Below are 57,671 nucleotides of genomic sequence, written 5' to 3'. Positions count from 1 at the left end.
TAAAGGTGAAATCCTAGAAAAGTATAAAGTATTATAAGTATATAAACTAATTAAAAATAAAAAGGGTGAATATTCATGTCGGTTGAACAACTATGCGGAGGACAATGTACAGAAGAAACAATTGAATTGGTCAGAAAGCAATTACTGCAGCAACAAAGTTCCTTACTCACTCAAAAAGCAAACATTGAGGCTAAGATTAGACGTCTGACAGATTTACTGCAATTAGAAAATGACAACCTTGAAAAGGTTAAATGTAAATTAGGAAAGATACAGTGTGAGCTTGAGGAACTGGATTGTTTAAAGAAAGCCTTGTATGAAGAGGAATTTTGATAGGAGAATAATAAAATTCCAAAGAAAGGATCTTTTTAGATCCTTTTTTCATTTAAACATCTTTGGAAATAAACCCATATAAATGGATGTTTAAACCCAAAAAAACAAAAAAATAGTTGTTTTTGGGTTATTCGTATGTTAATTTATAGTATTAATGTCAAAGGAGGGGATTGTTTGAATAAAAAGGTATTGATTACTCTTGCTTCAATGTCGCTCATTTTTACAACACCAATTGCTCAGGCAAAAGGAGAAGAACTAGAAACGGAGATTAATCCAAAATCAAAGGAAGTAATGTTGGATTGGAATGATGTTGGGGATAGGTATGAAGTTTATTCTGAAGGTAAGCTGGTATGGAAGGGGACTGAGTCGAACTATATTCAAAAAGACTTATCTCCGTCTAGTCCACAAAGATATGATATTGTAGCATATAAAGATGGTAAGAAAGCGGACACGATTAATGTTGATACTAGGACATTGCCAGAAAAACAAGCAGCGATTAAAAATGTCTCTGATGAAGAAGCGCCTAATCCATTACAGTCTGATGGGTACATAGACAGTACGATTAATGATAATGTGCTGACTTTAAAATTAAGAGGAAATGTCCAAGATGATTTTGATGGAAAACTTAAAGTATACAAAGATGAAAAACTCTTAGACGATGACGCTGAAGAGACATTCGTAGATGAAGATGTTAAACCTGGGGAAATTTATGTTTATAAATTTGTTGCTTTAGAAAAATTAAGTGAATCTGAAATTGAACAGGTGAACAAGGAGTTTGAAAAAAGAGGGGAAACAATCAGATTTGATCAAATGAAAGATTATTATTTTAGACCACATGAATACATTAAAGCGATTAAGATTCCTGAGCAGAATGAAAAAGTGAATAGCCTAGCTTGGGAACCTCCAGTTGGCCCACATCCCAACCAGACAGGTATAATGTATAGAACTTTTATTCCTGACAAACTTGTACCTGCTAAATCGATTTGGAGTGGGCTTGTTGGGAGTGATAAATTTGGTGGTGATAACAGATCTTTTAGTTTTTCGGGTGGATCTCATCGCACTCAAGTTGAGGCAGTAGCTAGATTTACATCAAGTGGATCAACAACATACTTTAGGAAGCATGTTGGTTTGACAAAATTATATGATAAAAACGGAAAATTCAAAAAACAAAAGCGAGCCTCGTCTAAGGATATCACTTTACAGCAAGGAAATAAAAACAAGAGCCAGAATTACTTTCTTATTAATCATAATGCCAAAGTAGCTTTTAATGATTTTGGTTGGGTTACTCCCGGTATAACTTATACTGTAGGCGTAGTAGTCTATAAAAATGGCCGGTTAACGGCAACCGGAAACAGAGACCAGGCGCCAAGCCATGAAATGTACGCCTATATTCCGTATTCTGATGCAATGGTTCCGCTATTTAAAGCAAACAATAAGGGCTTTGAATATCTTGCGCCACCAATGCCTAATGCTCGTATAAATGTAAGCATATAAAACATTAAAAACGCACTGGCTTTTTAAGAGTCAGTGCGTTTCGTCTTTATAAAAGGTAAAATTAGGCTCATTAGTAAAGTGCTTATTGCTGTCATGCCTGCAATTAAAATTTCTTTTGATTGAAAATAGAGAATCGAGCTATTGACCAAGGTCGTTAATAATGCAACTAAGGTTACTCTAACTGAGAATTTTAAATTAATGAGCTTTAAAACGAAATAAAAGATGAAATACTCGATTAATGCCAATATTGGAATATAAGACAATACGATTGCTAAGTAATTGAAAGAACCAGTACTAATCCATAGATCAGCTTGACCAAGACGGTAAAGATTCAAATAAATCAAAGACAAAAAAGTAAAATGGAAGATAAAAAATCCTACAACAATCTTTTTGATTATATTCATAAAATATCCTTTCATTCCTTTTTATGAATATTATACGTGAATGTTCATCTTTAATAAAGACTGCAAAAGTATCAGTGTCATAAAGTGAAAAAGGATGTTTTGAAAACATCCTTTTTCATAATAACGTATCACTCATCCTCCTATGATATTAATTATATTCTCACCCCCAGTTTACTTAATTGGCAAGTCTATTTCCTTTAAAAATATAGATCTTTTACATGGTTTATCGTTAACCATTTTAGGGAATGTAATATAAAGATTCTTTTTTGGTCTAGTAACGGCCACATACATTAAGCGTCTCTCTTCTTCAATTGTGGATGGTGGCTCTGCTTTTTCAATCAACTCCTGTATCATTGAATTATCTTTTGGAATAGCCCTATGACTGGGCAGCCCTTCATTATGTAGTCCAATTAGGAATACATTAGGGAAAGAAAGGCCTTTACTCTTATGAATTGTTAAAAGATATAATGCATTTAGATTTCCACTATGATAGTCCATTAATTGTTGATTCATTTCATCTTTTTTCTTTGTTAGTTTTTCGTACTTAGCGAGTAATTCTGACCATCCCTTAACAGAATCAAGTTCTTTTTGAATCCATATTGACTCTTCGGTGGATATTTGCCTTTTAGGAAGAGGAAAAGATAAATAAAGTTCAGCTAATTCAAGAAGAGAGGACTTTAAGCCGTTTTTTATTTGAATGAGAACTTCTAAATACTTTTCCACATCATTCTTAAACTTTGTGTTTTTGGGGCTGCAAATAAATTCAGCAGCAACCTTTGCGGTAATGAATCCTTTTGACTTACTGATGAATTGATTCATTTGGGCTTTATTTTTATAAAATAGGTAACCCGTTTGTTCAATAACGCTGTTCCATGTATGTTTCTTTTTTTCAGTAGACGTAGCTTCCATAAAACTTTTCCATGACTTAAAATCGTTTTTGAATTTATCAATATTGAAAATCCCCAGAAGATCTTCGTTAGATTCAATTACATAGGGTATTTGTTGTTGTTCTAACGCGAAAAATAGATTTTTAAGCTGTCCGACTGATCGGTAAAGAACAACGGACTGAGTGTAATTAGGTATGTTAGTCATGTTTTTAAAAGGGGTGGCCTTATGTCCAAGATCTTTTATTTGCTTAATTATCCATTCAGCTTCTTTATCTGAATTATTAAACCCTTTTACAAAACAATCACCATTTTCTTTATGGAAAGGTTTCATTGTCTTTTCAATACGGTCTCCAGAATTAGCAGCAATTACCCTATTGCCGGCCTGTACGATATGTTCGGTCGATCTGTAATTAGTCATTAAAGTAGATGTATGTGTCTCATAAATTTTATCAAAAGTCTTGATGTACTTTGGCTCCGCACCCCTAAAGAAATATATACTTTGATCATCATCTCCAACAATAATCATCTTTGCTGATTTGTCAGAGTTAGGAGGGCAAATCAGTTTAAGTATCTTCATTTGAAGAGGGTTTGTGTCTTGAAATTCATCAATAAAAATATAGTCAAACCTATTCTGAACATAATCCCTGGCAGAAGCATCTTCTTCTAATACATTTAATAAATTTATTAAATAATCATCAAAAATGACAATTCGTTTTTCTTTTCTTAATGTGTTAAATTCATTCATCATATTAAAAAATCTTTCACTCAATGGATGATCAGTTTTGTTGTCTAAATCATCGAAGTGTTTTTTTATGAACTCTGCCATGTCTTTGAATGTGAACCCCATATTTGTCCAATAACTAATTCGCTCAATTAAATTCTTTTCACCGTTATCATCTAACTTTTTTAATCCATATTTCTTAATCAATGAATATAAGAGTTTTCTGTACTCTTTTTGACCTCTAGTAGGTTCATCATCACCGTTAATTCCCATGGTTTCAACATAAGGGAATTTTGACTTAAGCTCTTCATATATTTGTTTGAATATTTTGTGGAATGTGCCAATTTTTATCTGGCTATTTTCGTTATCAGAAAACATTTTAACACGCACAGCCATTTCCTCAGCGGCCTTAGTTGTAAATGTAATCATGGCAATTTTATTTTCTGGCACATTCTCCATCATAGTTAAATAAGCTGCTTTTGCACATATTGTTTGAGTTTTCCCGCTTCCTGCCCCTGCAATGATCCTCAAATGTTTTTTCATATCATATCGAATTGCAGATACTTGATCTTCATTAAAAGGATTATTGTCGTTTTTTGGTAGTAAAAATTCAAAAAAGCTACTATCCTCATCGAGAGGAGAAACTGATGAGAATTTCTTCGGTTGGTTATTAACAGAAATCTCCCCGTAAGTTAATTTGTATGCATCTAACGATGACAATTGATGTTCATAAACCTTAATTTGTTCGTTGGCAGAATCAATTTCAAAAGCCAGTTTTTTTAGTTGGTCAAGTTGTTTTTTGTTCAATTCTTTTAATTCAAAATTTAGATTAGCTAATTCCTTTACTTTGATTTGTAAATTTTTCTTCTCCCTTTGTAGGGTGTCTATTTGCAATTTCTGTTTCTCGATTTCTTGTTTTAATTCGGATCGCCCTGTTATTTGATCTAAAAATTTCATATAGTCCTCCTGTTTATTTCTAAATCAAGTATACTTTAATTGGAATCATAGGTAAATTATCTGCAACTAAACAGGAATCAAAAATTAAAACATGTGCATGTTCTCGGGATTGTTGTACGTTAATTTATAGATGCAATATGTGTAAAAGACGGAGTTTTTAAAAGGTGCCTGCGTTGTTACTTAATCAATAAAACTGTCATTTTATCTAAAAAAATTTTTAATTTGCATTTACATAAACAAATTAAAAGGATATAATGTAATTATCCTATTGAGAGAGAGGTGAGAAAATGAAGATGTTAAAAGTTACAAACGATGCTTTAAATTACTACAGGAAAAACGTTAAGGGGAATAAAAACATAACAGAAGAACAGGCAAGAGCGAAACTTACACGAAATGTAAAACTGGTTCAAGCTGAAACACCGGAGCGTGTTCTAAGAATTGGGCTCTTTTCAAAGGTTTATATGTACCATGATCTCCATATAACGGTGAGGAATGGGAAGGTTATTAAAATTGCAAACCATAAGAGACCAAGATTTTCGAAGAAAAGATACATAGAATTATCGAAAGCTTTAGGCATCAAAGACATAAAGTATTACAGAAAGCATTGCATAGCCAGGTAGCGTACATAAACATGTTCTGAGGTAACTGATAAAATATTCTCTTGTTGAATTTGCCGAGATCGGTTTGAATAATCAGGTTTTTGGCAACGTCTATGTTGGATTTGATGTAGCCTTAGTAATTTCAAAATTTCTTGATTTTAAAAAACAAAATGCAAAAGCACATATTAAGAACTCGCATAACGGAGAGTATTTTGATTCATTTTTTATAATCTAATTAAAAATATACGCATAATAAAGGAGAGTTGCTGGATGGCAGAAAATCAAACAGTATTGCGTGAAGCAGAAAACAAAGTAGTTTTAGAAGGATTACTTCTAGAAGTGCGCCACAATGAATGGAAAAATGGAGAGGGGCTAAATATTGAATTAGACATTGAAACAGCTCCAAATGAAGTACATACAGTCACTGGAATGTCCAAGTATAAAAAAGAAGATGGATCAGACAATGGGATTGCTAAAGGCTACAAAACAATCATTAACGACTATAAGTCTGTAGCTACTCATGGCAAAGAAGAAGCTGACAGAGTTCGAGTAACACAAGGAAGAATTGGGTTGAATGAATATTTTGTCCAAGATAATTTAAAATCGTACCCGCAATTGTCAACTAATTTTGTTAACCGTTTAAAGTCGGATGAAGAATATAATCCGAGAGCAGAATTTGAAGTCGAATTATTTGTAAAAGGCGTTAAAGAAGAAAAAATTAAAGGCGAAGAAACGGGCAGAGTCCTATTGGAAGGGTACATCCCTCTGTATGGTGGAAAGATTATTCCTTTTACGTTTGCGGTTACAAAAGAGGGGTCTGATTACGTAGAGAACAATTATGAAAAAGGCAGCAGTGTAAAAGTATTTGGAAACATCATCAATTTCAAAGAAAAGAAGGTGACTCTTCAACAAGCTGCCTTTGGTAAAGACAAACAAAACATTACATATAATACAAAGCGCGAATTTTTAATTACAGGTGGCTTTGAGCCGTATGACGAAGACGATAAAGCAGCTTTTGACGCTGAAGCGATTAAAGCGGCATTGACTGAAAGAGAGCTTTACTTAGAGCAAATGAAGAATGACAGTAAGAAAAATAATAAAAACGAGAAGAAAACAGGTTTCGGAGGAAAAGCAAGCACAAGCGCTTCTAAATCGATTTCTAAAGATGGTCTACCATTTTAATAATTAATGACAATCGAGAAAACGTTAATAAATCAATTAAAAGGAGAAGTGTTTATGGCATTAGATATTTTTAACCCTCAGATTTCCGTAGTAGCAAAAGGACTTGAAGGTAAAGTTATTACGATATATGGATCTAACAACTTAGGAAAAACAAAACAGAGTACCAGAATGAAAAAACCACTTTACCTTCCATTTGAAAAAGGATTAAACGCAATTGCTGGAGTCCCTTTCATGCCGATTAATAGCTGGGGAGATTTCAAAAAAGTGAACAAGCAGCTTACAAAAAATCCTGAAAAGGCTAAAGAAGTTTATCAAACCATAATTGTTGATGAAGTAGATGCTTTTTCAAAGTATGCAACGAGATATGTATGTGACCAATATGATGTTGATCGAATTAAGGATGGGAACGATGGATTCGGTTTATGGAAAGAGTATGAAACGGAAGTCTGGGAGGAAATTAACAAGCTCTTAAATGTAGGATTCACTGTAGTCTTTATTGCTCACGCAACGGAAGATAAGGATGGAAAAATCATTCCTAAAGGGGATAAGCGAGTGCTTGCACCAGTCATCGATAATAGCGATATCGTCTTATTCCTGAGCTCAAATGGTGTGGATGAAGATAATAAAGTAATTAAATCTAGTGCTTGGTTAGCTGAAACTGAGAAGTTCTTTGCTCGAAGCCGTTTTGATTATATTGATACATATATTGAAGAGTTTACTGCTGAAAATCTAGAAAAGGCAGTTGTTGAAGCAATTAAACGACAAGAAGAAGCAGAGGGAATTCAAGCCGTTACATATGAAGAACAGAAACAAAAGAACTTATCAGAAAAACTAGACTATGATCAACTAATGGAGCAGATTATTGAAATTGGGTCAAAGCTAAACGAAGAAGGCAGACTTGAAGAAGTTAATGAAGTAACTGAAAAACATCTCGGACAAGGGGCTAGGGTGACTGAATGCACTAAAAAACAAACGGATATAATGTCTGTTATTTTAGACGATCTTAGAGACCTTCTTGAAAACTAAAGTGGGGGAGTTTATCTCCCTCTTTATTTAGAGGTGAGTATATGGCACGTCGTGTTAAATGTCCATACTGTGAAAATTATTTAGACAAGGATGATGCAATCCCTTATAAAAAAAGATATTATCACAAGCAATGTTTTGAAACATGGAAGATGGAAGCAGAACATCGGAAAGAGTTAATCAAATACATATGTGAACTATATAAAATAGAAGCTCCAACAGGGATGATGCTTAAGCAAATTAAAGAATTTCAAGAGGAGTATAAATATAAATTAAAAGGGATTGAATTAGCATTAAGGTACTTTCATGAAACCTTGGGTAATCCAGTTCGTGAAGGTGATGGTTTGGGAATAGTTCCATTCATTTATGAAGAAGCGAAAAAAGACTACCTGCAGAAAAAGGCCATTGAAGAATCAGTGAAAAGCGCAATAAATCAAAAACAGAGAGAGAGAATTGTTGTAATAAAAAAACAAAGCAGAAGAAATACAAAAATTGTTGATATATCTACTTTGTAGAAAGGGGAGTTCATTTGTTACAAGACAAGAAAGCAATTATTCAAGTGTTAGGCAGCATCTTAAAGGAACCTTCGCTTTTATCGGACAGCAACAAATACCAAATTACAGCAAGTGATTTCCCTGAACGTTTTCACTCAATTCTTTTCTTTGCGATGTATAACTTATTTCATCAAGGAACAGAAGTCATTAACGAAATTGAAATTGATGGATATCTTAGAGATTACGATATACAATACAAAATTTTCAATGAAAACAATGGACATGAGTATATCGAACAAATTCAAAAATTGGCTGTTGTTGAAAACTTTGATTACTACTACAACAGGTTGAAAAAATTTAGCCTTCTCAGAGAGATGGTCGGTCTAGGATTCAATATTGATGAGATATATGATGAATCAATAATTGATCCCAAAGATCAAGAAATAATGAAGGAAAAATTTGATAAGACATCAATTGAAGACATTCTCTCTTTTTATGAAATGAAAATCGTTGAAATTAAAGAAAAGTTCAGTACAAATTCTGAAAGTATCGGAATTCAAGGTGGGGAAGGAATAGACGAGCTTCTCAAGCGACTTGAAGAATCACCGGATATTGGGGTTCCAATGAATAGTGAGATGTTAACGTCTATTTTTCGTGGATCTAGGAAAAAGAAATTTTATTTAAGATCGAGTATGACTGGCGGAGGGAAAACCCGTAATATGGTGGCCGACGCTTGTAGGCTAAGTGCAGATCAACTTTATGATTTAAAAGAAAATAAATGGGTTAAAAATGATTTTCAGGAAAAGTCGGTAGTCATTTCAACTGAAATGATCTCTGAAGAACTGCAAAGTTTAGCTTTAGCTTATATCAGCGGGGTTGAGGAGAAAAATATACTGAGAAACACCACTACAGAGAGTGAAAAAGCGCGAGTAAAAAAAGCTGCAGAGGTGTTGAAAAAATCACCCATTTGGTTTGAGCATTTGCCTGATTTCAATATCAAAGAAATAGAAAGAACTATTGAAAAAAACGTCATAAGAAATGCAGTTGAATATGTTTATTTTGATTATATTCATTCATCTGTAACAATCTTCGCTGAAATGAGTAAGAAAAGCGGAGTTAATCTTAGAGAAGATCAAATACTATTGCTCATGTCAGATAAGCTGAAGGCGCTTTGCAACAAATACGATATCTATATGATGAGTGCAACACAGTTAAATGGTGAGTGGAAAGACGCTTGGCTAAGAGGGCTTCAAATTGATGCTACATATTTAAGAGGCAGTAAAGCGATTGCAGATAAAACTGATGCTGCAATGATTGTTTTGCCATTAAGCAAGAAAGAAAAAGAAGCGGTTGATGTTATTTTGAAATCTGGATTTTATCCGGAGCCAAACTTCGTAACTCATGTATTTAAAAATAGAGGGAACGAGCATGATAAAGTTAAAGTCTTTTCACATATCAACATGGGGAACATGAGAATAAAAGATTGCTTTGTTACTAATGTTGATAATGAATTGATTCAAATTGAAAAATTAATTATTAAAGCAGGGTAGCGGGGTGTAAAGCCCTTTGAGATACGACAAAGATCAAGTTAAAGAAAGTTTATCAATTGAAGACATACATAAGATTTTAAGGGAACTTGGCAGCGAAACATATCAAACTGATAGCAACGGAAATCCAATCTATAGAACGGTATGTCACAATAACACAAACGGGAGTTTTAAACTTTATTACTATCATGAGGCACAAAAGTTTCACTGTTATACCGAATGTGGCGATACTTTTGATATTTATGAACTGATTATCCGATCTAAAAAACAGCAAGGCGTTTCCCTAACGTTTACACAAGCGATTGAGTTTGTGGTTAAAGTATCAGGGAAAAGCTTTGGATTTGGTTTTCTATCTTCAACTCCAAAGGAACACATAATAGATGATTGGGATTGGATTACTAAATTTAAAACACGGAAAAAAATTGATACTACGCTGCCAGCCTATAGTGAGACAGTTCTAGATGTTTTTATGAAATACCCTCATGAAGCGTGGCTAAACGAAGGAATTAGTTATGAAACCATAATGGAATTCGAGATCGGATATTATTTTCGAAATCGAGAGGAAGGGATAGCAATTCCTCACAGAGACATTAATGGGAGATTAATTGGCATACGTAGGCGTTCAATGATCCAAGAAGACATTGAGAATGGCAGAAAGTATATGCCGTTAACCGTCGGGAATACGATGTATAATCACCAAACAATGATGAACCTTTATGGATTACATAAAACAAAAAAAGCAATTAAACGCTTGAAAAAGGCGATGATTTTCGAATCAGAAAAATCAGTTTTAAAATGTCAAGATTTCTATGGGGATTTAAATTTTACCTGTGCTGTTTGTTCAAATAATATTTCAAATTTCCATAGAGACATTCTTCTTTCCTTGGATGTGCAAGAAGTGTTTATTGCTTTAGATAGATTTAGAGGGATTAAGGAAGGTGAAAGCAACGAAAAGTACAAAGAAAACCTAAAAAATTATGAAGAAAAAATATTGAATTTAGCAGCAAAATTTTCGCCATTTATGCGTGTATATGTTCTTTGGGATACTAAAGGGTTACTTGATTATAAAGACAGCCCAGCAGACAAAGGAAAAGAAATTCTAGAGGAGTTGATGAGAAATAAAATTGAAATTGGAACAAGAGAAGGTGAATAGTTTTTGAAATATAATTTAATTGGTAATAATGATTTTTGTTTTTCTCCTCTAAAAACCATACTAAAGAACAGAGGGATTGAAGACGTTGAAAGCTTTTTAAATTTATCAGAGGACGTAGTCAATCATTATTCTGACTTAGAAAATATTGATGAAGCAGCAGAATGCCTAATAAAGCACCTCAGAAACCAGGCTAGAATTTTTATTCAGGTGGATAGCGATGTTGATGGAGTTACTTCAAGCTCTATTATTATTAACTACATAAAGAGACTCTTCCCCGAAGCTAATGTTGAATGGAGAATACATGAAGGGAAACAGCACGGGATAATTTTAGAAACTATTCCTGAAGGCGTTGATCTTGTATTAATACCCGATGCAGGCTCTAATCAATATGAAGAGCATTATGTCCTTAGACAAAAAGGGATTGATGTTATAGTAATTGATCACCATGAATGTGATAAGGAGTCCGAAAATGCTATCGTGGTAAATAATCAGCTTTCGCCAAAGTATAAAAATAAAGCTTTAACTGGAGCGGGAATGGCTTATAAGCTGTGCCAAGCCTTAGATGATAAACTTGGGAAAAATGAAGCAAAACGATTTATAGATCTTGTGTCTGTCGGGAACATTGCGGATTCGGCAGACTCAAGGGAGCCAGAGACACGATACTATATGAATCAAGGGCTCAAAAAGGTAAGGAATCCTTTGATTAGAGAGCTCTTCATAAAACAAGAATACTCAACCAAAGGGAAAAAGAACATACAGAGCACACAGTTCTATATCAATCCATTAATTAATGCAGCTATTCGAATAGGTTCCCAAGAAGAGAAGCATCAGATGATGAGATCGCTGCTTGAATCTAATGAAGAAGTATACTACAAAAAGCGAGGAAAAGATGAGGGCGAACTGGTATCGATTCATTGGGATACAGCAAGAATACTGGGGAATATTAAGCAACGCCAAAAAAAATTAGTTGACAGTGCGGTATTGGAAATCGAGAAGCGGATTGAAGAAAAAGGACTTTTAAAAAATAAGGTCTTGATAGTTTATATTGAAGGTATCTTAGACAAGAACTTGGCTGGACTTGTTGCGAACCAATTAGCAAGTGAATACAAGAGACCAGTTTTATTGGCTAGGGAACTTGAAGATGGAACTCTAGGGGGATCAGGAAGGGGATACGACAAAGGGGCAGTAAAAAATTTCAAACGGCTTTTAGAGGAAACAGGTAAATTCGAGTTTGTAGAGGGACATGCTGAGGCATTTGGATTCAGCATTGCACCAGAGAATTTAATCCAGGTCAATGATATTCTAAATCATAAATTAAAAGATATTGTGATTAATCAAAATGAATATGAAGTTGACTTTGAGATCGCTGCGAGCAATCTCACTAAACGATTTATAAAGCTAATTAATAGTTACCAAGACTATTGGGGATATAAAGTCGAAGAACCGCTACTTGCCATTACCGATATTGAAATAAATAAAGAGGATATTTGTCATATTGGCAAAAAAACAAAAAACACTGTCAAGTTCAAGGTTGGCGGTATTGAGTACATAAGATTTAAAAGCGATGAAGAATTCTATGAATCTCTCGTTAATAGAGGAGATCGATTGGTTCTTACTGTAATCGGAAAAGCCAAAGTAAATGAATACAAGGGTAAAGAAACACCTCAGATTGAAATCGAAGAGATGGAGGTGGTAAAAACAAAGAAAAAAGCACTTGTTTTTTAGATAGGGGGGATTGCTGTGATTGGATGTCATTGTCATACATGTAAAAGTAACATCAGGCTGCTGGATTCCACAAATTCAGTTAAGGGCTTACTTGAAACTGCTTTGGAAATGAATTATAAAGGACTCGCTATTACAGACCATGAAGTTCTGTCAGCACATCTAGAAGCAATACAAACTGTTAGAAGCATGAAAAAAGAGGGGAAAATGCCTCAAGATTTTAAACTTATCCTTGGTAATGAAGCATATCTGGTTGATTCCTTAGAAGAAGTAAGAGACAACTACCAGCCAGGTAAAACAAAATTTCCTCACTTTTTAATGTTGGCCGTTGATCCTAAAGGTCATGAGCAATTACGAATTTTATCTTCTAAAGCATGGGAAAACTCGTTTTATACTGGAACAATGGAAAGGGTGCCAACTGTAAAACGGGATGTCGAAGAACTTCTTAAGAAAGATCCTGGACACATAATTGCAACCACGGCCTGTCTAGGTTCAGAAGTAAATATCTACTTACAGAAGATCATGGAAATCGAAAAGGGCGATGGAGATCCTGATCTAATCAAAGAATATAAATTAAAAATACATCAGTTCATCACATGGTGTATTGATGTGTTTGGGAAAGACAAATTTTTTATAGAGCTACAACCAGCTTTGAGAGAGGAACAAATTTATTGTAATAAAAAATTGATTCAGATAGCAGATGGTTATGGTTTAAAAAGAATTGTAACCACTGATGCTCACTATTTAAGACCAGAAGACAGAGCCATACACCAAGCATTCTTAAATGCCAAAGATGGGGAAAGAGAAGTCGACTCATTTTATGAAGCTTGTTTTGTGCAGAATATAGATGAGATCCATGAAAGAATGAATTATATTGATAAAGAGATTGTTAAAGAAGCAATTCAAAACACTCTTTTAATTGGCGAGATGATAGAAGATTATACGATTGAGCACGAGCCCATTATTCCTAAAATGGAACTGCCTAACTTTGAACTTAGGCATTTGTTTAAACCAGCCTATGAGAAGTATGAATACATTAAAAAGATGTCGGAGTCGGAGGAGGAGCAAGACAGATACTTACTAAAGCTTATTGAAGACGGGTTTGAAGCCAAATTATTAAAAGACGACCTAACCAGAGATGGATTCCATAAAATTTTATTCAGGATTAATGTTGAATTGGGTGAGCTTTGGGAGATCAGCCAAAAGCTAAACCAATCTATGGCCTCTTATTACATAACTGTAAGGGAAATCATTAATATCATTTGGGATGATGAATGCGGTGGAGACAGTTTAGTTGGTGCTGCAAGAGGAAGCGCGGCGGGATTCTTAATCAATTACTTGCTTGACAATACCCAAATTAATCCAATGCAATATGATTTACCACATTGGAGGCATATTCATAAATCAAGGCCAGATTGTCAATCTTAACTTACCTTATTTTGAAGAAAAACCGAAATAAACAAAGAGGAGGTGATTTTATGAACAAGAGAAAGTATAGGGTTAATGATTCCTTTTTTGAGACAATTGATACTGAGGAAAAGGCATATTGGTTGGGGTTTATAAGTGCTGATGGTTGTGTGTATATTAAAAAAAATTCTGGATCAAGAATTTTAGAAATAAGTCTAAATATCAAAGATGTTAATCACTTAGTTAAATTCAATAAATGCTTAGACTCGAATTATCCAATAATACAAAACACTAATAGCTGCAGAGTATCAATTGTCAGCAGAAAAATATTTCAAGATTTACTGAAATTAGGTGTGACTGAAAGAAAGTCAAAAACTCTTATTCCACCTACAGAACAGTTAATACCACCTAATTTAATGTTTCACTATATTCGGGGTTATTTTGATGGAGATGGAGGATTTACCACTCATGATAAATACCTTACTTATGCAGTAAACTTTTGTGGAACGCCACAGGTATGCGAATTTATTTTAAGTCAATTAAATAAGCAAAATTTGCGGTTAATAAACAAAAAAGATGTGGAGTCTTTTGCACAAATTAGAATTAAAGGGAATAAGCAATCATTAGATGTTGCAAACAAGCTCTACAATAATGCAACAATTTATTTAGATAGAAAGTTTAAACAATATCAGGATTTAATATTGCTTAATGAAATTAATCAATGTATTGATGAGATAAATAAATTAGAGTTTAAGATCAAGTCTTTACACATGGTAGAGATGCTTAGAAAAGGATACACGGGAAAAGATATTGCAAAACATTTTGACTGCGGAGAAGCCAATATAACAAGGTATGTGAAAAAATATAGAACAGCTCTTAGTAAAGATAAAGAAAAACAAGTTCTTGGCCTTTTTCATGATGGAATAACTAATAAATCAGAAATTCATAGAATCACAGGTTTTTCTAGAGACTACATAAGAAAAGTTTTAAATAAGGTAAATTAAGATACACGATAGTCGTGCATATTGGAAACAGTATGCTTAAAGAGCCTCGAATTGCTGGGAACCCCTTAGAGCATTATTCACTACAACGTGACTGGAAACGGTGAACGTGAAAGTTTGAAAAGAATAATGATTGGGCAATCAGCAGCCAAGTGCCTGTAAAATGGTAAAGGTTCAACGACCAGTTCAAAGGAACGTAGTGGAATATAATTCTGCGAAGCGGGGCAGCCCTAACAGATTGTGCTGAGGGTGAAGATATGGTCTATTCCCGATTAGTGCCAAGACACTATGAGAAATATCTCGAAAGAGAGGGTAGGGAAGTTGCCGGATATTGATATAGACACTGAAGGATCAAAAAGGGAAAAAATACTTAAAGCGCTTAGAGACAGATTTGGTGAAAAACGTGTACTGCAGATCGCTACATTTGGGACTGAAGGTTCTAAGTCTGCTCTTCAGACAGCATGTAGGGGATTAGGGATTGATAACGATATTTCTCAGTTTTTAAGTGAAATGATTCCTTTCGAAAGAGGATCAAACTGGCCTTTAAAGCACTGCTTTTATGGAGATGCAGAAACAGGCAGGAAGCCAATTAAGGAATTCATTAGGGAAGTTGAACGCTATCCTAATCTCAAAGAAACTGCTTTGAAAATCGAAGGGCTAACTAATAAGCGCTCATCGCATGCTGCTGGGGTTATCATTTTTAATGATGAGTACACCAAGTCTAATGCAATGATGAAAACTCCTAAAGGGGCTTATATCACACAATTCAATATGGGCGACAGTGAAGCAATGGGGTCTGTAAAATTTGATCTTCTTACGATTGAAGCATTAGATAAGATTCGGGTAACACTGGATCAATTGATCGAAAACGAAGAAATTCAATGGCAGGGCTCTTTAAAAGAAACATACAATAAATACATTCATCCTGATGTACTTGAGTATGAAAATGCAAAGTTGTGGGAGATGGCCGGAAATGGAGAGGTAATGGACTTGTTCCAATTTTCGACCGAGGTCGGCCACCAAGCTGTAATTAAAGTTAAACCTAAAAATTTGCTTGAGGCAGCAGTTACAAATTCTCTAATGAGACTCATGTCCGATGGGGAAGAGCAACCTGTAGACACATATGTGAAATATAAAAATAATTTATCACTATGGTATGAAGAAATGCGGAAATATGGCCTAAGTGATGCTGAAATAAAGGTAATTGAGAGACATTTGAAAGACATCTATGGGGTTGCTGACACTCAAGAAGTTGTCATGCAAATGGTAATGGATAATGAAATAGCTGGGTTCGATATTAAAGAGTCAAATTATCTAAGAAAATCCATAGCAAAGAAAAAAGAGGATGTGTTAAAAGAGGTTCAAAAATTATTCTTCAAAAAGGGGAAGGAAATTGGAGCGTCAGACAACCTTTTGAATTATGTATGGAATGTTCAATTTAAAAGACAGTTTGGCTACAGTTTCAGTTTACTTCATACTTTGGCGTATTCGATTATTGCGTTACAAGAATTGAACTTAAACTATCGGTATAACCCTTTATACTGGAATACGGCTTGCTTGACTGTAAACAGCGGAGGTGTTGAAACTGAAGAAGAATTTGATGACCCAGACAAAAAGAAGAAAACACAAAAAACAGATTACGGTAAAGTAGCTTCTGCAATAGGGAATATACGGCGCCGTGGTATTAGAGTTGATTTGCCTGATATTAACAAAGCAGGATTTGGTTTCAAGGCTGATATTGAAAATACTTCAATTATTTTTGGGATGAAGGGGATGAACGGGATCGGTGACGAGGTTGTTCATCAAATCATCAGCAATAGGCCTTATGCTGATTTTGAAGATTTTTTAGAAAGGATGTACCACAGTGGCATCATAAAGAAAGGACAGGTTATTCAACTGATCAAAGGGGGCTGCTTTGATTCATTTGGGGAGAGAAAAGATTTAATGAAATCGTTTATTTCTTTAATTTCTGAACCTAAAAGTAAGCTAACCATGTCTAATTTGAAGATGCTTATTGAAAACAATTTAGTTCCAGAGGATTTTGCATTAGAAATACGATTTTTTCGCTTTAAGGACTATATTAGCAAGAGAGTGTTTAAAAAGATCGATTCCCCAAAAGACAAATTACTGCTACTTGATGATATAGCGTCTGCTTTTTATAATGAACACTTTGATGAGAGCAGCATTGTTGATGTACATAACGGTCATCTTGTGATATCCGAAAAGGCATTTAAAAAGGAATACGACAAAAAAATGCTGAAGTTAAAAAACTGGATTGGAACCCAAGAGCCATTAATAAAGCTAAATGAATGTCTTTTTATGCAAGAATGGGAAAAGTATGCAAGTGGATCTTATGGCAAATGGGAAATGGATTCACTAAGTTACTACTACCATGATCATGAATTAAGAAATGTGAATTTTTCAAAGTACAACATTGTTGACTTTTATCAGTTGCCAGAAGAACCAGTTAAAGGCCGTCCATATAAATGGAGAGGAAAAGAATTATATGAGTATGAGACTTCAAGAATCATAGGCACGGCTCTAGACAGAGACAAAACCAAGCATACAGTTACGCTCTTGACTCCTACAGGAGTTGTTACTGTAAAACAGTGGGCAGGGAGCTTCAGTCATTATAATAAACAAATTTCACATAACGTGAACGGAAAGAAAGAAGTTATTGAGAAGTCCTGGTATACAAGAGGAACACTGCTTATGTTTACTGGTTATAGGCGAGGGAATAATTTTATTCCTAAGATATATAAAAACAGTGTCTATCAGCATACTGTGTGTAAGATTGAAGATGTAGACGAAGAAGGGAACTTAATTTTAACCACAGAAAGAAAGCAAATATAAACGGATGTGATGGAAATTTTTAAAAAACTGATAGACTTAAACAAATTAAAAGTATATAATATCTACAAAGAAATGAAGATATATTCAGTTATCTTCTTACTGGGGGTGGGATCAACATTAACATACAAATCAATCAATGATCAATTGTTGCATCCAAACAAAGACCCAATAAAAGAGCCATTTTATAAAAAACTCAACATTTGGGATTTCGAATTTGGAAGTGAGGTGCTGCCGCATTTAAAGACAAGTCAAGAGATCATTAATGAAGCGCAAGATAAGTATTTACATATAAAAGTAGAAGAAATAAAAAAGAAAAAACATAAAAACAAATTAAAAGTGAGACGCGAGAGTGAGGAGAAGGGATATGAGCAAAAAACAAAAAAGAAGCCTGAAGAACAAGCTCAAGTCTTTAGTATGGTTGCCACAGCCTACATTTCATTTTGCGATACTGGCTGCATAGGTACAACAAAAACAGGCTACGACGTGTCAAATACGATTTACTACAGGGGGAAGAGGGTCATTGCTGTTGATCCCTCTTTAATCCCTTTAAATTCATTAGTAAGAGTTTCATACGGCAGCAATTCATTTGAAGCCTACGCAATAGACACAGGAGGTGATATTAAAGGAAATAGGATTGATGTTCTTGTTGGATCTGAATCAATTGCAAAAGATTTTGGCCGGAAAAATGTTAAAGTAACAGTTCTTAAAAAAGGGAGATGATTTATTGCCGAAGTACTGGTCTTATGACATTAATGATGAAGTTGAGGTCAACAGTAACGCCAAATATGGAATGCCATCGTATGTTGGGCTTAAAGGTATTATTATTGATCGAATAAACAGTTGGCAATATGATTACGATGTTCTTCATTTCACTAATGGAGAGGTTGGAAGATACAAAGAGTCGGAACTGAATTTAATACATAAAGCGAGTGATACATATTGAAGCTTAACCAAAAGGCATACGTAGATGAAATGGGAACTGGGGTTATTTCATACATAGATCATGAAAACAAAATAGCTGGAATTGATTTTGATGGAATTGGGTATGAGGAATATGACTTTGATGAAATTATTTTGTACTAATTAAAAGGATGTGTGTTTAGTGTACAAGGTTGATGAGAAAGTCATTGTTAACCATTCCGGCGAAAGAGCTACTGTAAAAACAGTGGATGAACGATATCATCAAGTAGAAGTTCAATATGAAGATGGATCTTATGAGGTAGAGGTATTGGGATTCCATAAAGTTCGAAAGGAGGTGGATTAATGCTGATAATTTTAGAGGGAGCAAGAGGGACTGGAAAATCTTCAGTAGCTTATAAACTTAGGCAGCGGCTGAAGCATAGTACATTAATTAATCCAACAGGTTTCCACGAAGATGGTGAAGTTGGGCTTAAGAAAATATCTAATTATTATGATGGCATGTTTGAGCTCTTTCACAAATGGAAGTCAAAGATGAGTGGCTACACAACGATATTAGATCGTTTCTTCCCAACAGAAATGGTGTTCTCATCCCTATATAAAGAATATGATTTTCATCAAAAATTTAAGAGTCTGTGTAAGCTGCTACCAACGCTTGATGATGAAATCTACATTTTCTTTTTTACGGTATCCGATAAGGATGTGCTTAAAGAAAGATTGAAAAGAGATAAGGTTCCGTTTGCTCAAGTGGAGGAAAGTGTGGAGGAATCATTAAAACAGCAGGATTCTTATTATAAATACATAGATGAATTAAAAAGATATATTGATTGGGACTGCAAGGGAAGTTTGAAGTTGATTGGAATTGATACTGCTCATATGAATCAAGACGAGGTTGTTGATTTCGTTTTTAGACAAATTCAAAACGTTTCTGAAGGACTATGGTGAGTCAGGAGGAGAAAAAGCAGCTTCTAATTTTAGAAATGAAAAGAGACAGCCTTACTTTTGAGAAAACAATTGTATAAAATATCTCTTTTAAAGAGAAAAAGGACGTGAAGAGAAATAGATTACAAGATTCTAAACAAGATACATAACTATGATTGCATTCAGTTTATGAAAGAGTACATAGATAGCTGCTCCATTGATCTAACAGTTACTTCTCCTCCTTATGATGATTTAAGAAATTACAATGGCTATTCATTTAATTTCGAAAAAACTGCTGAAGAGTTGTACAGAATCACAAAAAAGGGCGGAGTGGTCGTTTGGGTTGTTGGAGACAAAACACACAAAGGGTCGGAGTCAGGGACAAGTTTTAAACAGGCTCTATTCTTTAAAGAAATTGGCTTTAATCTGCACGATACAATGATTTATCGAAAAGAAAATCCGCTGCCTCAAAACCATAACAGGTATGAACAAGAGTTTGAATATATGTTCGTTTTTTCTAAAGGAAAACCAAACGTGTTTAATCCAAAAAAAGAACCTTGTCGAACCGCGGGAATGAAATATGATTATTCTAAAAGAGGTGGAGTAGCTTCTATTGAGGAATGCAATCCCGCGGTAAGAAGAAAATCAGTATGCTTAGTTACTAAGGATGAAAAGACTAAGGGGAATATTTGGAGTTATTTAGTTGGTATGCATAAGAGCACTAGTGACAAAATAGCTTTTCAACATCCGGCAATATTTCCAGAGAAGTTAGCCGAAGACCATATCTTATCGTGGTCTAAGGAAGGAGACATTGTTTTTGACCCTTTTATGGGTAGTGGAACAACGGCCAAGATGGCTGCTTTAAATAATCGCAAATACATAGGCACTGAGATTAGTAAAGAGTATTGTGAAATTGCAAATAAACGCCTGAGCAGTTACATAAAAATCTAAATAAAATATCAAATTTAAACAGAGAAAGGTAAGTGAATTTGGGGGAGAATTATTTTAGAGTATTGTGGAACGGGACAAGGGTTAATCTTAAGTTCCCGACTAAAAAGAAGGCAATTGCGTACATAAACAAACGAAGAGCGTTCAATTGTGAGATCCAAGAGCGCACATATGATCACAAGCTGGTGAATAGTTGGATTATCCATACATACTGAACGGAGGGAAGAAACATTAGCAATCCTTATAGATTCATAGTATATCACTTAGATTTGATCGAAGATCGCCTTGATAATTTACATACATATTTAGAAGATACAATTTCTGATGAAGCCTGGAAACGTGTAGACAATGATTTGATTTTTTCTCTTATGAAAATCAAAGAAATAAAAAATGAAATTTGGTGAATTCTTATTTACTTAAACAAATTAAAAGGATATAATTAAAACATAATTTTAGAGGTTGAATAATGAACTACATATGTGATATCTGCAAAGGATACACCGCACAACCATTATGTGTAAGGATATCCGAAGAAAAAGTTAGAACAACAGAAGACAGAATTGAAATTAACTGCTGTAAAAAGTGTGGTGATGAAATATTTTACAAGATTAAAAACGAATGCCGAGGGATGAATATTGAGAAAACATTAAATCATATAGGTCTTAATTATCCCCATAAAACTAATTAAAAAGATAATTTGTAATAGAGCGTGGGGGTATTCCTCTTGTAATTTCCCAAGCAAGCACAGATAACGACAAATCTAAACAAAAGGAGAGAATGTTAATGACCAATGAGGAATGGGAAGTAGAAGTTTATTCTGGTCATGATTATGTTGGAAAAATGACAGGAGCAAATGGTGATGTAGCGGTTTTTAACAAAGGAGAAAAGGCGATGATGGAAGCTCAAAAACTTAAAACAAATAGTTCACTAGGTGTCTGGTGTAAACTGTTGAAACTTAATAATGAGCATTGATTTGAATGAAATTCAAATTTTATTGAGAGGAGAAGGGGAAAGGAGTGATTGAGTGATAAAATAAAAGAAAATATTGTTTTTGGAGGAATGTTTGTGAATTTTGACTGGTTAATAGAAACATTGCGATTAACTGCAGTAGGAACTATTGTAGGAGGAATTTCAGGAGCAGTTATCACAGCTCGTTCAAATAAAAAACTTCAAAAATTAAAAAGTGAAATAGATACAAAACTTGAAAAGTTGAAGATTTATGAAAATCAATCAGCTTTCAAAAAATCTGAACAGATTGAAAAGATTTGGAATCAGTTTATTAATATTACCGACTTAGATAACTTAAGAGGGAAGCAGCGTGAGGCTAAATTTAAGGAAATGAAGAAAGAAATGAACAAATTATTTATTCAAATCTTTATGTATGCTTCAGACAATACAGTTAAAAGGTTTATGGAATGGAAAAACTTCAGTATAGAAAATGAGGATGATGATGAAGGAAAATACATTGCACTTGTGCTTTTCGCAAAGTTTGTTATTGAGTACCGAAAGGATTTAGGGTACGCCGATACTAACATTAATCATGTTGACTTGTTATCATCACATATTACTGATTTTGAAAGAATTAAAGAAAAACTAGAAAAGTATTTATAATAAATAGATGATTTTAAGGGGAAGAAGATGGCCGCAGCCATCTTCTAAAATCCAAGTTGCATAGCAATGTATAGGTTTTTTGCTTCTTGTTGCATTTCTCCCCAGTTTAAAAATTTGCTATTTTCTCTAACAAAGTTGTCCCATAAATCATCAGGAATTGATTCAAAATCTTGCTGGTTTTCAATGGTGAAAGGTGATTTATCAAACATTTCATCAAGAGATGAAAATTTTGTATTCTTTTTCATAAAAGAGTCGGTAAAAAGGTCATTTAGTTGAACTTCTTGTCCTTTTTCAAGTTCTTTAGCCTTTTGTTGCATTTTTTCTAGTTTTCGCTCAAAATTCCTGAAAGTTTTATTTCTTTTTTTCAAAGTTTTCACTCCTACTATTTTCTTTTAGATTTTGCTTGAGAAAGGACAGAAGCTGCCAAACTCTTTGAAGTTTTACTAGAGTTTTTGGATCTCAAGACTTTAGAAGCTATTTTCACCATTTTGGGAGAGGATACTCTTCTGGAGCTTGATTTTCTAGCCATATGTATACACCTACCTTTCAAAGGGGAATATGCGTTTGGGTTACACTATATATAGTATAATATGAATCCGAAAAACACAATATATCGTTACGCAAGTAGAGAAAGTTCACAATTTGCTTCAGTTCAAAAGGGTGTGGGAATGAGATTTGAGTTTGTTTGTATGATTGAGTCAATTGGCTAAATTTGATGTACAAGAAAATCAGGTTATTTTCGACATTTTGAAAACGAATTTTTTGAGAAGGGGGTGAGGCTCGTTGCTTAATCTGAGCAGTACATCTTAGAGAAACTGAATAAAATCATAGTTTTAAACAAATTAAAAGTATTAATATAAACAACGGAAAATGAGGAGGATGAATGATGGGGGCAGCTAAGAAACTATATGTAAAAAAAGATCATCTTGTAAGCATTGAACAAGCAAAAAACAACACAGTTATACATACTGAAGGGGTTTCCGTTTCCGTAAGAAGGGGAGAGTATATTGCCACAAATCCGTATGGTGAACAATATGTAGTACCTGAAAGCTACAGAAACAAATATGTCGAAGTCAATCAGTTCAAGGATGCTTCGTTTTATGAATCAATGGCAAAAGGCTATCATGAAATGGCCGCAATTAATTTAGAAGAAGCAAATGCCGGAGTTGCTGCAGACAATCAAGCTGAGGAAATCACTGAGAAATTTGTTTCAGGAAGTATGAATGAATAATGCTTGTTACATATGAAAGCATGACAGGTAATGTAAGAAGATTTATTAAAAAGCTAGAGAAACAAACACAAATTAAAACGAAGGAAATCACTGAGGATTTAAGGGTCAATGAGCCATTCATACATATTACATACACAATTAAATTCGGGCAAATTCCTGAAAAGACTCAGAAGTTCATACATAAAAATAAAGAATTATTGTTGGGTGTTTGTTCAAGTGGGAATCGAAATTGGGGGAACTATTTTGCTGCGGCAGCAGATAAACTCTCACAGCAATATGATGTTCCAGTTCTCCTTAAGTTTGAATTAAGTGGATCAGATTCCGACTTGGACAAGTTAATACAGGAGGTTAAATTTATTGACAGTAATCAATCAAGTACCAAAGTGGGTTCAGTTAAACAATGAGATTATGATTCAAAAAGGCGGAAAGTTTCAATTTGAAAAGGATAAGGAAGCCGTACATAGTTACTTTGTAGATTACGTTAATCAAAACACTGTCTTCTTTCACGATCTCAAAGAAAAACTTGATTATCTTTTAGAGAATGATTATTACGAAGAAGAGTTTTTAAGCAAGTATACCTTTGAACAGATTAAAGAAGTGTTCAAATTGGCGTATAGCTTCAAATTCAGATTCCCTTCATTCATGAGTGCATTCAAGTTTTACAATGACTATGCCTTGAAGACAAACGATAAAACGAAAATTCTTGAACGATATGAAGATCGAGTGAGCATTGTTGCTTTGTATCTAGGGAATGGAGATTTTGAAAAAGCTAAAGAATTTACTTCACTTATGATGAAACAAGAATATCAACCATCAACACCTACATTTCTTAACGCAGGACGCAAAAGAAGAGGTGAGATGGTCAGTTGTTTCTTACTTGAAGTCAACGATTCATTGAATGATATTTCAAGAGCTATAGATATCTCAATGCAGCTTTCTAAACTCGGAGGCGGAGTCGCGCTTAATTTAAACAAGATTAGAGCAAAAGGAGAGCCAATTAAAGAAGTTGAGAATGCCACTAAAGGCGTTGTAGGTGTAATGAAGCTGCTCGATAATGCTTTTCGATATGCAGATCAGATGGGACAAAGACAAGGATCAGGAGCTGCTTATCTTAATGTTTTTCATCCAGACATTAATGACTTCCTTGATACCAAAAAAATCTCAGCAGATGAGGATGTCAGGGCAAAAACATTATCAATTGGTGTAGTTATTCCAGATAAATTTATTGAGCTTGCTAGGGAAGATAAAGACTTCTATATGTTTTATCCTTATTCAGTTTATAAGGAATACGGGCAACATTTAGACGAAATGGATATTGCAAAAATGTATGATGAACTGGTCGAAAACCCAAATGTCAGGAAGAAAAAAGCGAATGCTCGTAAACTATTAGAAAAGCTCGCAATCTTACGATCAGAATCGGGTTATCCTTACCTGATGTTTGCAGACAATGTAAATCGATTCCACGCTAACAGTCATATTTCAAAGGTTAAATTTTCTAATTTGTGTGTGACAGGAGATACTTTTCTTTTAACCGAAAATGGGTACGAAAAAGCCTCAGATCTATATAAAAGTCAAAAAGATTTAAGGGTCGTTATTGACAATCGGACAAAACAGTTTGACAAGGATTGTAGGGGGACTTCAATTGTGAATGCGATACCTATGCAGCTAACTAAAAAGAACGCAGATGTCTTTAAAGTTAAAACTAAGCAAGGATTTGAAATCAGAGCAACAGAGTGGCATAAGTTTTATGTTAAGCGAAATAACGAAATACAAAAACTTCAGCTTAACCAACTTGTTCCGGGAGACAAACTACTGATTCAGTCTGGTGAAGGAGAATATGGGAGTATTCATGAACCTGACCTCGCATATATCATGGGGATTATAGCTGGGGATGGAACAATTACAGATAAGACAGCGAAGATTTATTTATATGACAATAAAAAGGTGTTGGAGAAGAAGGTAAAAGATGCTGTGCACCGTGTAATTGATAAACATAAAATTAATCGTGTTTATAAGCACAACACTTCTTTTACTCCAAAATTTGTTGCTGCTGATCCAGAAAAACAAGATCTATTATATATGTCTAGTACAGTACTCTTTGATATTTTAAATAAATATGGAATGACAAAAGAAACAAAAACAAGAGTTCCAGAGTTCTTATATCAAGCTGATAAGGAAACACAAGCAGCTTATTTGTCTGGATTATTTCAAACGGATGGTTGTGTAAATGCCAATCATAAAGCGAAGGCACTAACAATTGAATTAACATCAGTTGATTTTGAGAGTTTGCAAGATGTGCAAAAGTTACTCATTAATATGGGAGTATATACAACCATTTATACCAATAACAAACGCTCACAGGAGCTTCTCCCTGATGGCCGGGGCGGTTCCAAATTATACAAAGTTAAACCAACTCATAAGCTTAGCATTCAAGACAGAGCGTCAAGAGAATTGTTCATGAGCATTGTTGATTTGAAAGAATATGATAAGTACAAATTCAACATGTTGACTGAAACATTGCAAGCAAAATCACGAAAGCCAAAACATGATTTCACAGCCGAAATTATCAGCATTGAAAAAGATGGGGTAGAGGATGTCTATGACACAACACAAGAAGATTATCATTCTCTAATTTTTAATGGAATTGTAACTGGTAACTGTTCAGAAGTCCTTCAGGCTTCCCAAGTATCAACGTATACAGACTATGGCGAAGAGGACGAAATTGGCTTGGACATTTCATGTAATCTAGGCTCGATTAATATCTTCAACGTAATGAAGAATGGGTCAATTAAGAATACAGTCAAATTAGCTATTGATGCATTGACTCATGTATCGAATAAAACCAATATTACAAATGCTCCAGCAGTTGCTAAGGCAAATAAGCTTATGAGGTCAGTCGGACTTGGAGCAATGAATCTACATGGTTTCTTAGCTCAAAATGGCATCGCCTATGAGAGCGAAGAAGCGAGAGATTTTGCCAACACTTTCTTTATGATGATGAACTATTATTCCCTTGGGCGCTCAATGGAAATCGCCAAAGAAACCGGGGAAACATATTACCAGTTTGAAGGCTCTACATACAAATCAGGTGAGTATTTCAAGAAATACGAAGAACAAAGCTTTAGTCCAAAGTTCGAAAAGGTAAAAAAACTGTTTGGAGATCAGCATATTCCAACAATTGAAGATTGGAAGCAGCTTAAAAAAGATGTGATGAAATATGGTTTGTATCACTCATATAGACAAGCAATAGCACCTACAGGAAGCATCTCATATGTTCAATCTTCAACAGCAGGTGTCATGCCGATTATGGAGCGCATAGAGGAACGGACATACGGAAATTCCAAGACGTATTATCCGATGCCGGGACTTAGTGCGAAGAATTGGTTCTTCTATAAGGAAGCGTACGACATGGATATGTTTAAAGTCGTCGATATGATTGCGACAATTCAGCAGCACGTTGATCAAGGTATCTCATTTACGCTGTTCCTGAAGGATACGATGACGACGCGTGATCTGAACCGAATTGACTTGTATGCGCATCATCGCGGCATCAAAACGCTGTATTATGCGCGGACAAAGGACACGGGGCAGGAAGGCTGCTTGTCTTGTGTAGTTTAAATGAAGGAGTTGTGTTAATAATATGTCGCAAACATACGCCTGTTTCTTAAACGGAAAATTCTACGGCGCCGGCAACCTCGAATACATGAATGAGCTGTTTCGCGATTATGTTGTCAATTCCGAAATGTACGGGAAGGGCGAATGTGCATTTAGAATCACATCACAAGAGAAAGCTAGAGAAATCTTAATCAACGAAACAATCAACAATAATTACGAGGCATTAAAGCGAATGGAGGACGAATAATTGACGCAATATACAGCGGCCAACTGGTCGCAACACGAAGACGGATTCACACAAATGTTTTACGAACAGAACGTTAAGCAGTTCTGGCTTCCTGAAGAGATTTCGCTAAATGGCGATCTGCTTACATGGAAATACCTCGGAGACCAAGAAAAGGATACATACATGAAAGTGTTGGCCGGATTAACCTTACTGGACACAGAACAAGGGAATACTGGTATGCCAACAATTGCTGATCATGTCGAAGGACACCAGCGTAAAGCTGTGCTGAATTTCATGGCCATGATGGAAAACGCTGTTCATGCTAAATCATACAGCAATATCTTTCTTACCTTAGCTCCGATGGAAACAATTAATGAAGTCTTCGAATGGGTTAAAAACAATAAGTATCTACAGAAGAAAGCCAGTATTATTGTTTCTATATATAAACAAATTAAAAGTGATGATGAATTGTCTTTGTATAAAGGAATGGTTGCATCTGTATTACTTGAAAGCTTCCTGTTCTATTCAGGATTTTATTATCCATTGTATTTTTATAGTCAGGGGAAGTTAATGAACAGCGGAGAAATCATAAATTTGATAATTCGTGACGAGGCACTACATGGTGTATACACTGGATTGTTGGCTCAGGAAATCTATAATAAACAAACTGAAATCAAGAAAAAAGAATTGTATGAATGGGTTATTAACTTGCTGCTCGATCTATATGAAAACGAGCTTGAGTATACCGAAGATGTTTATGATCAAGTTGGACTTACTCATGATGTGAAAAAGTTTATTCGGTATAACGCAAATAAAGCCTTAAACAATTTAGGATTCGATCATTACTTTGAGGAGGAGGATGTTAACCCAATTGTGTTGAACGGATTAAGCACAAAAACTAAATCGCATGACTTCTTTTCGGGTAAGGGGAATGGATACAAAAAAGCAACTGTAGAAGCCCTTAAGGATGAAGATTTTTATTTTGAGGAGGCATCACTATGATGAAATTAATCAAATTAGAACAGCCATCATGCACCCCTTGTCAATTAGTTTCTAATTATCTAAACGAAAAAGGAATTGAGTATGAAGTAATTGATGTTACAGAACAGCCAGAAGTTGCAGCAGAGTATGGAGTAATGGGGGTACCCGTCACTATCCTGCTAGATGGAGAGGGAACGAAGTAAAACGCAGCATCGGATTTAAGCCAGATGAATTAGATGAACTAATTAAAAATTTGAAGGAGTGATACACATGAGGGATTATCGGATGTATATCTTGGTCAACGAAGATATCAAGATCAGTAAGGGGAAACTGGCTGGGCAAGTGGGACATGCAGTCATGAGTTATGTGTATCATCGAATGATCAAACCGATACAAGAAAGAAAAGAATATGTAAGTTTGGATGAATACATGGCTGAACAAAAGAAAATTATTCTAAAATGTCCACAGTGGAAACTTGAAGAGCTTGAACACGAAGGGGGCTATTTTGTGATTCGAGATAAAGGATATACACAGCTTGAGCCTAACACCTTAACTTGTGTCAACTTTGGCATTCATACTCCTGAAGAGCTCCCTGATTGGGTTAAGGAATTGAAACTGTACACCTAAATTTAAATAAAATGGTAATTTTAATGCGAATTAAAAGGGGTGATGGTATGGAAAATTATGAGGAGATTTATGAATTGTTTTGTAAAGGAATTGTGGAAAATAGCGATGGAACTTTAAACACCGAGCAGGTAAAAAAAGAATTATACGATTATAAAAACCTTTTAAAAAATGCGTCTCAAGTTTATTCTTTCTTTACACAATATTCAAAACCACTGACGGATTCTCAATTTATCATCGATGAAATAAATGCAAAATACATACGTAAAGATCTTTTATTAGATGACATTAAAGAAATGGCCACGAAAGGGGTCATCTCAGTTAAAGAAATTGAAGAATTATTAAATTAAAAGGAGAGTGAGTAATGAAATGAAGTCTAAGCTCACCAAAAATAATTGGGTTTACATAAATAAAAAAGCTAAGGAAGGTAAGTTATTTAGATATCCGATAAAGCATTCGGGAGATCCCGAGTTCGAAGGAGAGTTTGAATTAAGAAAAGAGATTTCAAAAATGTCTAATTCAAATTTCAATATAAGAGATTACGATGACGCAGAGAATGCTATAAGTGATTTAAACTGTGTTTTTGATGAAAAACCTTATGACATACACATGCCATTTGCTGAAGAAACGTGTGATTGGGTAATTGAACTTGAAAATGGTATTAGTTTATGGGTTCAAACTGAAGATGAATACTACGGAGGTGGTGAATATTCAAGTGGAGTTTCATTAGAGGGCTTTATTTTTGATAACTACGATAAGGATGCAATTTTAGAAGCCGCTAAATGGTTATCAAAAGTATTATAACGGTTTGCTAAAATTTATTAATAAATCAAAAGGAGTTTGAAAAATGACACTACATATCAAAATCAAATATGCAGACGAAACACAAACGCGCATTTCAAAAATCGAACAGGGTGATTGGATTGACCTGAGAGCTTCGGAAGATGTATTTATTCCAAAGAATCGCTTTATATTAATTCCTCTCGGAGTAGCGATGGAATTGCCTGAAGGATATGAAGCCCATGTTGTTCCTCGTTCAAGTACATATAAAAACTTCGGTATCATTCAGACAAATTCAATGGGCGTGATTGATGAATCATACAAAGGGGACGATGATTTCTGGTTCTTCCCGGCTTACGCGCTGAGAGATACTGAAATTAAAAAAGGAGATCGGATTTGCCAATTCAGAATTATGAAGAAGATGCCTGCAGTTGAATTGATTGAAGTTGGACATTTAGAAAATGAAAATAGAGGCGGACATGGATCAACTGGCACTAGGTAAATAAAGAACCTTGGCTGTCTTCATGATGTAAAGCATGCTGATGTGGAGTGCAGCCAAGGCCACTTTAATAATATATTCATTATATCTCATTTAATTCAAGGGAGACTTTAATGAAAAAACGGTTGAGAAAAAAGATGTGGAAGAAAGGCAAAACAAAATATGGAACGTTTATGTTTAATCTAGTTGAAAAACTGAACTCTGACGGGTATTTAACCTATCCGAAAGGCAATTATCACCTTGATCGAAAAGGGGATTTATATAGGTTCAAAATTTAAATAAAAGAAGACTTTTATCGCAATTATTGAGGAGATGTTAATGTGCAGGCAAGAGGTTCCAAAGTAAGGTCAATAAACGCCGTAAATTGTTGGACGTTAGCCGAACTCACAGAAGGGAGAGCAAAAAAATTTGAAAAGAAATTAATTAAAAGACACCGAAGGGTTCTTGAGAATAAAGTAGCCAAAGAAGAAATCAAAGACGCGCTTATGGGGCTGAGAAACAATGGATAAAGTGATGGAAATAAAGCAGCATTTAGAAAAGATCGAGAAATTGGAACAAACATTACCTGTTTTTGAAGAATCAGATGAGCTGTACCTTGACGTACTTCATAAAATCCAGGGGGAGTTTGATGAAATTAGCGACTTATCTTTGGCTGCTTGTCTTGAATTAACTGATCGAATTAGGGAAACAGGTTCTTCATCAATTAAAAAGAGAATTGAGAAAATACCAAAGATGGTTAATGAGGCAGTTAAAGAACAAGTTGAGGAACTTAAAGATGAATTAAAAGGAGATAATACGTATGAAAAATAAATTTGTTTTGGGATGCTTAGGAGTTTTAGGTGTTTTTATTCTAATTACTGTGATTGCCGCTGCAGTCATTTGGAATCAAAGGGGAGAAGCTGTTAGTCTTGAAACACAAATTGAGGCTCAGTTAAAGTCAAACGAAAGCAATTATGATGCTATGTGGAAAAAGTTTAAGGAAATGACTCAGGTAACCGATTTACAAGCTGAACAATTTAAAGATGTTTATGCCGATTTGATCTCTGGTAGATATGAAGATAGCAAACTCTTATTTAAGGCTGTTCAAGAGCAAAACCCAAACTTAAATGGAGAAGTTTATACTAAACTTCAAAATGAAATTTCTGCTGGTCGAACTGAGTTTGATCGAAATCAAAAGAAAATTACTGACATGATTGCTGAATATAATCGATTAGTCCAACACAGAGGAATCCTTATGGCAATGCTGACAGAGAGAAAACCTTTAGATACTGACAAATATATTGTGACTTCTGATAAGACCCAAAAAGCATTCGACTCTGGAAAAGCAGATACCGTTGATTTAAAAGGGGATAAATAAAATGACAGGGTGGATTATTCCCCTGTCCCTCTTTCTATTTGGTCTTGTGGGAATAGAGGTTTATTATAAGTGGACAAAAATCAGGACTAGCGTAATTGTTTTGGCGGTTGTCTATTTACTTTTTGTTGCCACTTATGCAATAGACTTTATGGCTCAGACAACAGATGAAGAAATTTGGTCTGGTAAAGTTGTGGATTGGCAGCATAAAGAAGAATGGGATGAATGGATTCCTCCTCATACTACTTGCCATAAGACAAATCATGGTCAATCATGTACCACAACTCCGGGTCACTGGAAACACCATGATGCTGAAAACAAGATCAAAACTACGGATGACGGATGGATATTAGTGAATAGATTGCCTAATGGTAAAGTAATGGATGACAGATATCCAAATACAACTGAGGAACTCAAACAATATTGGAAACCTGGAGATCCAACTGCTTCAGTTCACTATTACACCAATAAGGTTAAAGCGAGCTATTCCTTATTCAAACATAAAGATATTGATTTAGATGATTATCCGAATTTACCTTCGTATCCTAATAAAGTTGATAAAAACTTAGACATAAACAGAATTGTTGGAACCGTTCCAAACAAAGAAGAAGCTAGTCGTAAGCTTTCAGAAGTGAATACATATTTAAATGAGCAAATTCCTGATCCAAATCATAAAGGCCAAAAGATCTCCAGAAAACAAGTGAATATTGTATTTGTTAATCTGGGTGATGTATCAGACATAAATTATGGATTTGCTCTACAAGATAAGTGGCAGAATGGACATAAGAATGATTACATAATTACTTTAAGCATGAAGAAGGATGGTACTGTTAATTGGGTGTATCCGTTCACTTGGTCGGAAGTGGATGAGCTTAACTTAGAGGTTAAAGATTACATAACAAATCAAAAGAAAATCACTGATTTTACAACGGTCGTCGAAGGTGTGGGGAAACTGGTTGATGAGAAATTTGAGAGAAAACAATTTAAGGATTTCAATTATCTTCATGTAGAGCTAAGTACAGTTGCTCAAGTTATTTTATGGCTTATTTGCTTACTTGGACTTATAGGGGATGTATTTTTGAAAAACAAGAGCCAATTATGAGGGAGAGATTTAATGAGTTTTGCGGATACAGTTTTAAAATCAAATTTAAACAAAGTATTATCCGAAGGGAAATCTGATAAAGGACAAAAAATTCGTCCCAAGTGGTCTGATCAAACACCTGCTTATACGTTGAAGTGCTTTGGAGTGTTGAATGAATATGATTTGCAAAAAGAATTTCCTATTGCTACTTTACGGCCAACAGCTTTTAAATCGGGACTGAAAGAAATTCTTTGGATTTATCAAGATCAATCTAACGATGTACAGTTGCTAGAAGAGAAATACGGAGTTAAGTATTGGCGTAGCTGGGCTAATAAAGATGGAAATCTTGGTTTAGCTTATGGAAGACAAATGAAGTATGAACATCAATACAAAGAAGGTTACTTCAATCAGATTGACAGGTTAATTTGGGATCTGAAAAACAACCCATATAGCAGACGAATGATCACCAATTTGTACAATCATCAAGATCTTCATGGAATGACGCTGTATCCATGCGCTTTTCTGACAATGTGGGACTATGATGGCGAGTATTTAAACATGACTCTTATTCAGCGTTCATCCGATTATCTTGTTGCGGGAAACATAAATGTTACTCAGTATGCTTTGTTGCAGCATATGATTGCTCAAGTGTGCGGATATAAGCCAGGAAAGTTTCATCATTACATAAACAATTTACATATTTATGATCGCCATATTGATCAAGCAAAAGAAATTGTTAAGCGTGAACCGTTAGCTGCACCTATACTTATTATGGATGATTCAATAAAGAATTTTTATGATTTCAAGCCTGAACATTTTATGTTGGATGGGTATAATCCTCATGATCAGGTCAAATTAGAAGTGGCAATATAGGAATTATGAGGCAAAAAATTTTTAAAAATAATAGACTTAAACAAATTAAAAGGATATAATGATGATTAATAAGAGGACTTGCCATCTAGTATTTCACGAGGAGATGATTATTTTTATCCATTTTAAACAAATTAAAAGTAAAAACTGAATGAAACTAATATTTTATTTTGATTCAAGGGGGTGATCAGTTGAATTCTGAAGTGAATGATTTACTTAATGACGATTTAGAAACAAAGCAAGCTGAATTGGAAAAGGAGAGCCAGGTTCTTCAAGGGAAGATACTTGAAAAGGAACGTGACATATTAAAACTGGAAACTGAACAAGATAAAGAGCAGCTTGATTTATTGTTTGAAATGAGCAAAGTCCTTCAGCAAATTGAAAATAAGGAATGGGTTAGTGCAACAATAGCTTTTAAGATTATTAGAAGTAATCCAGGTAAATATTCTGATCTATTTAAAATGAAAGATGGTAAAGCCTACATAGTAAATAAAAGATTTAAGGAATTAGATCATGAGTTTTTTATATTAAAGAGTGAGTTAAATGAAATTAAGTAATATAAGCTAATTAAAAATATTAATAAACGAAGAGGGACAGAATTGTGGAGGATCAACAAATACAAGAAATCGCAGACCTACGTTGTGCCGTTGCCGGATTGATTGCGGAAAACGAGCGGTTGAAGAAGGCGCTGAAATCAATCGAATCGAAGTCGGAGCTTCCCGAAGAACCGGTCGATTTAGTTCCGATTACTGAGCTATACGAAATAAATTTACACGCAAAGGAGGCGCTGAGGTGCGTGAAGTAAATTACATCGAACTTGTAACTGAAAATTGCGAGGTACTTAGGATTGATCGGGAGCATATCGGATATTTTTATATGTCGAACATTACACGGTCAATTGCGAGACGTGCATCGAATAGCATAAGCGAAAGTTTATCTGCGGAAGAAATCTTCCTGCAAGTATCATCGAAAGCTAATACAACGGACGCAAACGTATGTACTTGGGAAGGAAACGATACACTGCCGTTTGACCGACTACAGAAACACCACGATATCGTCGCGATAGATGTTATTTTTCAAGACGGCACTAACGAATATATCTACGGAAAGTGGGGGGGAGACTCGGAGTATACTAACGAAAATCAGACCGTTTCAGTTAACGAAAATACTGGCGATTTGTATATTGTGATAAGCGAAAAAGATAACGTCCAGCAACACTTCGCGGATTCATTAGAAGAGGACGAAGAGGACACGTTTTGGGATCTTTATTCTTGAATGGAGGAATTAAAATGAACGTTACAATCGGCCTTTTAGACGACGAAATTGAGAAGATCCTCCGGGATCACTTTGCGCAAAAAGGGTTTAACGTTAAGGGTTCGCAGATATATTCGGACGGCAGCGGCATTGTTCGATTCGATATTCAACTGTATGCGTACGATATTCTCGCGAAGGAGGACGAATAGATGAGCGAAATTAAAAAGCCAGTAATTACGAAGGAGCAGGCGGAGCTATTTGAACAGTTACGAGAAGTGTATACAGACGAGGAGTTGGTCGCAAGGTATATCGATAATGAGCTGGCTTTATTCGACCTTGGGTTTACCGACTTTTTAGCCGCATTAATCAACGGATATGAAGTCGAAAAGACACCTGAGGAGAAGGTGCGGTAGTATTACGAAGAGATTATACGCGATAAACGAGTCGCCTTTGATTACGAAGAGCAACTGAGCTATGAGAATATGTCGCACGCAGTTCATGAAACGTTTAATCTTCTCGGAATCAAAATCGAAGGGGGGAATGCGTGATGAGAATGGTTTATGAATTTTCCGATTTAAAGCGGATTAGTGGCTCTGATCTAGTGTCTTACGATCTTTCCGAATTCAGGCGAATTGTCAACGCTGATTTGAGAAAGTATGGACAGCGCGTCAAATCGATTGATTATAGTTATTACACTTACAGAGGAAACGTGGATATTATGGGAATAGACCACGAGTTTTCCGAAAGGCGTGTTGACGGCGTGTCCGTAGTGGCTGAACCAATTGATAACGATTAAATATACGAAGAAGGTGACGAAAATGACGAAAGACCAGCTCGAAGCTATCCGAAAGCGGGCGGAAGCGGCAACGGAAGGAGAATGGTGCGAAGGATACGATCATTACGTTCTGATCGACAATTTTAAGGGGAGTTACCAAACATTCGGTGTTGCAAGATGCGCGCGAAAAGAGGATACGGAGTTCATCGCACACGCCCGCCAAGACATCCCGGCCTTGCTCGATCACATTGCCGAGCTAAACCAGTTAATTTCAGGTTGTCGTTGCGAAGAATGTGGCGATGAAGTAGGTGTTAATTGGACGGAAATTGGCGGCGCTGTTTATTGCAAATTTTGTGCAGGCGGTGACGAAAATTCCAATAACAGATAAACCAATATCCAAGTAGAATGTGCGTGACTTTCAGACGTACTTAAAGACGGAGCATGAGCGTCTGTACGGAGGAGATGTTGAAAGTATGCAATACCATTCTGGGAGGATAGATGGAGTAAGGAAAACGATTACTATTCTTGAAGTTGATATTGAAGGGGGGAATGTATAATGACAAAAGACGAATTAAATAAAATCCATAAAAGTTGGGAAGAGGCAACAGGAGAGTCATGGGTGTACGTTGAGACTACAGAGGGATGGTATGTACTCGATGAAGACAGTGATCTTATTTGCGGTGAATTTAAGAGCGAACAGGATGCTAGATTTATTGCTTGCGCTCGGAGGGCCATCCCAGAGCTTCTTAATTATATTGAAGAGTTGGAATCTACGATTACGAAAATGTGTCCTATCGCCGACTTTCCCCTTGTAGACTCTCTTCTAGCAGAAAAAGAACTTATACTATCCGAAATGAAAGAGATGCAGGACACCATTAAGGAATTGCGGAGGGATAAATAAATGAAAAGAAAACAGTATGTGCGGATTAAGAAAGCAAGTGGGTCTAGGTACTGGTACACAGATAAGATTGGTGAAGTTTTCGAAGTCGCACGGGAAGACAACGCCGACTATGCGGTATATAACGGAAGTATTGATGGTTGTTTAGTAGCTAAAGAAGACGCCGAACTCATCGTCACAGAAAAGCGTCCGGCCAATAGAAATGATCGAATTTTAATTACGAATGCAGATACGGTACACGGCCTTTATAAGAACGGGGATGAGTTAGTTGTCGATGGACAGTACAAATTCGGAAATGGCGTGTTCGCTTATAAGGAGTACGACGTACATCGATTGGATTGTCACTATGTGACTTATAAAGAATACGAAGTCATCATGGAAAACGTCGATAAACGATACGATACTGCGGTAGAAACAACGAGAGATGCGATCGAAGAATTGCGGCTAGCTGCTTACGCAAAAGGATACGAAGATGCGAGGCGTGAATTAATGGCGCAGGCACCGGTTGAAAAGACCGCACAAGAACGCCGGGATGAAATTGTTGAGCAGGCGAAGGCGGGTATCGAAAACCTTAAAAGAAGAAGTCCTAACGGAAAACTGTGCTATATTCGTGGGAACCTCCTTTGTAACGTAGAGTTCGTTATAAATAAAAAGAAACGTACAATCGTCGCCCTTCTTAAATCGATAAGTTTTGGTGATATTTGCGGGAAAGGAATTGCCAAGGCCGCACCAGACGATTGCTTCAATGAACATATCGGAAAGGCTATCGCTCTCCATCGTGCACTTGGACTCGAAGTACCTGACGAATATTTGAACGCGCCGCAGCCAACTGAGGTTCGTGTGGGGGATGTTGTCGCTTATCGCGGAGTCTATAAAACGATTGATTATGCGACTGTAGTTGCCGATGGTGAACCAACAGGGGACGGAAGAGCTGCGCTTACATCTATTGCTGTCAAACGCGCAAAAATCATCGACGACAGCCGGACGGAGATGGACGAATTATTGACGTAAATAAGTGGAATAACCTCGGAAAATATTTGCGCGAAACTAAGGGCGTTGAGTGCCCTTATTGCGGAAGCAAAGAGAGATTTCCGAAAGGCGAAGTACCTAAATACGTTTACTGCGAAGGGTGTTATCGAAACTACTCATGTGAGGGTGATCGTGATTGACTAACGAAAGAAACTGCGTCCTGGCAAACGGATGCAAAGCGGCCGACAATTTAATTTGCAGCTTATAGACTTGAAGATTTCTTTAGAGATCAAGGCAATGTGCTTTTATGACTGGTATTACTACCCTGAATCAATTAAAAGAATGCAGAGGGGAATCAACCCCTCAGAGAATTAATGAAGCTGCCCACCCATTTGCTGTTGAGCCATTTGGACAAGGCGTTTAGTGATTTCTCCACCAACTGAACCATTTGCTCTTGAAGTAGTCTCAGCACCTAATTGAACACCAAACTCTTGAGCTATTTCAATTTTCATTTGTTCAATAGCTGCCTGAGCATTCGGTATAACTAATTCATTGTTGTTATTACGTGCCATACAAATCATCTCCTGTTGAATATGTAATGGTATTGCACAGTTATTATTTGAATTTGTTTTATTCACTCTTTATGAAAGAAGGGATCTAATGACTAAATATTATAAGGTTGATAAAAATACTGACTTACATAGCGATTTAGAATACGTTTTTTATATCAAGGGGAATTTTCTTAAGGAGATGAACGATGAAATAAGTCAAGTTCTTGGAATAGAAGATGCCTACAATAAGATTGGTTATAGTAGGAGTTCGGAACCTGTTCTGTTTATCGAGAGAACATTCAAAAATGAAGTCGAAGAGAGTGATTTAAAAAAATACCCTGTATGTTCAGGAGACAAAACTTATTATGAGTTCAAGAAAAGGTCAAAGCCTTATAAAGCATTCTTGAAATTTGTTAAAGATCATGATTTGAACAATGTGATCACTCGTCAAAATCTAACAATGGTAATCAGAGTTCTTCATAATTTTAGAGGGCGGATTGAAATCAATTATTATAAAGAAGAATTCTGGATTAAGTCTCATGAAAAGCAGCACTTAGATTACTTACATGAAACCACTGAAGCTGATTACTATGAAATGAGGTTAAACTTAGCGAAAGAGAATTAAACAGCATAAGCAAAGGAAGGAGGATAAAATGAAAATTGACTATGTATCAGATCTCCATATCAATCATTGGATTCCTTGGAATAATAACCAACTTAAATGGGAGAAGCGAACAAGGGAGCTTGTAAAGAGATTGATTTCAAACCGTAATGGAGAGGTATTAATCATAGCTGGAGATTTTACTGAATGGAACCAACAAGCCATTTGGGTCTTAGATGAAGTAGCGAAACAATACGAGAAGGTTTACTTCACACATGGGAATCATGATCTTTATTTACTTAGCAAAAACCAAAAAAGAAAATACTCTGATTCATTGGGAAGGGTGAATGATTTAGTCAAAAAGGCTGGTGACATAAAGAATGTGACTCCGTTAATCAAGTCAATGGATACTTTCAAAGGGAAAGTCTTTGCAGGAGATGTTATGTGGTATTTACCAAAAGGGATTGAAGGATGGGATTTCTTCAAAGGGGTCTCTAATGACTCAAACTACATTAGCATTAATGGTTACAGTAAGGAAGATGGAGTAAGAGCAATGTGGAAAGATTCGATGGATTGGTATGAAACGCTCGAAAAAACTCACATCGATGTGTTTGTTTCTCATGTCCCGCCTGTTCATAATCCTTTTTCTCCATTTGAACCTAATAGCTGCTATATGGTCGATGTACCATTCATTAATGCTAAACATTGGATTTGTGGGCATGAACATTTGCAAACTGAGTTTAATCATGAGGGGACAAGCTTTCACATGAACTGTATTGGGTATCCATACGACTACGATAAGTATCCGAGTGTAAACGAGATACCAGGTAATGAAGTAGATACCTATAAAAAGTTTGAGGTCAAAACCTTTGAGATTTGAAACAGGAGTGGTGGAATGATTCTCAAATGGATAGAAAATAAGGAGAAGAATAAGTTGATGGATGAGTTAAGTACTTTCATCGACAATCTGATGGGTGAAAGAGATTCTTTTGCAGAAAAGCTGAGGAACTTCAACAAAGATGAAGAAATCTCTAAATTATTAAAAGAAAACGAGAATCTTAGAATTAACAGCCTTCATACATTATCTGAAAAAGAAAGAGAGGAAGCGGATGCTTTTAGGGAAGAACATTGGAAAAAATGTAAAGGTAACACATCTTTTCTTTTAACAGGTGCAAGTATTGGTACAAGAGTGGAGGTGATTTGCTCAAAATGTAAAACCCAAAAAGACATTACAGACATTAGTGTGTGGTAAAGAATAATTTATTTCTGTTTTTATAATTGCTATTGCAGCAGGAGTGATTTGGGGAGGACTGTTTCAATGATACATATTGCGATAATTTATTACCTATTAAGCACTTTACTTAAGTTTTGCTTAGTTAGATGGGCAAGCAAAAATGGATGGGGGCATGATAAAGCAAGCTGGGCAGCTATTTTTTTGCCTTTAGTCGGTCTTACATATTTAGCTATAATGTGTGACACAGTTATACAACTGAAGAATTCTAAATAAACTAATTAAAAGGAATGATATATGAATTGGATGTAATTGATGAATTTAAAGGTAAGCATTATTTCTTAAGCAATTTTTATTCAGCTCCAGTAATGTATCAAGGAATCACATATCAAAATAATGAAGCTGCTTTTCAAGCAATGAAAATAACAGACAAATCAATTCACTTGGAGTTTTCAGAGCTTCCCCCTAATTTGGCCAAAAGGAAAGGACGAAGAGTTAAGCTGAGACCAGAATGGGAGGAAGTGAAGGAAACGTTCATGTATGAAATCGTGAAAGCTAAATTTGAACAGAATGCTCACCTCAAAAATAAGCTTTTACAAACCGGAGAATCAATTTTAATCGAAGGTAATACTTGGGGAGACAAGATTTGGGGAGTTTGTGATGGCGTCGGTGAAAACAAACTGGGGAAAATTCTAATGAAGGTAAGAAATGAACTGAAGAGGGGAACAGTTGAAACAGACCAATCAATTTGAATCACTAATAAACAAGATTCAGAGAAAACTAGATACAGCAAAAGAAGCTTTAAAGGAAGATGATTACTCAAGAGCTCACCGAAACCTTATTAATCTTTCAAACGATAATGAGGAGCTTATGTATCAGTGTCGGGTGATGATGAAAAAGGAATGAGGTCTTAATGAGAAAACCAACTTAAACAAATTAAAAATATAATAGGAGAGTGGTTAATTGGCAGCAACCAATCAAGGTAAAGTATTCGAATCAAATGTTGAAAAATCAGCAAAAGATCAAGGTATATTCTTTTACAGAATTAAAGATGTCAATCCCATGTCTTTGAAGAGAGGGGCTGCAGTATCCAAAAATAAGTATGATTGCTTTATTCATTACAAAGGATACTTGTTCCCTGTTGAGATGAAATCGACTAAGAATAAGTCTTTCTCGTTCAGCGAGAAAATTATAAAACCTCAGCAAATCAAATATCTTAAGGAGGCATCTAAATTTGATTATGTAATACCTGGTTTTCTGTTTCAATTTAGAGAGCCGAAAAATAAAGTGTATTTCGTACATATTGATGATTTCCTTACATATAAACATATAGCTGAAAATCAGTTAGAACATACATATAAGAATAAAGTTAACAAATCAAGTTTACCGATCAAGATCTGTGAAGAAATCGGAACTGAAGTCAGATGGATGAAGAAAAAAGTCAACTATACATATTATCTGAACAAGCTCTGTGATGATCTTATTTATAAACATATGTCATGGGACAATTTTTCACCTTCATACTGTTGTGATGATAAGTCATCCGGTGGAGGTTCTGAAAAGCCATGTATCTAAATGATATGACAACCTTGTATACTGACAGCAAAGGGAGAGAAGTTGTACATGAAATAAAAAAGAAAAATTTCATTATTTCTTATATTAAGCAAAAAGATTTAAATGAAAACGATGCCGAGTTTTATAACGAATATGTTAAACTGCTATTGAAATCAATCTTCAATTAGCAGTTCTTTTTTAAAGGTGATCTTTGGGGGTGAGATATAAAACTGACTCTCCGGTTTTAATGGCGGCCAAGGCGACGGTCCGCAATTCCCGCCCCGTCGTCCTCGGCATTTCGACGAACGATGCACTCGGTTTAAACGGAGTGAATCTGATGAGGCTGATGACGACGAAAAACATTTTCTTCATCCCGTTCGGGCAGGATGATCCGTTCAACAAACCGAATTCGCTTGTCGCAAAAATGGATCTTTTGCTGCCGACAGTAGAAGAAGCGCTCTCATACAAACAGATGCAGCCGGTTCTGATCAGCAATTACCAATAATTTTTGAGAAAATGAAGATGTAACAAAAAATATCAATCATCAGGCTTACTTCTATGTTAAAATATAATGTAAAATTGCATAGTCAACCAATCGTCATTAACGATAGGGTGGAAGGAGTTTTACAATTGGGCAGAGGATTACATGTAGCAGTAGTTGGTGCGACAGGCGCTGTAGGACAGCAAATGTTAAAAACGTTAGAAGACAGAAACTTTGAACTGGATAAACTGACTTTATTATCCTCAAAACGTTCAGCAGGTACGAAACTTACATTCAAAGGCGAAGAGCACACTGTACAGGAAGCGGTTCCGGAAAGCTTTGAAGGGGTAAACATCGCATTGTTCAGCGCAGGGGGAAGCGTTTCAAAGGCGCTCGCTCACGAGGCTGTCAAACGCGGTGCGATCGTCATTGACAATACGAGTGCGTTTCGGATGGATGAAAACACTCCTCTCGTCGTGCCCGAGGTCAATGAAGAAGATTTGCATCAGCATAACGGAATCATCGCAAACCCGAACTGTTCAACGATCCAAATGGTTGTAGCGCTTGAGCCTATCCGCAAGGCTTTCGGTTTAAATAAAGTCATCGTGTCAACCTACCAGGCTGTTTCAGGTGCCGGCAATGAAGCTGTAAAAGAGCTGTACGGCCAAACGGAAGCCATCTTAAAAGGCGATTCGTACGAACCGCAGATCATGCCTGTAAAAAGCGATGAAAAGCACTACCAAATCGCATTCAACGCGATTCCTCAAATCGATAAGTTCCAGGAAAACGGCTTTACGTTTGAGGAAATGAAAATGATCAATGAAACGAGAAAAATCATGCATATGCCTGATCTGGAAGTTGCGGCCACTTGCGTCAGACTGCCGATTGCAACTGGGCATTCAGAGTCCGTCTACATCGAGACAGACCGCGATGATGTCACAGCAGAGGATATCAAAAATCTGTTAAAAGAAGCTCCGGGCGTCATTCTTCAGGACGATCCTGCAAATCAGGTATACCCGATGCCGGCTGATGCAGTAGGGAAAAGAGACGTGTTCGTCGGACGCGTCCGCAAAGACCTTGACCGTCCGAACGGATTTCACCTGTGGGTTGTGTCCGACAACCTGCTGAAAGGTGCGGCCTGGAACTCCGTACAAATCGCAGAAAGCCTAAAAGCTTTGGATTTAGTTTAAAATATACTAAGATTTCTTACTGGAGATGCGAGAAGAGAGTGAGGCCCATTCGGCCCCTCTCTTCTGTTGCGTCCGAAATAAACTTGGAGTGAAATACATTGAAAATCATCGTTCAAAAATTTGGTGGAACCTCTGTTAGGGATGACCGCGGCAGAAAGCTTGCCTTGCACCATATACAAGATGCGGTCAATGAAGGATATAAGGTTGTTGTTGTCGTATCGGCAATGGGCCGTAAAGGCGATCCGTATGCGACCGATTCGCTCCTTGATCTCCTTTACGGGGGACAGGAAACGATTACGGAACGGGAGCAGGACTTACTGCTCTCATGCGGTGAAACGATTTCTTCCGTCGTGTTTACAAGCATGCTGCTGGAAAACGGCATTAAAGCCGCTGCATTGACCGGTGCTCAAGCCGGTTTTTTAACCGATAATCAGCACACGAACGCGAGAATCCTCGAAATGAAGCCGGAACGCCTTATCAGCATGCTGGCTGATCATGACGCTGTCGTCGTCGCAGGCTTTCAGGGAGCTACTGCCAAAGGTGATATCACGACGATCGGCCGCGGCGGCAGCGATACATCGGCCGCGGCGCTCGGAGCGGCGCTGGACGCCGAATTTATTGATATTTTCACAGATGTCGAAGGCGTTATGACCGCCGATCCGAGAATCGTAGAAAAGGCAAAGCCGCTTCCTGTGATTACCTATACGGAAATCTGCAATTTGGCTTACCAGGGTGCAAAGGTTATCCACCCGAGGGCTGTGGAAATCGCGATGCAGGCGAAAGTGCCGATTCGCGTGCGCTCGACCTATTCAAAAGAAAAAGGAACGCTTGTGACAAGCCACCATACGTCAAAGGCCGGAAGCGACGTATTTGAACGGCTCATCACAGGCATCGCCCATGTCAAAGATGTAACGCAGTTTAAAGTCCCGGCCAAAGAGGGACAATACATCGTGCAGACAGAAGTGTTTAAAGCGATGGCGAACGCAGACATCAGTGTGGATTTCTTTAATATTACGCCGAGCGAAATTGTATATACGGTCGCCGGAAACATGACAGACCGGGCAGAAAGCATACTGAAGGAATTAGGCTATGAGCCTGCCGTTACAAGAAATTGTGCAAAGGTTTCGGCCGTAGGGGCAGGCATCATGGGCGTGCCTGGCGTCACCTCAAAAATCGTTACCGCTTTATCGGAAAAGGGCATTCCAATCCTTCAGTCGGCAGACAGCCATACGACGATTTGGGTGCTCGTCCACGAGAAAAACATGGCGACTGCCGTGAACGCTCTGCACGAAGTGTTTGAACTATCAAAATAAATGTGATTGAATCATGATGAGGTGAAAAAAATGAATTTCGGAAATATTGCAACCGCAATGGTTACGCCCTTTGACAAAAACGAAAATGTCGATTTTCAAAAATTGTCAAAGCTGATCGATTATTTATTGAAAAACGGAACGGATTCACTTGTCGTCGCCGGAACTACCGGTGAATCGCCGACCTTGTCAGAAGAGGAAAAAGTTGCACTCATCCAATATACCGTCAAGGAAGCGGCAGGCCGCGTGCCCGTGATCGCGGGTACGGGCAGCAACAATACGAAGGCATCGATCAAGCTGACGAAAAAAGCGGAAGAAGCAGGGGCAGACGCGATCATGCTTGTGACGCCGTACTACAACAAACCTTCCCAGGAAGGAATGTACCACCATTTCAGAGCGGTTGCCGAAGAAACATCGCTGCCGGTCATGCTGTATAATGTGCCGGGACGCACGGTTGCATCGCTGGCTCCGGAAACGGCGATCCGCCTGGCGGAAATTCCGAATATCGTCGCGATCAAGGAAGCGAGCGGTGATCTCGAGGCGATCACAAAGATCATCGCTGAAACGCCTGATGATTTTGCTGTGTACTCAGGTGATGACAGTCTGACGCTTCCGGTTCTGTCAGTGGGAGGCAGGGGAATCGTTTCCGTTGCTTCACACATCATCGGACCGGAAATGCAGCAGATGATCAAACATTACATCAATGGGGAGACGAAAGAAGCGGCCTTGATCCATCAGAAGCTTCTGCCGCTGATGAAGGGTCTTTTCGCTGCTCCAAATCCGTCGCCTTTAAAGACCGCTCTTCAGCTGAAAGGTCTTGACGTCGGCTCTGTCCGGCTTCCTTTAGTTCCGCTGAATGAAGATGAGCGTCTCCGTTTAAGCAGCCTGATGAACAGCCTGTAACAACATATACGGACGAAAACGGTCATTCTCTTTTTTGGGTTTGGCCGTTTGTTCTATACATAATGGTTCTTGTTTTCTAAATTTAGATTCAGGTATAATAGGGACAAGTGATGATGGACGGGTACTTAGATTAGGAGGATTACAATTTGAAAAAAAATACAGAAAATATTAGAATCATCGCCTTAGGTGGCGTCGGGGAGATCGGAAAAAACCTTTATGTCATTGAAATCGACTCTGACATATTCGTGGTTGACGCCGGACTCATGCATCCAGAAAATGAAATGCTCGGGATCGATGTGGTTATACCGGACATTTCCTACTTAATTGAACGATCTGACAGAGTAAAGGCGATTTTCCTCACACACGGACACGAAGAAAACATCGGAGGCGTGTTTTACTGCCTGAACAAGCTATCCGTGCCTGTTTACGGAACAAAACTGACACTTGCCCTTTTAAAAGAAACGCTAAAACAATACGGCTCAAATAAAAAAGCCGATTTAAGAGAAATCCACTCCAAATCCGTTATTACATTTGAATCAACGAAAGTATCTTTTTTCAGGACAAACCACAGCATTCCGGATTCGGTAGGCATCAGCTTTAAAACGTCCCTCGGATCCATTGTGTGCACGGGCGATTTTAAATTCGACCAGACGCCTGTTTTAAACCAGACCAGCGACATCGGCGAAATCGCCAAGATCGGCAATTCAGGCGTGCTGTGCCTGCTGTCGGACAGCGCCAACGCCGAAAAACCGGGTTATACTCCTTCTGAAGCAGTCGTCGGAGGCGAAATTTCTGATGTGATGTATAATGCCGAAAACCGTGTGATCGTGGCCGCGTTCGCTTCAAACTTCAACCGGATTCAGCAGGTGATTGACGCTGCTCTGCAAAACGGCAGAAAACTGGCGGTATCAGGGAAAAATATTTCCGCTATTCTGCAGCTGGCGATCAAGCTCGGTTATGTGACCGCTGATGAGGACATGTTCATACCTGTCCAAGACGTCAAAAAGTATCCGAAAAGGGAAGTGGCCATTTTAACGGGAGACAATCACGGTGAACCGCTGGCGGCCTTGACAAGAATCGCAAAACAGGGTCATAAGCAGCTTGACATTGAAGAAGGTGATACCGTATTGATCGCTTCCTCTCCTATACCCGGCCAGGAGCTGATTTATTCCAAAGCCGTCGATCTTTTAACAAGGGCGGGCGCCAACGTCGTATTTGCACAGAAGCGCGTACATGTGTCAGGACACGGCTGCCAGGAAGAGCTGAAGCTCATGCTGAACCTGCTGAAGCCGAAGTATTTAATTCCCGTAAACGGCGAATACAGAATGCAAAAAGCGCACTCAAAGCTTGCCGAAGAAATCGGGATGAAGCGAAGCGACATCTTTTTGGTTGAAAAAGGAGACGTCGTTGAGTTCCGCGGGCAAAACGTAAAAATCGGCGATAAAGTCCAGTCAGGAAATATTCTGATTGACGGCCTCGGCGTCGGAGACATCGGCAACATCGTGCTCAGGGACCGTCGTCTTCTGTCCCAGGATGGAATCTTAATCGTTGTCATCACCCTCGATAAAAAGAAAAAACATCTTGTATCAGGACCCGAAATTATCACGAGAGGTTTTGTCTATGTCAGGGAATCTGAACAACTGATCGTAGAGGCGACAGAGCTTGTCAGAGAAATCGTAAAAGAAAGCACCGAAAACGCCGTCGTCGAATGGTCCGCTTTAAAACAGACCATGCGTGACGCATTAAATCAATTCTTATATGAAAAAACAAAACGAAAACCAATGATCATCCCAATCATCATGGAAGTATAAAACCAAGAGGATTCCCTCTTGGTTTTTTTGTCCCGTCTGCACTGAATGAAAAAACCGCCATTGTCCATAATACAAAAAGAAACTCGAGAAAGAGGTGGGCCAGATGGACTCAAACCGGATGCAAAACGGGGAAGGACAAGGGGAGCAGCCGGCAAAGCAGGACGCTAAGGACAATCTCGTCAACAAAATTCAGCAGCTTGGCGAAACGACGCTTCCTCAAATGGGACAGGATTCAAACATTCACTGCCTGACCATCATCGGACAGATTGAAGGGCATGTACAGCTTCCGCCCCAAAACAAAACGACAAAATATGAACATGTCATTCCACAGATTGTCGCTATCGAGCAAAATCCTAAAATCGAAGGGCTGCTGATCATTTTAAATACCGTAGGCGGAGACGTGGAGGCAGGTCTGGCGATTGCCGAGATGCTTGCTTCTCTTTCAAAACCGACCGTATCGATCGTGCTAGGAGGCGGGCATTCAATCGGTGTTCCGATCGCTGTTTCCTGCGATCACAGCTATATCGCCGAAACGGCTACGATGACGATCCATCCGGTCAGATTGACGGGGCTTGTGATCGGTGTACCGCAAACGTTTGAATACCTTGATAAAATGCAGGAGAGAGTCATAAACTTTGTGACCAGCCATTCAAACATTTCGGAAGAGAAATTTAAAGAGCTGATGTTTTCAAAAGGCAACCTGACAAGGGATATCGGAACGAATGTCGTCGGGAAAGATGCGGTCAAGTACGGGCTGATCGATGAAACAGGCGGAGTCGGTCAGGCGATTCAAAAGCTCAATGAATTGATCGAACAAGAACGCGGCGGGAAGGAAAGGATGATTCAATGATTCTTTATACAACAATGCCGCAGGAAATCGTGTTCGCCGGCCAGGCGGAACAGACAAACCTGAGGCAGATCGACGTCAACGGCGTGCCGCTCCTCGTCGAAATGAACGGGGAAGAAGCGAAAGTGGTTCAGGTCTTAAGCACAAATCCGATGGATTTTTTAAAGCAGGAGACGGCTCCGGGCCAAACGCTCAAACTGACATTTTATAAATAGCTGAAGTGTCGTCAGGATAAATATGCTATAATAGGGGAATCCAGAGGAAAAATCGCAGCCAAAACCGGGCTGCTTTCTCTTTGTTTTTACATTTTTTACATGCAGTAAGGTGATGGAACATGGCAAAAAGAAAAAGAAAATCAAAAAAGAAGCAAAAACAGGTTAAAAGAATTAATCTAAAATATGAACTGTACGGTTTAATCTGTATCGCCATTTCGATTATTACGGTGTTGCAGCTTGGCGTTGCAGGCCAAACGTTCATTTACATGTTCCGTTTTTTCGCAGGCGAGTGGTTCATCCTGTTCGTTCTTTCTCTCTTCCTAACAGGCGTATCGCTGTTTTGGAAGAAAAAAACGCCGAGTTTTTTGACGAGAAGAAAAGCGGGGCTTTATTGCATCGTCGCAAGCATATTGCTTTTATCACACGTCCAGCTGTTTCAGCATTTGACAGACAGGGGGATGATCGAGTCTCCGAGCGTGATCCAAAATACGTGGGAGCTGTTTTTAATGGACGTAAAAGGCGAAACCAAAACCCCTGATCTGGGAGGCGGGATGATCGGGGCGCTCTTGTTTGCGGCATCTTATTTTCTGTTCGCATCAGCAGGCTCGAAAATTATCGCTATTTTTCTGATCCTGATCGGGCTCCTTTTGATCACCGACCGCTCCCTTCAGGAGACGCTGATCAAATGGACGGCTCCTGTTGCCGGGTTCGTGAAGAATCAGTGGCTCGCATTTCTCGATGATATGAAGGATCTGAAACAGCAATCGTCCAAAAAGAAATCCGGAAAAAAACAAAAAACCGAGCGGAAACCAAAACCCGCGGCAGAGCCTGTTCAGGATGCGGCGGAGCAAGATGCGGTAATTCATACGGAGCCGATTATTTCAAGCTTTTCGGACCGTGACGAAAAGCCGGAAATTCAAGCTTATGAAGCGGCCGAACCGGCAGCAAAAACGCCGCCGGAACCCGAAAGCGGTGGGGATGCAGAGGCTGCTCCCGAGATCGCCTTTACAGAGCTTGAAAACAAAGACTATCAGCTGCCGCCGATCAGTTTGCTGGATGATCCGAAGCATACAGGACAGCAGGCTGACAAAAAAAATATTTATGACAATGCACGAAAGCTCGAAAAGACGTTCCAAAGCTTTGGAGTTAAGGCGAAAGTAACCCAGGTTCATCTCGGCCCGGCCGTGACGAAATACGAAGTCTACCCTGATGTCGGCGTCAAGGTAAGCAAGATCGTCAATTTAAGTGATGACTTGGCGCTTGCACTTGCCGCCAAGGATATCCGCATCGAAGCGCCGATACCGGGCAAATCGGCGATCGGAATCGAAGTGCCGAATGCGGAAGTCGCGATGGTTTCCTTAAAAGAGGTGCTCGAATCGAAGCTGAATGACCGCCCTGACGCAAAGCTGATGATCGGCCTCGGCCGGAATATTTCCGGAGAGGCGGTTTTGGCCGAATTAAACAAAATGCCCCATCTCCTTGTCGCAGGTGCGACGGGAAGTGGGAAAAGCGTCTGTGTCAACGGCATTATTACAAGCATATTAATGAGAGCGAAGCCGCATGAGGTCAAAATGATGATGATCGATCCGAAAATGGTCGAGCTTAATGTGTACAACGGCATTCCGCACCTGCTTGCGCCTGTCGTGACAGATCCGAAAAAAGCGTCACAGGCTTTAAAAAAGGTCGTAAATGAGATGGAGCGGCGCTATGAACTGTTTTCTCACACGGGGACGCGGAATATTGAAGGATACAACGACCACATCAAAAAGATGAATGCATCCGAAGAAGCAAAGCAGCCGGAACTTCCGTATATCATCGTCATTGTGGACGAGCTTGCAGACCTGATGATGGTCGCTTCCTCTGATGTCGAAGACTCGATTACAAGGCTGTCGCAAATGGCTCGGGCGGCTGGAATCCACTTGATCATCGCGACGCAGCGTCCTTCCGTCGATGTCATCACAGGGGTCATTAAAGCGAATATTCCGTCAAGGATCGCCTTCAGCGTGTCTTCACAGACCGATTCCAGAACGATTCTTGATATGGGGGGCGCTGAAAAGCTTCTCGGAAGAGGGGACATGCTGTTTCTGCCTGTCGGAGCCAACAAGCCGCTCCGCGTTCAGGGGGCTTTCTTATCAGATGAAGAAGTCGAAAAAGTCGTCGATCATGTCATCACACAGCAAAAAGCCCAATACCAGGAGGAAATGATCCCGGAAGAAACGTCTGAAACGCTCAGCGAAGTGACGGATGATCTCTATGATGAGGCTGTAGCGCTCGTTGTCGGCATGCAGACGGCATCCGTTTCGATGCTGCAAAGGCGGTTCCGCATCGGCTACACGAGGGCGGCCCGGCTTATCGATGCCATGGAAGAACGGGGAGTTGTCGGTCCTTATGAGGGGTCAAAGCCCCGTGAAGTGTTACTGTCAAAAGAGCAATATGAAGAACTCTCTTCCTGATAGAAGAGAGTTCTGTTTGACATAAAATTATTATGTAAATTAAACAAGTGTAAAACGTCTATTTATTTATTTGACAAAACATGATATAGTTATCCTCAATTAAAGATAATTTTAATTTGATCTGTCAGACGGAGGGAAAACATGTCTATACAAGCTGACAATCAACGGTTATGTTTAAAGGTGATTGATCGGATAAAAGAAGATATTCAAAAAGGTATTTACTGCGAAAATGAACAGCTCCCCTCTGAATTCGAGCTGTCAAAGATGCTGGGCGTCACAAGAACGGCTTTGCGGGAAGCGCTCAAAGTGCTGGAGGATGAAAACGTCATCATCAGACGGCACGGCGTCGGTACATTCGTCAACCCGAAACCTTTATTTTTATCAGGCATCGAACAGCTGAACAGCGTGACGAAAATGATTGAACAGGCGAGCATGACCCCGGGAACCATCTTTATGTCTTCACAGGTGACCGACCCGACTGAAGATGATCTGCTTCGTTTTCAAAATGCGGACGAAAGCGGGATATTCTTGCTTGAGCGGGTAAGAACGGCGAACGGTGTACCCGTCGTCTACTGTCTGGATAAAATCCCGATGTCGATTCTGCCGGATGGTTTTTCGCATGAGCAGGAATCGATGTTCGAATGGCTTGAGAACAAGTCTGGAGCGGTGATCAGCTATGCGGTCGCCGATATTGTGCCGATCGGCTTCCACGATACGATATCCCAAATTCTTGAGTGCGATCCGGAGACGGCTTTGCTTCTCTTGAAACAGATTCACTATGACCAGCATGATAAGCCTGTATTGTATTCTTTAAACTATTTCCGGGCTGACAAATTCAGATTCCATGTCGTAAGAAAACGATTTTGATAAAGGCGGGCGCTCAGGAACCGAGCGGCTGTTTTTTTGCCTTACATAAATTCACCCTTTTCTAGCAACAATAACAGATGGAAATACTAATGAATTGGGTGAAAAAGTTGAGCAGAAAAAAAGGCGTTAAAAGCATCATCGCGCTGTCTTCCGTCCCGCTTGTCATGACGCTTGGCAACTCGATGCTGATACCTGTTTTGCCTGTGATTGAAAAAAAATTAGGCATCACATCTTTTCAGGTCTCCTTGATCATTACGGTTTATTCGATCGTGGCGATCCTGTGCATCCCGATCACGGGCTATTTATCCGACCGGTTTGGGAGAAAAAAGGTCATGCTGCCGTGTCTTATCATCGCTGGTGCGGGAGGCGCCGTAGCCGGTGCAGCCTCCTCCTGGTTCAATGAGCCGTACGCGCTGATCTTGGCGGGGCGTGTGCTTCAAGGCATCGGTTCAGCCGGCGCCGCTCCGATCGTAATGCCGTTTATCGGAGATTTGTTTCAAGATGATGAAGAAGTAAGCGCTGGCCTTGGAGATATTGAAACGGCAAATACTGCCGGAAAAGTGTTGAGCCCGATCTTAGGGGCTTTTTTAGCATCCTGGGTTTGGTTTATGCCGTTCTGGTTTATCCCGGTCGTCAGCCTGATCAGCTTTTTTCTCGTGTTGTTTTTAGTTCCAAAGCCAAAGGAGAAAGTCGCAGAGACAAAATCTTTGAAAGAGTTCGCCAAAAACGTAAAGACCATTTTTAAACGGGAAGGCCGCTGGCTCGTTTCCATCTTTATCATTGGCGGGATTATCATGTTTCTGCTGTTTGGGGTGCTCTTTTACCTTTCGGAGAACCTTGAGAAAGCATACAAGATTGACGGGATCGTGAAAGGGGCGCTGCTCAGCATTCCGCTGCTTTTTCTGTCGGTCAGTTCGTATTTAGCCGGAAAGCTGATCGGAAACAACAAAATCAGAATGAAAATCTGTGTGATGGTCGGGATGATCCTGCTTGTTTTGTCTTTTGGCGGGATGTGGTGGAACCACTCTTTTTATCCGCTTTTTTTGTTTATGTCAATCGGAGGCATCGGCATCGGGATGGCCCTGCCCTCGCTTGATGCGCTTATTACGGAAGGGATCGATAAAGAAGAGCGCGGCACGATTTCGTCATTTTACAACAGCATGCGGTTTATCGGAGTTGCCCTCGGGCCGCCGGTTTTTGCGTATATGATGACAAATGCCGCCCGCTTGATTTTCATCGTCTCGCTTTTGTGCAGTTTGGCCGCTTTAACCCTTGTGTTATTTTATATTGATCCGAAAGAAAACGAAAATGAAGCGGCAAAGACGGTGTGACGTGCACCGTCTTTTCTTTTTTATTTCCTTAATCATCCTTCAGTTGATATAATTACAACCAAACGGCCCAAAGCATATGCTCATTTATGGTCATAATACATAATATAAACAAGGACGAAGGAGGTTCTTTATGACATACCTTAACGAAATAAAGGGAAAACACAAGGGGTTAACAAGCCATATTGTGAAAACGGAAAAATTTAAAACCGTTTCCATCATCTTTAAAATGCTCGCCCCTTTAACAAAAGAAGAGGTAACAAAACGGGCCCTTTTCCCGCATGTGCTTTTGCGGGGAACGAGCACACACCCGAAAACGGCAGATCTCAGAACGTACCTTGATGAGCTCTACGGCACTTCAGTGACCGCAGACCTTTCCAAAAAGGGCGAACAGCATGTGGTTACATTCCGCCTGGATATCGCAAACGAAAAGTATTTAAAGGATCAGACGCCGCTTTTGGAAAAAGGGCTGGAGCTTCTGTCAGAGATTATTTTTTCGCCTGCGCTCGAAAACGGTGCTTTTGACTCATTATATGTCTCTCAGGAAAAACGGACGTTAAAGCAAAGAATTCAAGCTGTTTACAATGATAAAATGCGCTATTCCAATTTAAGGCTCATTCAGGAAATGTGCAAAGATGAGCCGTATTCCCTGCATGTAAACGGAGAACTCGACGATGTAGAAAGCATCACACCGGAGAGCCTTTATGAAGCTTATACAAAAGCGATTAAAGAGGATCAGCTTGATCTATACATCGTGGGGGACGTTGACGAAAAACAGGTGGAGCAGTACGTTTCTTCTTATTTCGATGTTGACGAAAGAGAGGCGAGGCCTAGAGCCGGTATTCGGCGCGACCTTGCTCCCGAACCGAAAGAAATCATTGAAGATGCGGATGTTAAACAGGGAAAATTGAACATTGGCTTTCGGACCAATACGTTTTTTACAGATGAAGATTACCCGGCTTTGCAGCTTTTCAACGGTCTGTTCGGTGGATTTTCCCATTCAAAGCTGTTTATCAACGTCAGGGAAAAAGCGAGCCTTGCCTACTATGCGGCTTCCAGGATCGAAAGCTTTAAAGGCCTGTTAATGGTCATGTCCGGGATCGAAGTCGGCAATTATCAAAAGTGCGTCGACATCATTAAAGAGCAATTTCAAGAAATGAAAAAAGGCAGTTTTACCGATGAAGCGATCGGCCAGACGAAAGCGGTCATTAAAAACCAGATTCTTGAAACCCTTGACACGCCTTACGGATTAGTCGAATTCATTTACCAGCAGGCCGCCGCTCAAACCGAATTTTCTTTGGAAGAATGGCTCGGCCGCATTGACAGTGTCACAAAAGACGACATCATCGAAGTCGGAAAGAAAATCGAACTGGATACAACGTACTTTCTGAAAGGGACGGAGGGAGCATCTTGACGAAAACGATCGAATTTGAGCAGCTCAAGGAAACGCTATACTACGAAAAAATGCCGGGCGGGCTTGACGTATATGTCCTTCCGAAAGAAGGCTTTAATAAGACATACGCCGTGTTTACGACGAAATACGGCTCGATTGACAACGAATTCGTCCCGCTCGGCAAAGAGGATTTAGTCCGCGTGCCTGACGGGATCGCCCACTTTTTGGAGCACAAGCTGTTTGAAAAAGCCGACGGCGACGTGTTTCAGCAATTCAGCAAACAGGGGGCCTCGGCGAATGCTTTTACCTCCTTTACCAGAACGGCGTATCTCTTTTCAAGCACATCAAACGTAGAAGAAAATCTGGAAACGCTCGTCGATTTTGTGCAGGATCCGTATTTTACGGAAAAAACGGTTGAAAAGGAAAAAGGCATTATCGGCCAGGAAATCAATATGTACGACGATAATCCGGATTGGCGCCTTTTCTTCGGCCTGATCGAAAACATGTATAAAGAGCACCCTGTCAAGATTGACATTGCCGGTACGATCGAAAGCATCTCACACATTACGAAGGATCTTTTGTATGAATGCTATGAGACGTTCTATCACCCGAGCAATATGCTGCTTTTCATCGTCGGTCCGGTCGATCCGGAAGCGGTCATCCGCCAGGTGAGGGACAATCAGCAGAACAAGCCGTATACGGATCAGCCTGAAATCGTCCGCAAAGAAGTGAAAGAGCCTGCGGCGGTATATCGAAAAGAGCAGGAAATCAAAATGAACGTCCAAAGTTCGAAATGCCTGGTCGGATTAAAAAGCATCAATCCGACCAATACGGGCGACGATCTCTTAAAGCATGAACTGACCATGAACCTGATTCTCGAGTGTCTGTTCGGCAAAAGCTCGGCCGATTATGAAAGAATTTATGAAAAAGGCTACATTGACGAGACGTTCAGCTACGACTACACCGAGGAACACGGCTTCGGCTTCGCCTCTGTCGGCGGCGATACGCCGGAGCCCGACAAGCTAGCCGATGAACTGAAACAGGTGCTCTATAAAGCGAAGGAGACGATCACGGCAGAAAAACTCGATTTGGCGAGAAAGAAAAAAATCGGTACATTCCTAAAATCGATGAACTCTCCGGAGTATATCGCCAACCAATTTACACGGTACGCCTTTTTAGAAACGAGTTTGTTTGATATCGTATCCGTTTTGGAATCAATCACCTTGGAAGACGTTCATCGTGTTGTCGATGAAGAGATAGAAGAGGACAGAATCACTGTCTGCAAAGTTGTTCCAAAATCATAACCGTCAGGAAAGTTCAGCGTGAGCAGCATGTTGTAGCATCACGCTGAACCTTTCTTTTTTAGGAAGGATGGAAATATGGCAAAACTGGCTCTTGTAACAGGAGCAAGCGGCGGAATCGGCCAGAGCATATGCGAAAAGCTGGCGCAAAGCGGCTTTGACCTGCTCCTTCACTACAATACAAATGAAAAGGCAGCCGTCTCTTTAAGCGAGCGGCTGTCAAATACATATCACATTCAAACCGAAATCATTCAAAGCGATCTGTCCGACCCCGGCGGTGCGGCGGCTGTTTCCGCTTGCATTGGCGGCCGGGCGCTGGACGCCGTCGTATTAAACAGCGGGCAGAGCTACCGCGGCCTTGTTACAGACATGACAGACGAAGAAGTTCATGAGATGGTCCAGCTTCACGTGACAAGTCCGTTTACGCTGACAAGAAACGTGCTTCCGGCCATGATCAGAAGAAAAGCCGGCGCGATTGTCGCGATCACTTCGATATGGGGAGAAACGGGGGCTTCCTGCGAAGTGCTTTACAGCATGACAAAGGGGGCGCAGCATTCGTTTGTCAAAGCCCTCGCAAAAGAGCTGGCGCCGAGCGGCATCAGAGTGAACGCCGTTTCCCCCGGGGCCGTCAAAACGAATATGATGAGCGGGTTTTCGAAGGAAGAAGAGGACATGATCGCAGAAGACATCCCGATGGGAAGGCTCGCAAAGCCCGAAGAGGTCGCAGATGCCGTTCAATTTCTGCTTTCGGAAAAAGCGTCATATATCACCGGCCAGATTTTATCGGTAAACGGAGGCTGGCATTGCTAAAACAATGTATAGTTTATGATCCCTCAGATAATAATAAGGCTGTAACTTTAAGAGAATGGAGGGGCCTGATATGTCCGTACTGGATAATTGGGATCAGTGGAAAAACTTCTTGGGCGACCGTCTCAACTACGCCCATGAAAAAGGAATGTCAAACGAAACCATCTCGGATCTTGCTTATGAGATCGGCGATTACTTAGCCGGTCAGGTCGATTCAAAAAACCATCAGGAAAGAGTGCTCGCAGATCTGTGGAGCGTAGCTTCTGAAGATGAGCAGCGCGCGATTGCGAACGTGATGGTCAAGCTTGTTGAAAACAACGGCTCGCATTGAGGAGAGAGTGTGTTCACTCTCTCTTTTTATACGTTTACTTTGTTTTTTTCGGTTTCTTCCAGCGGCCGGAAGGGTAAAAAAGATTTAGAGGGGGGCAGATTGCAGCGCCCGATTTTTCCCGATTTTGGGAAACGGACGTTTTTCTTATTTAATCACATATTCTGCTTTCTAATTGAGACAAAATGCTTTATGATAAAGGAAGGTAAATTTTTGCCACGATGATGGATAGGGAGGTTATCATTTGGCAAAGCTCGAATGGTATTTAGAATACGAAATCCAAGTCAACCGTCCCGGACTTCTGGGAGATATATCCTCTTTATTAGGTATGTTATCGATTAATATTGTCACAATTAACGGCGTTGATACGTCAAGAAGGGGCCTTTTGTTAAAATGCCGTCATATAGATCAAATCAAACGTCTCGAATCCATTTTAAACACGATGGAGACGATTAAGGTTACAAAGCTGAGGGAGCCGAAACTGAGGGATCGCCTCGCCGTAAGGCACGGACGCTACATTCAGCGGGATGCCGATGACAAAAAAACGTTCCGCTTTGAACGCGACGAGCTCGGGCTGCTTGTCGATTTTATGGCCGAACTGTTTAAAAAAGACGGGCATAAGCTGATCGGAATCCGAGGAATGCCGCGTGTCGGCAAGACGGAATCGATCGTGGCCGCGAGCGTGTGCGCCAGCAAAAGGTGGCTGTTTGTGTCTTCAACGCTTTTGAAACAAACGATCAGAAGCCAGCTTGTCGCTGATGAATACAACACGGAGAACGTCTTTATACTGGACGGAATCGTGTCGACGAGAAGAGGATCTGAACGACATTTGCAGCTCGTCAGTGAAATCATGCGGCTGCCCGCGACAAAAGTCGTCGAGCATCCGGATATTTTTGTGCAAAATACGGAATATACAATGGATGATTTCGATTACATTATCGAATTGCGTAACAGCCCTGATGAGGTTATTACATATGAACATGCCGAGGAACCGCAAATGTTTGACCATACTGGTTTTTCTGGCTTTGATTTTTAAAATGGAAGGTGTTTGTTGTGACTGAACTAGGAAATCGGCTCAAAGAAGCCAGAGAGGAAAAAGGGATGTCGTTAGACGACCTTCAGGCGGCAACGAAAATCCAGAAAAGGTATTTGACGGCGCTTGAAGAGGGAA

At 38.7% G+C, this 57,671-nt stretch carries 66 protein-coding genes and 3 pseudogenes (1 of these 69 running past the window's edge); 66 read left to right on the top strand and 3 right to left on the bottom strand.

Annotated features, from left to right (window positions below; genetic code table 11):
• Window positions 1–75: 75 nt before the first annotated feature.
• A complete protein-coding gene (locus MHB78_RS14100; protein ID WP_048355023.1) occupies window positions 76–330 on the top strand; it encodes a hypothetical protein in 255 nt (84 codons plus the stop codon).
• Between the two features lie 174 nt (window positions 331–504).
• The gene (locus tag MHB78_RS14095) at window positions 505–1,824 is read left to right on the top strand and encodes a hypothetical protein (protein ID WP_301207954.1); all 1,320 of its coding nucleotides are present in this window, start codon (window positions 505–507) and stop codon (window positions 1,822–1,824) included.
• 575 nt (window positions 1,825–2,399) lie between these two features.
• On the opposite strand, the gene MHB78_RS14090 is transcribed toward MHB78_RS14095, so the two are convergent.
• Window positions 2,400–4,793, bottom strand: a complete 2,394-nt coding sequence (locus tag MHB78_RS14090; RefSeq protein ID WP_335498373.1) for a UvrD-helicase domain-containing protein — start codon at window positions 4,791–4,793, stop codon at window positions 2,400–2,402.
• A gap of 287 nt (window positions 4,794–5,080) precedes the next feature.
• Here MHB78_RS14090 and MHB78_RS14085 point away from each other — a divergent pair, with 287 nt between their 5' ends.
• The 18 genes and pseudogenes from MHB78_RS14085 to MHB78_RS14000 all read left to right on the top strand — a co-directional run bounded on the left by MHB78_RS14085 (window position 5,081) and on the right by MHB78_RS14000 (window position 22,172).
• Window positions 5,081–5,413 (top strand): hypothetical protein, encoded by a 333-nt coding sequence (locus tag MHB78_RS14085; RefSeq protein WP_065894474.1) that lies wholly within the window; start codon window positions 5,081–5,083, stop codon window positions 5,411–5,413.
• A gap of 249 nt (window positions 5,414–5,662) precedes the next feature.
• The gene (locus MHB78_RS14080; RefSeq protein ID WP_065894479.1) at window positions 5,663–6,574 is read left to right on the top strand and encodes a hypothetical protein; all 912 of its coding nucleotides are present in this window, start codon (window positions 5,663–5,665) and stop codon (window positions 6,572–6,574) included.
• 54 nt (window positions 6,575–6,628) lie between these two features.
• Entirely contained in the window at window positions 6,629–7,600 is a 972-nt protein-coding gene (locus MHB78_RS14075; protein WP_046132621.1) for an ATP-binding protein, read from the top strand.
• Window positions 7,601–7,641: 41 nt separating this feature from the next.
• The gene (locus tag MHB78_RS14070; RefSeq protein ID WP_046132620.1) at window positions 7,642–8,112 is read left to right on the top strand and encodes a hypothetical protein; all 471 of its coding nucleotides are present in this window, start codon (window positions 7,642–7,644) and stop codon (window positions 8,110–8,112) included.
• A 14-nt stretch (window positions 8,113–8,126) separates the two neighbouring features.
• Window positions 8,127–9,641 carry a replicative DNA helicase gene (locus MHB78_RS14065; RefSeq protein WP_065894480.1) on the top strand — a complete coding sequence of 505 codons (1,515 nt, stop codon included), beginning with the start codon at window positions 8,127–8,129 and terminating at the stop codon, window positions 9,639–9,641.
• 16 nt (window positions 9,642–9,657) lie between these two features.
• Complete coding sequence (locus MHB78_RS14060) at window positions 9,658–10,791, top strand: hypothetical protein (protein WP_335498368.1); 1,134 nt, start codon at window positions 9,658–9,660, stop codon at window positions 10,789–10,791.
• A gap of 3 nt (window positions 10,792–10,794) precedes the next feature.
• Complete coding sequence (gene recJ / locus MHB78_RS14055; RefSeq protein WP_046132617.1) at window positions 10,795–12,516, top strand: single-stranded-DNA-specific exonuclease RecJ; 1,722 nt, start codon at window positions 10,795–10,797, stop codon at window positions 12,514–12,516.
• 15 nt (window positions 12,517–12,531) lie between these two features.
• A pseudogene (locus MHB78_RS14050) lies at window positions 12,532–13,929 on the top strand (PHP domain-containing protein); the annotation flags it as partial.
• A gap of 62 nt (window positions 13,930–13,991) precedes the next feature.
• Entirely contained in the window at window positions 13,992–14,924 is a 933-nt protein-coding gene (locus MHB78_RS14045) for a helix-turn-helix domain-containing protein (RefSeq protein WP_052948566.1), read from the top strand.
• A 294-nt stretch (window positions 14,925–15,218) separates the two neighbouring features.
• Window positions 15,219–17,774 (top strand): hypothetical protein, encoded by a 2,556-nt coding sequence (locus tag MHB78_RS14040; RefSeq protein WP_269449659.1) that lies wholly within the window; start codon window positions 15,219–15,221, stop codon window positions 17,772–17,774.
• A gap of 9 nt (window positions 17,775–17,783) precedes the next feature.
• Window positions 17,784–18,494, top strand: a complete 711-nt coding sequence (locus MHB78_RS14035; RefSeq protein WP_065894485.1) for a 3D domain-containing protein — start codon at window positions 17,784–17,786, stop codon at window positions 18,492–18,494.
• A 4-nt stretch (window positions 18,495–18,498) separates the two neighbouring features.
• A complete protein-coding gene (locus MHB78_RS14030) occupies window positions 18,499–18,717 on the top strand; it encodes a YorP family protein (RefSeq protein ID WP_006640523.1) in 219 nt (72 codons plus the stop codon).
• A complete protein-coding gene (locus MHB78_RS14025; protein ID WP_164918157.1) occupies window positions 18,714–18,857 on the top strand; it encodes a hypothetical protein in 144 nt (47 codons plus the stop codon). Before MHB78_RS14030 ends, MHB78_RS14025 begins: the two co-directional genes overlap by 4 nt.
• A gap of 19 nt (window positions 18,858–18,876) precedes the next feature.
• A complete protein-coding gene (locus MHB78_RS14020; RefSeq protein ID WP_006640522.1) occupies window positions 18,877–19,038 on the top strand; it encodes a hypothetical protein in 162 nt (53 codons plus the stop codon).
• On the top strand, window positions 19,038–19,637 hold the full coding sequence (locus MHB78_RS14015; protein WP_006640521.1) for a hypothetical protein: 600 nt from the start codon (window positions 19,038–19,040) through the stop codon (window positions 19,635–19,637). The genes MHB78_RS14020 and MHB78_RS14015 overlap by 1 nt, the downstream gene beginning before the upstream one ends.
• 165 nt (window positions 19,638–19,802) lie before the next feature.
• Window positions 19,803–20,564 (top strand): site-specific DNA-methyltransferase, encoded by a 762-nt coding sequence (locus MHB78_RS14010; protein WP_082094166.1) that lies wholly within the window; start codon window positions 19,803–19,805, stop codon window positions 20,562–20,564.
• A gap of 780 nt (window positions 20,565–21,344) precedes the next feature.
• Window positions 21,345–21,533, top strand: a complete 189-nt coding sequence (locus MHB78_RS14005) for a hypothetical protein (RefSeq protein WP_065894489.1) — start codon at window positions 21,345–21,347, stop codon at window positions 21,531–21,533.
• Between the two features lie 48 nt (window positions 21,534–21,581).
• Window positions 21,582–22,172 (top strand): hypothetical protein, encoded by a 591-nt coding sequence (locus tag MHB78_RS14000; RefSeq protein ID WP_065894491.1) that lies wholly within the window; start codon window positions 21,582–21,584, stop codon window positions 22,170–22,172.
• 44 nt (window positions 22,173–22,216) lie between these two features.
• Here MHB78_RS14000 and MHB78_RS13995 read toward each other — a convergent pair whose 3' ends face one another.
• Entirely contained in the window at window positions 22,217–22,540 is a 324-nt protein-coding gene (locus MHB78_RS13995) for a hypothetical protein (protein ID WP_231592797.1), read from the bottom strand.
• Between the two features lie 518 nt (window positions 22,541–23,058).
• Between MHB78_RS13995 and MHB78_RS13990 the strand changes: the two genes are divergently transcribed.
• The 25 genes and pseudogenes from MHB78_RS13990 (at window position 23,059) to MHB78_RS13870 (ending at window position 37,371) form a co-directional block, all read left to right on the top strand.
• The gene (locus tag MHB78_RS13990; RefSeq protein WP_006640512.1) at window positions 23,059–23,403 is read left to right on the top strand and encodes a hypothetical protein; all 345 of its coding nucleotides are present in this window, start codon (window positions 23,059–23,061) and stop codon (window positions 23,401–23,403) included.
• Complete coding sequence (gene nrdI, locus MHB78_RS13985) at window positions 23,403–23,807, top strand: class Ib ribonucleoside-diphosphate reductase assembly flavoprotein NrdI (protein WP_128748155.1); 405 nt, start codon at window positions 23,403–23,405, stop codon at window positions 23,805–23,807. The genes MHB78_RS13990 and nrdI overlap by 1 nt, the downstream gene beginning before the upstream one ends.
• Before the next feature lie 4 nt (window positions 23,808–23,811).
• Window positions 23,812–27,021, top strand: coding sequence for a ribonucleotide reductase N-terminal alpha domain-containing protein (locus tag MHB78_RS13980; protein ID WP_128748398.1), 3,210 nt, complete (start codon window positions 23,812–23,814; stop codon window positions 27,019–27,021).
• Window positions 27,022–27,043: 22 nt separating this feature from the next.
• Window positions 27,044–27,265: a hypothetical protein gene (locus MHB78_RS13975; protein WP_065894499.1), complete on the top strand. Its 222-nt coding sequence runs from the start codon at window positions 27,044–27,046 to the stop codon at window positions 27,263–27,265.
• Window positions 27,266–28,246, top strand: coding sequence for a class 1b ribonucleoside-diphosphate reductase subunit beta (gene nrdF / locus MHB78_RS13970; RefSeq protein WP_065894501.1), 981 nt, complete (start codon window positions 27,266–27,268; stop codon window positions 28,244–28,246).
• A pseudogene (locus tag MHB78_RS13965) lies at window positions 28,246–28,490 on the top strand (thioredoxin family protein). Before nrdF ends, MHB78_RS13965 begins: the two are co-directional and overlap by 1 nt.
• 5 nt (window positions 28,491–28,495) lie before the next feature.
• Window positions 28,496–28,852: an aminoacyl-tRNA hydrolase gene (locus tag MHB78_RS13960; RefSeq protein ID WP_065894503.1), complete on the top strand. Its 357-nt coding sequence runs from the start codon at window positions 28,496–28,498 to the stop codon at window positions 28,850–28,852.
• Window positions 28,853–28,899: 47 nt separating this feature from the next.
• Window positions 28,900–29,199: a hypothetical protein gene (locus MHB78_RS13955; protein ID WP_065894505.1), complete on the top strand. Its 300-nt coding sequence runs from the start codon at window positions 28,900–28,902 to the stop codon at window positions 29,197–29,199.
• Between the two features lie 19 nt (window positions 29,200–29,218).
• Window positions 29,219–29,653 (top strand): hypothetical protein, encoded by a 435-nt coding sequence (locus tag MHB78_RS13950; RefSeq protein ID WP_065894514.1) that lies wholly within the window; start codon window positions 29,219–29,221, stop codon window positions 29,651–29,653.
• A 43-nt stretch (window positions 29,654–29,696) separates the two neighbouring features.
• Complete coding sequence (locus tag MHB78_RS13945; RefSeq protein ID WP_065894516.1) at window positions 29,697–30,131, top strand: dUTP diphosphatase; 435 nt, start codon at window positions 29,697–29,699, stop codon at window positions 30,129–30,131.
• Between the two features lie 110 nt (window positions 30,132–30,241).
• Window positions 30,242–30,406, top strand: a complete 165-nt coding sequence (locus MHB78_RS13940) for a hypothetical protein (RefSeq protein WP_167543085.1) — start codon at window positions 30,242–30,244, stop codon at window positions 30,404–30,406.
• Between the two features lie 42 nt (window positions 30,407–30,448).
• Window positions 30,449–30,637, top strand: coding sequence for a hypothetical protein (locus MHB78_RS13935; protein WP_046132827.1), 189 nt, complete (start codon window positions 30,449–30,451; stop codon window positions 30,635–30,637).
• Window positions 30,630–30,938 (top strand): hypothetical protein, encoded by a 309-nt coding sequence (locus MHB78_RS13930; RefSeq protein ID WP_046132828.1) that lies wholly within the window; start codon window positions 30,630–30,632, stop codon window positions 30,936–30,938. The genes MHB78_RS13935 and MHB78_RS13930 overlap by 8 nt, the downstream gene beginning before the upstream one ends.
• Window positions 30,928–31,485 carry a hypothetical protein gene (locus MHB78_RS13925; RefSeq protein ID WP_046132829.1) on the top strand — a complete coding sequence of 186 codons (558 nt, stop codon included), beginning with the start codon at window positions 30,928–30,930 and terminating at the stop codon, window positions 31,483–31,485. The genes MHB78_RS13930 and MHB78_RS13925 overlap by 11 nt, the downstream gene beginning before the upstream one ends.
• Before the next feature lies 1 nt (window position 31,486).
• Window positions 31,487–32,584, top strand: a complete 1,098-nt coding sequence (locus MHB78_RS13920) for a hypothetical protein (protein ID WP_046132830.1) — start codon at window positions 31,487–31,489, stop codon at window positions 32,582–32,584.
• Between the two features lie 12 nt (window positions 32,585–32,596).
• Window positions 32,597–33,436 (top strand): thymidylate synthase, encoded by an 840-nt coding sequence (thyA, locus tag MHB78_RS13915; RefSeq protein WP_046132831.1) that lies wholly within the window; start codon window positions 32,597–32,599, stop codon window positions 33,434–33,436.
• Between the two features lie 188 nt (window positions 33,437–33,624).
• Window positions 33,625–33,990, top strand: coding sequence for a hypothetical protein (locus MHB78_RS13910; protein WP_046132832.1), 366 nt, complete (start codon window positions 33,625–33,627; stop codon window positions 33,988–33,990).
• A 44-nt stretch (window positions 33,991–34,034) separates the two neighbouring features.
• Window positions 34,035–34,238 carry a hypothetical protein gene (locus MHB78_RS13905; protein WP_231947454.1) on the top strand — a complete coding sequence of 68 codons (204 nt, stop codon included), beginning with the start codon at window positions 34,035–34,037 and terminating at the stop codon, window positions 34,236–34,238.
• Entirely contained in the window at window positions 34,226–34,708 is a 483-nt protein-coding gene (locus MHB78_RS13900; protein ID WP_046132833.1) for a hypothetical protein, read from the top strand. Before MHB78_RS13905 ends, MHB78_RS13900 begins: the two co-directional genes overlap by 13 nt.
• 14 nt (window positions 34,709–34,722) lie before the next feature.
• Complete coding sequence (locus tag MHB78_RS13895) at window positions 34,723–34,896, top strand: hypothetical protein (RefSeq protein ID WP_157759332.1); 174 nt, start codon at window positions 34,723–34,725, stop codon at window positions 34,894–34,896.
• Entirely contained in the window at window positions 34,897–35,100 is a 204-nt protein-coding gene (locus MHB78_RS13890) for a hypothetical protein (protein ID WP_052948583.1), read from the top strand.
• 134 nt (window positions 35,101–35,234) lie between these two features.
• Window positions 35,235–35,483 carry a hypothetical protein gene (locus MHB78_RS13885; RefSeq protein ID WP_023856099.1) on the top strand — a complete coding sequence of 83 codons (249 nt, stop codon included), beginning with the start codon at window positions 35,235–35,237 and terminating at the stop codon, window positions 35,481–35,483.
• A gap of 22 nt (window positions 35,484–35,505) precedes the next feature.
• Window positions 35,506–35,850 (top strand): hypothetical protein, encoded by a 345-nt coding sequence (locus tag MHB78_RS13880; protein WP_046132834.1) that lies wholly within the window; start codon window positions 35,506–35,508, stop codon window positions 35,848–35,850.
• 168 nt (window positions 35,851–36,018) lie between these two features.
• A complete protein-coding gene (locus tag MHB78_RS13875; RefSeq protein WP_052948584.1) occupies window positions 36,019–36,363 on the top strand; it encodes a hypothetical protein in 345 nt (114 codons plus the stop codon).
• Entirely contained in the window at window positions 36,364–37,371 is a 1,008-nt protein-coding gene (locus MHB78_RS13870; protein WP_046132835.1) for a hypothetical protein, read from the top strand.
• A gap of 329 nt (window positions 37,372–37,700) precedes the next feature.
• Here MHB78_RS13870 and MHB78_RS13865 read toward each other — a convergent pair whose 3' ends face one another.
• Window positions 37,701–37,901: an alpha/beta-type small acid-soluble spore protein gene (locus tag MHB78_RS13865; protein WP_046132836.1), complete on the bottom strand. Its 201-nt coding sequence runs from the start codon at window positions 37,899–37,901 to the stop codon at window positions 37,701–37,703.
• Window positions 37,902–37,989: 88 nt separating this feature from the next.
• Here MHB78_RS13865 and MHB78_RS13860 point away from each other — a divergent pair, with 88 nt between their 5' ends.
• The 21 genes and pseudogenes from MHB78_RS13860 to MHB78_RS13760 all read left to right on the top strand — a co-directional run.
• The gene (locus tag MHB78_RS13860) at window positions 37,990–38,505 is read left to right on the top strand and encodes a hypothetical protein (protein WP_065894518.1); all 516 of its coding nucleotides are present in this window, start codon (window positions 37,990–37,992) and stop codon (window positions 38,503–38,505) included.
• Window positions 38,506–38,533: 28 nt separating this feature from the next.
• Window positions 38,534–39,361: a metallophosphoesterase gene (locus MHB78_RS13855; RefSeq protein WP_046132838.1), complete on the top strand. Its 828-nt coding sequence runs from the start codon at window positions 38,534–38,536 to the stop codon at window positions 39,359–39,361.
• Between the two features lie 15 nt (window positions 39,362–39,376).
• Window positions 39,377–39,733 carry a hypothetical protein gene (locus MHB78_RS13850; RefSeq protein ID WP_046132839.1) on the top strand — a complete coding sequence of 119 codons (357 nt, stop codon included), beginning with the start codon at window positions 39,377–39,379 and terminating at the stop codon, window positions 39,731–39,733.
• 281 nt (window positions 39,734–40,014) lie between these two features.
• Window positions 40,015–40,464, top strand: a complete 450-nt coding sequence (locus MHB78_RS13845; RefSeq protein ID WP_065894743.1) for an NADAR family protein — start codon at window positions 40,015–40,017, stop codon at window positions 40,462–40,464.
• A gap of 211 nt (window positions 40,465–40,675) precedes the next feature.
• Window positions 40,676–41,287 carry a Holliday junction resolvase RecU gene (locus tag MHB78_RS13840; RefSeq protein WP_046132843.1) on the top strand — a complete coding sequence of 204 codons (612 nt, stop codon included), beginning with the start codon at window positions 40,676–40,678 and terminating at the stop codon, window positions 41,285–41,287.
• Between the two features lie 208 nt (window positions 41,288–41,495).
• Window positions 41,496–41,771, top strand: a pseudogene (locus MHB78_RS13835) (flavoprotein); the annotation flags it as partial.
• 125 nt (window positions 41,772–41,896) lie between these two features.
• Window positions 41,897–42,937 (top strand): aspartate-semialdehyde dehydrogenase, encoded by a 1,041-nt coding sequence (gene asd, locus MHB78_RS13830; RefSeq protein WP_046132844.1) that lies wholly within the window; start codon window positions 41,897–41,899, stop codon window positions 42,935–42,937.
• Window positions 42,938–43,035: 98 nt separating this feature from the next.
• Complete coding sequence (gene dapG, locus MHB78_RS13825; protein ID WP_046132845.1) at window positions 43,036–44,250, top strand: aspartate kinase; 1,215 nt, start codon at window positions 43,036–43,038, stop codon at window positions 44,248–44,250.
• A gap of 30 nt (window positions 44,251–44,280) precedes the next feature.
• Window positions 44,281–45,150 (top strand): 4-hydroxy-tetrahydrodipicolinate synthase, encoded by an 870-nt coding sequence (dapA, locus tag MHB78_RS13820; protein WP_046132846.1) that lies wholly within the window; start codon window positions 44,281–44,283, stop codon window positions 45,148–45,150.
• A gap of 146 nt (window positions 45,151–45,296) precedes the next feature.
• Window positions 45,297–46,961 (top strand): ribonuclease J2, encoded by a 1,665-nt coding sequence (rnjB, locus tag MHB78_RS13815; protein ID WP_046132847.1) that lies wholly within the window; start codon window positions 45,297–45,299, stop codon window positions 46,959–46,961.
• 103 nt (window positions 46,962–47,064) lie between these two features.
• The gene (locus tag MHB78_RS13810; RefSeq protein ID WP_046132848.1) at window positions 47,065–47,811 is read left to right on the top strand and encodes a ClpP family protease; all 747 of its coding nucleotides are present in this window, start codon (window positions 47,065–47,067) and stop codon (window positions 47,809–47,811) included.
• Window positions 47,808–48,023 carry a YlzJ-like family protein gene (locus tag MHB78_RS13805; RefSeq protein WP_046132849.1) on the top strand — a complete coding sequence of 72 codons (216 nt, stop codon included), beginning with the start codon at window positions 47,808–47,810 and terminating at the stop codon, window positions 48,021–48,023. The genes MHB78_RS13810 and MHB78_RS13805 overlap by 4 nt, the downstream gene beginning before the upstream one ends.
• Before the next feature lie 119 nt (window positions 48,024–48,142).
• On the top strand, window positions 48,143–50,476 hold the full coding sequence (locus MHB78_RS13800; RefSeq protein ID WP_046132850.1) for a DNA translocase FtsK: 2,334 nt from the start codon (window positions 48,143–48,145) through the stop codon (window positions 50,474–50,476).
• Between the two features lie 141 nt (window positions 50,477–50,617).
• A complete protein-coding gene (locus MHB78_RS13795) occupies window positions 50,618–51,343 on the top strand; it encodes a GntR family transcriptional regulator (RefSeq protein ID WP_046132851.1) in 726 nt (241 codons plus the stop codon).
• 89 nt (window positions 51,344–51,432) lie between these two features.
• Window positions 51,433–52,674: an MFS transporter gene (locus MHB78_RS13790; protein ID WP_046132852.1), complete on the top strand. Its 1,242-nt coding sequence runs from the start codon at window positions 51,433–51,435 to the stop codon at window positions 52,672–52,674.
• 130 nt (window positions 52,675–52,804) lie between these two features.
• The gene (locus MHB78_RS13785; protein ID WP_046132853.1) at window positions 52,805–54,085 is read left to right on the top strand and encodes a pitrilysin family protein; all 1,281 of its coding nucleotides are present in this window, start codon (window positions 52,805–52,807) and stop codon (window positions 54,083–54,085) included.
• Window positions 54,082–55,368 carry a pitrilysin family protein gene (locus MHB78_RS13780; protein ID WP_046132854.1) on the top strand — a complete coding sequence of 429 codons (1,287 nt, stop codon included), beginning with the start codon at window positions 54,082–54,084 and terminating at the stop codon, window positions 55,366–55,368. Before MHB78_RS13785 ends, MHB78_RS13780 begins: the two co-directional genes overlap by 4 nt.
• Before the next feature lie 75 nt (window positions 55,369–55,443).
• Window positions 55,444–56,175, top strand: coding sequence for an SDR family oxidoreductase (locus MHB78_RS13775; RefSeq protein WP_046132855.1), 732 nt, complete (start codon window positions 55,444–55,446; stop codon window positions 56,173–56,175).
• Window positions 56,176–56,245: 70 nt separating this feature from the next.
• A complete protein-coding gene (locus MHB78_RS13770; RefSeq protein ID WP_046132856.1) occupies window positions 56,246–56,503 on the top strand; it encodes a DUF3243 domain-containing protein in 258 nt (85 codons plus the stop codon).
• A gap of 241 nt (window positions 56,504–56,744) precedes the next feature.
• Window positions 56,745–57,536, top strand: a complete 792-nt coding sequence (locus tag MHB78_RS13765) for a YmfK family protein (protein ID WP_046132857.1) — start codon at window positions 56,745–56,747, stop codon at window positions 57,534–57,536.
• 17 nt (window positions 57,537–57,553) lie between these two features.
• Window positions 57,554–57,671 carry the 5' portion of a RodZ family helix-turn-helix domain-containing protein gene (locus MHB78_RS13760; protein ID WP_046132858.1) on the top strand. It continues 788 nt past the right edge of the window, so only the first 118 of its 906 coding nucleotides appear in the window; it begins with the start codon at window positions 57,554–57,556; its stop codon lies beyond the right edge, outside the window.

This window comes from Bacillus sp. FSL K6-0138, assembly GCF_037982765.1.
Classification (GTDB): Bacteria; Bacillota; Bacilli; order Bacillales; family Bacillaceae; genus Bacillus; species Bacillus glycinifermentans.
This window is presented reverse-complemented; position numbering and strand designations above follow the sequence as displayed.

Excerpts from the sequence above, each read along its gene's own strand:
- MHB78_RS13890 (WP_052948583.1), top strand. The coding sequence starts at position 34,897 with ATGAGCGAAATTAAAAAGCCAGTAATTACGAAGGAGCAGGCGGAGCTA.
- MHB78_RS13855 (WP_046132838.1), top strand. The coding sequence starts at position 38,534 with ATGAAAATTGACTATGTATCAGATCTCCATATCAATCATTGGATTCCT.
- thyA (WP_046132831.1), top strand. The coding sequence starts at position 32,597 with ATGAGTTTTGCGGATACAGTTTTAAAATCAAATTTAAACAAAGTATTA.
- MHB78_RS14045 (WP_052948566.1), top strand. The coding sequence starts at position 13,992 with ATGAACAAGAGAAAGTATAGGGTTAATGATTCCTTTTTTGAGACAATT.
- MHB78_RS14010 (WP_082094166.1), top strand. The coding sequence starts at position 19,803 with ATGAAAGAGTACATAGATAGCTGCTCCATTGATCTAACAGTTACTTCT.
- MHB78_RS13955 (WP_065894505.1), top strand. The coding sequence starts at position 28,900 with ATGGAAAATTATGAGGAGATTTATGAATTGTTTTGTAAAGGAATTGTG.
- MHB78_RS13810 (WP_046132848.1), top strand. The coding sequence starts at position 47,065 with ATGGACTCAAACCGGATGCAAAACGGGGAAGGACAAGGGGAGCAGCCG.
- MHB78_RS14005 (WP_065894489.1), top strand. The coding sequence starts at position 21,345 with ATGACCAATGAGGAATGGGAAGTAGAAGTTTATTCTGGTCATGATTAT.
- MHB78_RS13885 (WP_023856099.1), top strand. The coding sequence starts at position 35,235 with ATGAGAATGGTTTATGAATTTTCCGATTTAAAGCGGATTAGTGGCTCT.
- MHB78_RS13775 (WP_046132855.1), top strand. The coding sequence starts at position 55,444 with ATGGCAAAACTGGCTCTTGTAACAGGAGCAAGCGGCGGAATCGGCCAG.
- MHB78_RS13850 (WP_046132839.1), top strand. The coding sequence starts at position 39,377 with ATGATTCTCAAATGGATAGAAAATAAGGAGAAGAATAAGTTGATGGAT.
- MHB78_RS14070 (WP_046132620.1), top strand. The coding sequence starts at position 7,642 with ATGGCACGTCGTGTTAAATGTCCATACTGTGAAAATTATTTAGACAAG.
- MHB78_RS13975 (WP_065894499.1), top strand. The coding sequence starts at position 27,044 with ATGTCGCAAACATACGCCTGTTTCTTAAACGGAAAATTCTACGGCGCC.
- MHB78_RS13860 (WP_065894518.1), top strand. The coding sequence starts at position 37,990 with ATGACTAAATATTATAAGGTTGATAAAAATACTGACTTACATAGCGAT.
- MHB78_RS13880 (WP_046132834.1), top strand. The coding sequence starts at position 35,506 with ATGACGAAAGACCAGCTCGAAGCTATCCGAAAGCGGGCGGAAGCGGCA.
- MHB78_RS14085 (WP_065894474.1), top strand. The coding sequence starts at position 5,081 with ATGAAGATGTTAAAAGTTACAAACGATGCTTTAAATTACTACAGGAAA.
- MHB78_RS13920 (WP_046132830.1), top strand. The coding sequence starts at position 31,487 with ATGACAGGGTGGATTATTCCCCTGTCCCTCTTTCTATTTGGTCTTGTG.
- MHB78_RS13805 (WP_046132849.1), top strand. The coding sequence starts at position 47,808 with ATGATTCTTTATACAACAATGCCGCAGGAAATCGTGTTCGCCGGCCAG.
- MHB78_RS13870 (WP_046132835.1), top strand. The coding sequence starts at position 36,364 with ATGAAAAGAAAACAGTATGTGCGGATTAAGAAAGCAAGTGGGTCTAGG.
- MHB78_RS13875 (WP_052948584.1), top strand. The coding sequence starts at position 36,019 with ATGACAAAAGACGAATTAAATAAAATCCATAAAAGTTGGGAAGAGGCA.
- MHB78_RS14100 (WP_048355023.1), top strand. The coding sequence starts at position 76 with ATGTCGGTTGAACAACTATGCGGAGGACAATGTACAGAAGAAACAATT.
- MHB78_RS13865 (WP_046132836.1), bottom strand. The coding sequence starts at position 37,901 with ATGGCACGTAATAACAACAATGAATTAGTTATACCGAATGCTCAGGCA.
- MHB78_RS13800 (WP_046132850.1), top strand. The coding sequence starts at position 48,143 with ATGGCAAAAAGAAAAAGAAAATCAAAAAAGAAGCAAAAACAGGTTAAA.
- MHB78_RS13930 (WP_046132828.1), top strand. The coding sequence starts at position 30,630 with ATGGATAAAGTGATGGAAATAAAGCAGCATTTAGAAAAGATCGAGAAA.
- MHB78_RS13790 (WP_046132852.1), top strand. The coding sequence starts at position 51,433 with ATGAATTGGGTGAAAAAGTTGAGCAGAAAAAAAGGCGTTAAAAGCATC.
- MHB78_RS13980 (WP_128748398.1), top strand. The coding sequence starts at position 23,812 with ATGATTCAAAAAGGCGGAAAGTTTCAATTTGAAAAGGATAAGGAAGCC.
- MHB78_RS14035 (WP_065894485.1), top strand. The coding sequence starts at position 17,784 with ATGGAAATTTTTAAAAAACTGATAGACTTAAACAAATTAAAAGTATAT.
- MHB78_RS13950 (WP_065894514.1), top strand. The coding sequence starts at position 29,219 with ATGAAGTCTAAGCTCACCAAAAATAATTGGGTTTACATAAATAAAAAA.
- MHB78_RS13770 (WP_046132856.1), top strand. The coding sequence starts at position 56,246 with ATGTCCGTACTGGATAATTGGGATCAGTGGAAAAACTTCTTGGGCGAC.
- MHB78_RS13945 (WP_065894516.1), top strand. The coding sequence starts at position 29,697 with ATGACACTACATATCAAAATCAAATATGCAGACGAAACACAAACGCGC.
- MHB78_RS13990 (WP_006640512.1), top strand. The coding sequence starts at position 23,059 with ATGGGGGCAGCTAAGAAACTATATGTAAAAAAAGATCATCTTGTAAGC.
- MHB78_RS14090 (WP_335498373.1), bottom strand. The coding sequence starts at position 4,793 with ATGAAATTTTTAGATCAAATAACAGGGCGATCCGAATTAAAACAAGAA.
- MHB78_RS13785 (WP_046132853.1), top strand. The coding sequence starts at position 52,805 with ATGACATACCTTAACGAAATAAAGGGAAAACACAAGGGGTTAACAAGC.
- dapA (WP_046132846.1), top strand. The coding sequence starts at position 44,281 with ATGAATTTCGGAAATATTGCAACCGCAATGGTTACGCCCTTTGACAAA.
- MHB78_RS13795 (WP_046132851.1), top strand. The coding sequence starts at position 50,618 with ATGTCTATACAAGCTGACAATCAACGGTTATGTTTAAAGGTGATTGAT.
- MHB78_RS14015 (WP_006640521.1), top strand. The coding sequence starts at position 19,038 with ATGCTGATAATTTTAGAGGGAGCAAGAGGGACTGGAAAATCTTCAGTA.
- MHB78_RS14075 (WP_046132621.1), top strand. The coding sequence starts at position 6,629 with ATGGCATTAGATATTTTTAACCCTCAGATTTCCGTAGTAGCAAAAGGA.
- nrdI (WP_128748155.1), top strand. The coding sequence starts at position 23,403 with ATGCTTGTTACATATGAAAGCATGACAGGTAATGTAAGAAGATTTATT.
- MHB78_RS13925 (WP_046132829.1), top strand. The coding sequence starts at position 30,928 with ATGAAAAATAAATTTGTTTTGGGATGCTTAGGAGTTTTAGGTGTTTTT.
- MHB78_RS13960 (WP_065894503.1), top strand. The coding sequence starts at position 28,496 with ATGAGGGATTATCGGATGTATATCTTGGTCAACGAAGATATCAAGATC.
- MHB78_RS14080 (WP_065894479.1), top strand. The coding sequence starts at position 5,663 with ATGGCAGAAAATCAAACAGTATTGCGTGAAGCAGAAAACAAAGTAGTT.
- MHB78_RS13895 (WP_157759332.1), top strand. The coding sequence starts at position 34,723 with ATGAACGTTACAATCGGCCTTTTAGACGACGAAATTGAGAAGATCCTC.
- MHB78_RS13940 (WP_167543085.1), top strand. The coding sequence starts at position 30,242 with ATGAAAAAACGGTTGAGAAAAAAGATGTGGAAGAAAGGCAAAACAAAA.